This is a genomic window from Pseudobacillus sp. FSL P4-0506, assembly GCF_038003025.1.
In the GTDB taxonomy this organism is placed as follows: domain Bacteria; phylum Bacillota; class Bacilli; order Bacillales; family Domibacillaceae; genus Pseudobacillus.
The window spans coordinates 173,014-230,684 of the sequence record NZ_JBBOOI010000002.1 but is presented as its reverse complement, the minus strand read 5'-3'; the positions used below and the strand labels follow the sequence as shown (position 1 = coordinate 230,684).

General features: G+C 39.3%; 45 protein-coding genes, 22 tRNA genes, 3 rRNA genes and 6 pseudogenes (2 of these 76 only partly in view). 64 read left to right on the top strand and 12 right to left on the bottom strand.

The genetic code is table 11. The features are described 5' to 3' along the window. On the bottom strand, positions 1–837 hold the 5' portion of the coding sequence (locus MKZ02_RS23150; protein ID WP_340856793.1) for a sensor histidine kinase. Its footprint begins 804 nt before the window's first position; the window shows 837 of its 1,641 coding nt (coding positions 1–837); it begins with the start codon at positions 835–837; its stop codon lies off the left edge, out of view. Next, positions 834–1,544: a response regulator transcription factor gene (locus tag MKZ02_RS23145; protein ID WP_340856792.1), complete on the bottom strand. Its 711-nt coding sequence runs from the start codon at positions 1,542–1,544 to the stop codon at positions 834–836. The genes MKZ02_RS23150 and MKZ02_RS23145 overlap by 4 nt, the downstream gene beginning before the upstream one ends. A 105-nt stretch (positions 1,545–1,649) precedes the next feature. Between MKZ02_RS23145 and MKZ02_RS23140 the strand changes: the two genes are divergently transcribed. The 7 genes from MKZ02_RS23140 to MKZ02_RS23110 all read left to right on the top strand — a co-directional run bounded on the left by MKZ02_RS23140 (position 1,650) and on the right by MKZ02_RS23110 (position 6,818). Beyond that, the gene (locus MKZ02_RS23140) at positions 1,650–2,828 is read left to right on the top strand and encodes a DUF418 domain-containing protein (protein ID WP_340856791.1); all 1,179 of its coding nucleotides are present in this window, start codon (positions 1,650–1,652) and stop codon (positions 2,826–2,828) included. Next, entirely contained in the window at positions 2,825–3,055 is a 231-nt protein-coding gene (locus tag MKZ02_RS23135) for a hypothetical protein (RefSeq protein ID WP_340856790.1), read from the top strand. Before MKZ02_RS23140 ends, MKZ02_RS23135 begins: the two co-directional genes overlap by 4 nt. Continuing rightward, positions 3,056–3,322: a hypothetical protein gene (locus tag MKZ02_RS23130; protein ID WP_340856787.1), complete on the top strand. Its 267-nt coding sequence runs from the start codon at positions 3,056–3,058 to the stop codon at positions 3,320–3,322. 661 nt (positions 3,323–3,983) lie between these two features. Then, the gene (locus MKZ02_RS23125; RefSeq protein ID WP_340856785.1) at positions 3,984–4,877 is read left to right on the top strand and encodes a putative RNA methyltransferase; all 894 of its coding nucleotides are present in this window, start codon (positions 3,984–3,986) and stop codon (positions 4,875–4,877) included. 109 nt (positions 4,878–4,986) lie between these two features. Beyond that, positions 4,987–5,505, top strand: coding sequence for a GrpB family protein (locus tag MKZ02_RS23120; RefSeq protein WP_340856784.1), 519 nt, complete (start codon positions 4,987–4,989; stop codon positions 5,503–5,505). A gap of 312 nt (positions 5,506–5,817) precedes the next feature. Continuing rightward, complete coding sequence (locus MKZ02_RS23115; RefSeq protein WP_406910415.1) at positions 5,818–6,105, top strand: PadR family transcriptional regulator; 288 nt, start codon at positions 5,818–5,820, stop codon at positions 6,103–6,105. Beyond that, positions 6,102–6,818: a DUF2812 domain-containing protein gene (locus tag MKZ02_RS23110; RefSeq protein WP_340856782.1), complete on the top strand. Its 717-nt coding sequence runs from the start codon at positions 6,102–6,104 to the stop codon at positions 6,816–6,818. Before MKZ02_RS23115 ends, MKZ02_RS23110 begins: the two co-directional genes overlap by 4 nt. A gap of 237 nt (positions 6,819–7,055) precedes the next feature. Here MKZ02_RS23110 and MKZ02_RS23105 read toward each other — a convergent pair whose 3' ends face one another. After that, positions 7,056–7,703, bottom strand: a complete 648-nt coding sequence (locus tag MKZ02_RS23105; RefSeq protein WP_340856781.1) for a DUF418 domain-containing protein — start codon at positions 7,701–7,703, stop codon at positions 7,056–7,058. A 92-nt stretch (positions 7,704–7,795) separates the two neighbouring features. Then, positions 7,796–8,104: a hypothetical protein gene (locus MKZ02_RS23100; RefSeq protein ID WP_340856780.1), complete on the bottom strand. Its 309-nt coding sequence runs from the start codon at positions 8,102–8,104 to the stop codon at positions 7,796–7,798. Positions 8,105–8,547: 443 nt separating this feature from the next. On the opposite strand from MKZ02_RS23100, the pseudogene MKZ02_RS23095 reads away from it, so the two are divergent. The 4 genes and pseudogenes from MKZ02_RS23095 to MKZ02_RS23080 all read left to right on the top strand — a co-directional run bounded on the left by MKZ02_RS23095 (position 8,548) and on the right by MKZ02_RS23080 (position 9,910). Continuing rightward, positions 8,548–8,906: pseudogene (locus MKZ02_RS23095) on the top strand (DUF3231 family protein). A gap of 35 nt (positions 8,907–8,941) precedes the next feature. Further along, positions 8,942–9,496 carry a recombinase family protein gene (locus tag MKZ02_RS23090; RefSeq protein ID WP_340856779.1) on the top strand — a complete coding sequence of 185 codons (555 nt, stop codon included), beginning with the start codon at positions 8,942–8,944 and terminating at the stop codon, positions 9,494–9,496. Continuing rightward, positions 9,493–9,699 (top strand): hypothetical protein, encoded by a 207-nt coding sequence (locus tag MKZ02_RS23085; protein ID WP_340856778.1) that lies wholly within the window; start codon positions 9,493–9,495, stop codon positions 9,697–9,699. The genes MKZ02_RS23090 and MKZ02_RS23085 overlap by 4 nt, the downstream gene beginning before the upstream one ends. 55 nt (positions 9,700–9,754) lie before the next feature. After that, positions 9,755–9,910 (top strand): hypothetical protein, encoded by a 156-nt coding sequence (locus tag MKZ02_RS23080; RefSeq protein ID WP_340856777.1) that lies wholly within the window; start codon positions 9,755–9,757, stop codon positions 9,908–9,910. 665 nt (positions 9,911–10,575) lie between these two features. On the opposite strand, the gene MKZ02_RS23075 is transcribed toward MKZ02_RS23080, so the two are convergent. After that, positions 10,576–10,779, bottom strand: a complete 204-nt coding sequence (locus MKZ02_RS23075) for a hypothetical protein (protein ID WP_340856776.1) — start codon at positions 10,777–10,779, stop codon at positions 10,576–10,578. A 941-nt stretch (positions 10,780–11,720) separates the two neighbouring features. On the opposite strand from MKZ02_RS23075, the gene MKZ02_RS23070 reads away from it, so the two are divergent. From MKZ02_RS23070 to MKZ02_RS23005, 14 genes and pseudogenes are all read left to right on the top strand, one after another. After that, positions 11,721–11,915, top strand: a complete 195-nt coding sequence (locus tag MKZ02_RS23070; RefSeq protein WP_340856775.1) for a hypothetical protein — start codon at positions 11,721–11,723, stop codon at positions 11,913–11,915. 258 nt (positions 11,916–12,173) lie between these two features. Next, a complete protein-coding gene (locus MKZ02_RS23065; protein ID WP_340856774.1) occupies positions 12,174–13,748 on the top strand; it encodes a spore germination protein in 1,575 nt (524 codons plus the stop codon). Continuing rightward, positions 13,745–14,836, top strand: coding sequence for a GerAB/ArcD/ProY family transporter (locus MKZ02_RS23060; protein WP_340856773.1), 1,092 nt, complete (start codon positions 13,745–13,747; stop codon positions 14,834–14,836). Before MKZ02_RS23065 ends, MKZ02_RS23060 begins: the two co-directional genes overlap by 4 nt. After that, positions 14,833–16,071, top strand: a complete 1,239-nt coding sequence (locus tag MKZ02_RS23055; RefSeq protein WP_340856772.1) for a Ger(x)C family spore germination protein — start codon at positions 14,833–14,835, stop codon at positions 16,069–16,071. Before MKZ02_RS23060 ends, MKZ02_RS23055 begins: the two co-directional genes overlap by 4 nt. Before the next feature lie 106 nt (positions 16,072–16,177). Beyond that, a complete protein-coding gene (locus MKZ02_RS23050) occupies positions 16,178–16,426 on the top strand; it encodes a spore germination protein (protein WP_340856937.1) in 249 nt (82 codons plus the stop codon). Between the two features lie 46 nt (positions 16,427–16,472). After that, positions 16,473–17,249, top strand: a complete 777-nt coding sequence (locus MKZ02_RS23045) for a GerAB/ArcD/ProY family transporter (RefSeq protein WP_340856936.1) — start codon at positions 16,473–16,475, stop codon at positions 17,247–17,249. A 935-nt stretch (positions 17,250–18,184) separates the two neighbouring features. Further along, positions 18,185–18,625, top strand: a pseudogene (locus MKZ02_RS23040) (nucleoside recognition domain-containing protein); the annotation flags it as partial. 63 nt (positions 18,626–18,688) lie between these two features. Then, a protein-coding gene (locus MKZ02_RS23035; RefSeq protein WP_445324345.1) for an IS3 family transposase occupies positions 18,689–19,839 on the top strand; the annotation gives its coding sequence in 2 pieces (ribosomal slippage) (positions 18,689–18,926 and positions 18,926–19,839; 1,152 coding nt in all). Positions 19,840–20,521: 682 nt separating this feature from the next. After that, a complete protein-coding gene (locus MKZ02_RS23030; protein WP_340856770.1) occupies positions 20,522–22,042 on the top strand; it encodes an NADH dehydrogenase subunit 5 in 1,521 nt (506 codons plus the stop codon). 14 nt (positions 22,043–22,056) lie between these two features. Beyond that, positions 22,057–24,678, top strand: a complete 2,622-nt coding sequence (locus MKZ02_RS23025) for a DUF2309 domain-containing protein (protein ID WP_340856769.1) — start codon at positions 22,057–22,059, stop codon at positions 24,676–24,678. Positions 24,679–24,739: 61 nt separating this feature from the next. Continuing rightward, positions 24,740–25,258 (top strand): carbonic anhydrase, encoded by a 519-nt coding sequence (locus MKZ02_RS23020; protein ID WP_340856768.1) that lies wholly within the window; start codon positions 24,740–24,742, stop codon positions 25,256–25,258. 106 nt (positions 25,259–25,364) lie between these two features. After that, entirely contained in the window at positions 25,365–25,733 is a 369-nt protein-coding gene (locus MKZ02_RS23015) for a DUF2294 domain-containing protein (protein WP_120038583.1), read from the top strand. A 152-nt stretch (positions 25,734–25,885) separates the two neighbouring features. Then, positions 25,886–25,960: pseudogene (locus MKZ02_RS23010) on the top strand (DUF2200 domain-containing protein); the annotation flags it as partial. A 528-nt stretch (positions 25,961–26,488) separates the two neighbouring features. Beyond that, on the top strand, positions 26,489–26,812 hold the full coding sequence (locus MKZ02_RS23005) for a hypothetical protein (RefSeq protein WP_340856767.1): 324 nt from the start codon (positions 26,489–26,491) through the stop codon (positions 26,810–26,812). Between the two features lie 658 nt (positions 26,813–27,470). Here the strand turns inward: MKZ02_RS23005 and MKZ02_RS23000 are convergent. From MKZ02_RS23000 to MKZ02_RS22990, 3 genes and pseudogenes are all read right to left on the bottom strand, one after another. After that, positions 27,471–27,692: pseudogene (locus MKZ02_RS23000) on the bottom strand (recombinase family protein); the annotation flags it as partial. A 343-nt stretch (positions 27,693–28,035) separates the two neighbouring features. Next, positions 28,036–29,397, bottom strand: coding sequence for a branched-chain amino acid transport system II carrier protein (brnQ, locus tag MKZ02_RS22995; protein WP_340856765.1), 1,362 nt, complete (start codon positions 29,395–29,397; stop codon positions 28,036–28,038). 195 nt (positions 29,398–29,592) lie between these two features. Next, positions 29,593–30,582, bottom strand: a complete 990-nt coding sequence (locus MKZ02_RS22990) for a proline racemase family protein (RefSeq protein ID WP_340856764.1) — start codon at positions 30,580–30,582, stop codon at positions 29,593–29,595. A gap of 202 nt (positions 30,583–30,784) precedes the next feature. On the opposite strand from MKZ02_RS22990, the gene MKZ02_RS22985 reads away from it, so the two are divergent. From MKZ02_RS22985 to MKZ02_RS22805, 36 genes and pseudogenes are all read left to right on the top strand, one after another. Continuing rightward, positions 30,785–32,170, top strand: coding sequence for a sigma-54 interaction domain-containing protein (locus MKZ02_RS22985; RefSeq protein WP_340856763.1), 1,386 nt, complete (start codon positions 30,785–30,787; stop codon positions 32,168–32,170). Positions 32,171–32,635: 465 nt separating this feature from the next. Beyond that, a 16S ribosomal RNA gene (locus tag MKZ02_RS22980) occupies positions 32,636–34,189 on the top strand. Between the two features lie 205 nt (positions 34,190–34,394). Then, a 23S ribosomal RNA gene (locus MKZ02_RS22975) occupies positions 34,395–37,326 on the top strand. Between the two features lie 102 nt (positions 37,327–37,428). Beyond that, positions 37,429–37,544, top strand: a 5S ribosomal RNA gene (rrf, locus tag MKZ02_RS22970). The 16S, 23S and 5S rRNA genes sit together here with 22 tRNA genes alongside, the layout of an rRNA operon. Positions 37,545–37,593: 49 nt before the next feature. After that, a tRNA-Glu gene (locus tag MKZ02_RS22965) sits at positions 37,594–37,668 on the top strand. Positions 37,669–37,671: 3 nt separating this feature from the next. Then, positions 37,672–37,744 (top strand) — tRNA-Val (locus MKZ02_RS22960). A gap of 20 nt (positions 37,745–37,764) precedes the next feature. After that, a tRNA-Thr gene (locus tag MKZ02_RS22955) sits at positions 37,765–37,840 on the top strand. A 25-nt stretch (positions 37,841–37,865) separates the two neighbouring features. After that, a tRNA-Lys gene (locus tag MKZ02_RS22950) sits at positions 37,866–37,941 on the top strand. A 7-nt stretch (positions 37,942–37,948) separates the two neighbouring features. Then, positions 37,949–38,030: transfer RNA gene (locus tag MKZ02_RS22945), tRNA-Leu, on the top strand. A 54-nt stretch (positions 38,031–38,084) separates the two neighbouring features. Next, a tRNA-Gly gene (locus MKZ02_RS22940) sits at positions 38,085–38,159 on the top strand. 6 nt (positions 38,160–38,165) lie between these two features. Then, positions 38,166–38,254, top strand: a tRNA-Leu gene (locus tag MKZ02_RS22935). A gap of 13 nt (positions 38,255–38,267) precedes the next feature. Further along, positions 38,268–38,344, top strand: a tRNA-Arg gene (locus MKZ02_RS22930). 14 nt (positions 38,345–38,358) lie between these two features. After that, positions 38,359–38,435, top strand: a tRNA-Pro gene (locus MKZ02_RS22925). 25 nt (positions 38,436–38,460) lie between these two features. Beyond that, positions 38,461–38,533: transfer RNA gene (locus MKZ02_RS22920), tRNA-Ala, on the top strand. A gap of 19 nt (positions 38,534–38,552) precedes the next feature. Further along, positions 38,553–38,626, top strand: a tRNA-Met gene (locus MKZ02_RS22915). 3 nt (positions 38,627–38,629) lie between these two features. Continuing rightward, positions 38,630–38,722 (top strand) — tRNA-Ser (locus MKZ02_RS22910). A gap of 23 nt (positions 38,723–38,745) precedes the next feature. Next, positions 38,746–38,819, top strand: a tRNA-Met gene (locus MKZ02_RS22905). Between the two features lie 3 nt (positions 38,820–38,822). Next, positions 38,823–38,899 (top strand) — tRNA-Asp (locus MKZ02_RS22900). A 51-nt stretch (positions 38,900–38,950) separates the two neighbouring features. Further along, positions 38,951–39,026, top strand: a tRNA-Phe gene (locus tag MKZ02_RS22895). Between the two features lie 37 nt (positions 39,027–39,063). Continuing rightward, positions 39,064–39,148, top strand: a tRNA-Tyr gene (locus MKZ02_RS22890). 9 nt (positions 39,149–39,157) lie between these two features. Continuing rightward, positions 39,158–39,233 (top strand) — tRNA-His (locus MKZ02_RS22885). A 16-nt stretch (positions 39,234–39,249) separates the two neighbouring features. After that, positions 39,250–39,324, top strand: a tRNA-Gln gene (locus MKZ02_RS22880). A gap of 9 nt (positions 39,325–39,333) precedes the next feature. Continuing rightward, positions 39,334–39,407: transfer RNA gene (locus tag MKZ02_RS22875), tRNA-Gly, on the top strand. Between the two features lie 11 nt (positions 39,408–39,418). Then, positions 39,419–39,492, top strand: a tRNA-Ile gene (locus MKZ02_RS22870). Positions 39,493–39,498: 6 nt separating this feature from the next. Beyond that, positions 39,499–39,570: transfer RNA gene (locus MKZ02_RS22865), tRNA-Asn, on the top strand. 13 nt (positions 39,571–39,583) lie between these two features. Then, a tRNA-Ser gene (locus tag MKZ02_RS22860) sits at positions 39,584–39,671 on the top strand. An 828-nt stretch (positions 39,672–40,499) separates the two neighbouring features. Beyond that, a complete protein-coding gene (locus MKZ02_RS22855) occupies positions 40,500–40,934 on the top strand; it encodes a hypothetical protein (protein ID WP_340856762.1) in 435 nt (144 codons plus the stop codon). Positions 40,935–41,369: 435 nt separating this feature from the next. Then, positions 41,370–43,331 carry an LTA synthase family protein gene (locus tag MKZ02_RS22850; RefSeq protein WP_120038464.1) on the top strand — a complete coding sequence of 654 codons (1,962 nt, stop codon included), beginning with the start codon at positions 41,370–41,372 and terminating at the stop codon, positions 43,329–43,331. Between the two features lie 736 nt (positions 43,332–44,067). Continuing rightward, positions 44,068–44,519 (top strand): annotated as a pseudogene (locus MKZ02_RS24035) (DUF4279 domain-containing protein). A 192-nt stretch (positions 44,520–44,711) separates the two neighbouring features. Continuing rightward, a complete protein-coding gene (locus MKZ02_RS22835; RefSeq protein WP_340856758.1) occupies positions 44,712–45,134 on the top strand; it encodes an RND transporter in 423 nt (140 codons plus the stop codon). A 311-nt stretch (positions 45,135–45,445) separates the two neighbouring features. After that, complete coding sequence (locus MKZ02_RS22830) at positions 45,446–45,709, top strand: DinB/UmuC family translesion DNA polymerase (protein WP_340856935.1); 264 nt, start codon at positions 45,446–45,448, stop codon at positions 45,707–45,709. Between the two features lie 148 nt (positions 45,710–45,857). Next, complete coding sequence (locus MKZ02_RS22825) at positions 45,858–46,421, top strand: methyltransferase family protein (protein ID WP_340856757.1); 564 nt, start codon at positions 45,858–45,860, stop codon at positions 46,419–46,421. 181 nt (positions 46,422–46,602) lie between these two features. Beyond that, positions 46,603–47,568, top strand: a complete 966-nt coding sequence (locus MKZ02_RS22820; RefSeq protein WP_340856756.1) for a hypothetical protein — start codon at positions 46,603–46,605, stop codon at positions 47,566–47,568. Positions 47,569–47,974: 406 nt separating this feature from the next. Then, positions 47,975–48,538, top strand: a complete 564-nt coding sequence (locus MKZ02_RS22815; RefSeq protein WP_340856754.1) for a hypothetical protein — start codon at positions 47,975–47,977, stop codon at positions 48,536–48,538. Positions 48,539–48,547: 9 nt separating this feature from the next. Further along, complete coding sequence (locus MKZ02_RS22810) at positions 48,548–48,742, top strand: hypothetical protein (RefSeq protein ID WP_340856753.1); 195 nt, start codon at positions 48,548–48,550, stop codon at positions 48,740–48,742. Positions 48,743–48,915: 173 nt separating this feature from the next. Beyond that, entirely contained in the window at positions 48,916–49,398 is a 483-nt protein-coding gene (locus MKZ02_RS22805; RefSeq protein WP_340856752.1) for a hypothetical protein, read from the top strand. 696 nt (positions 49,399–50,094) lie between these two features. On the opposite strand, the gene bla is transcribed toward MKZ02_RS22805, so the two are convergent. Beyond that, positions 50,095–50,994, bottom strand: coding sequence for a class A beta-lactamase (gene bla, locus MKZ02_RS22800; protein WP_445324347.1), 900 nt, complete (start codon positions 50,992–50,994; stop codon positions 50,095–50,097). A gap of 558 nt (positions 50,995–51,552) precedes the next feature. Here bla and MKZ02_RS22795 point away from each other — a divergent pair. After that, a complete protein-coding gene (locus MKZ02_RS22795) occupies positions 51,553–53,325 on the top strand; it encodes a BlaR1 family beta-lactam sensor/signal transducer (protein WP_340856748.1) in 1,773 nt (590 codons plus the stop codon). A 61-nt stretch (positions 53,326–53,386) separates the two neighbouring features. After that, positions 53,387–53,782 (top strand): penicillinase repressor BlaI, encoded by a 396-nt coding sequence (gene blaI, locus MKZ02_RS22790; protein WP_340856747.1) that lies wholly within the window; start codon positions 53,387–53,389, stop codon positions 53,780–53,782. Positions 53,783–53,901: 119 nt separating this feature from the next. On the opposite strand, the pseudogene MKZ02_RS22785 reads toward blaI, so the two are convergent. The 3 genes and pseudogenes from MKZ02_RS22785 to MKZ02_RS22775 form a co-directional block, all read right to left on the bottom strand. Then, a pseudogene (locus MKZ02_RS22785) lies at positions 53,902–54,099 on the bottom strand (IS4 family transposase); the annotation flags it as partial. Between the two features lie 88 nt (positions 54,100–54,187). Then, positions 54,188–55,930 (bottom strand): tetratricopeptide repeat protein, encoded by a 1,743-nt coding sequence (locus MKZ02_RS22780; RefSeq protein WP_340856746.1) that lies wholly within the window; start codon positions 55,928–55,930, stop codon positions 54,188–54,190. Between the two features lie 12 nt (positions 55,931–55,942). After that, entirely contained in the window at positions 55,943–56,884 is a 942-nt protein-coding gene (locus tag MKZ02_RS22775) for an ATP-binding protein (RefSeq protein WP_340856744.1), read from the bottom strand. Between the two features lie 642 nt (positions 56,885–57,526). Between MKZ02_RS22775 and MKZ02_RS22770 the strand changes: the two genes are divergently transcribed. Continuing rightward, a protein-coding gene (locus MKZ02_RS22770; RefSeq protein WP_340856743.1) for a YfzA family protein crosses the window boundary here: on the top strand, positions 57,527–57,671 show its 5' end (the start). Its footprint extends 161 nt past the window's final position; only the first 145 of its 306 coding nucleotides appear in the window; its start codon is at positions 57,527–57,529; the stop codon falls past the right edge of the window.

Below are 57,671 nucleotides of genomic sequence, written 5' to 3'. Positions count from 1 at the left end.
AAATTGTGCGAGTCTCTCAATACGGGACATAATATACACAATCGGCCGGATGAATTGCCGAGAAATGCTTAAAGAAAACAAAAGAACACCAATAATTAACAAAATATGTCCGCCAATAAAAACGCTTACTAATAAAATCATGGCTTTGTTAAATGGACCATAAAAAGGTTTATAAGATGGATTATCAAGCCGCACTGCTACAGTATAGTCCCCAACCTGCTTACTTTGCGTTAGCTCTTTTAATTCGAAAATATCATAATTTTCGTCAAGCAAGTCAGCTCTTGTTAATGCTTTTTTAGAAGCACCCCACGTTAAAGTTCTCTGCCACTTTTTATCATAAACATCCACCATCGCACCTGCCTCTTTTAAAATCGCTTTTGCTTCTGCAGTTAACGGTTTTGATGGCTGCCATATTGCTAGTAATTTTTGCAGTATTTCATCCGCCGGCAAATCTGCAATAAATAAAAATGTATAGCCGTCTGCTACCCATTTTTGCATGCCCTGCAGCTCTAAATTCAATAATTGTTCATTTGTAAGATCGCAAATTTGACATACGTCACCTGTGTAATCCAAAATTGTGAGATCTTGATCCAATAAATAAAATTGCCCTAAATTTTCTTCAGCCGCTTTTTCTAATGATTTAGGAAGCTGCTCATTCTCAACAATCCCTTCAAATTCATAGGTTGTTTTCATATGCACATTGTCGCCGACTTTATCGTATATAAAGTAGATAAAAAGACCAAAGCTAAAAAAAATGCTCATAACAAACAGTAAATAAAACACAACAAAATAGCCGCTAAATTTTAAAGTCAGTTTGCTTGAAGGCTTTAATTTCATTTTATTATCTCACCTTGAAGCTTATATCCAATGCCACGGACAGTAACAATGCATTGAGGCTTCCCGGGGTTTTTTTCAATTTTTTCTCGTAGTTTTCGAATATGAACCATAATAGTATTGTCATCATAAAATGTATCGCCCCACACCCGTTCATAAATTTGTTCTTTCGATAACACGAGTCCCTCATTTTCGCATAAATATTTCAACAAATGATACAGTCGACCGCTGATCATCTCAGTCTGTCCATTTACCGTTAATTCGGCAGCAGATCTGTCAAATGTAAAGAAATCGCATGTATAGATAGTATTTGTTCCAGCCCTATCAGTCTCTTTTTGCTTCATATATCTCATCAGCTGAACTTTAATTCGTGCAACTAGCTCTAGAGGGTTAAATGGCTTTGTAATATAATCATCTGCCCCGCTCATAAAGCCAATTAGCTTATCTGCATCACTTGTTTTTGCTGTTAAGAAAAATATCGGTGCATCACTCACGCGCCGAATTTCCTCAGCTACTTCTAGTCCGCTCCCATCTGGTAGCATAATATCGAGTAAATAAAAATCATATGTATTTGTTTGAAGCGTATCTTGAATAGTTTGTACGGTTTTGAAATGCTCAATATTTGTAAATCCCTCTTTTTTAAGTATAATTTCAATCATTTGGGCAATGGCGGTTTCATCTTCTAGCACCGCAATTTTTGCTTCTGGCATCCTTCCACCTGCTTTTAAGATTACTTTAAGGTAGACATTAAGTTTTGGTAAGATTTTCAGTCTACATTATACATATAAGGATAACGATTAAGGAGAGGTTCTGCAATGTCATCAAAGCGTGTGAAGAGCATTGATAGTTTACGTGGATTTAGTTTATTAGGTATTTTGCTAGCAAACCTGCTGATTTTTCAATACGGCATGATAGGGAAAGATCATGTGACTGGTTTGTCCTGGATTGATAAAGGTGCCTATTATATAACAAAAGTTTTAATCGAGAGCTCGTTTATGCCCATATTTACTTTACTGTTCGGTTATTCATTAATTAAGCTTATCGAATCGATACGAAATAAAGGACGCAAAAGCCGATGGGTAATCGTAAGACGGGCCATCGGTTTAATATTGCTAGGACTTTTACATGCTACTTATTTATGGGAAGGGGATATTTTATTATTCTACGGTCTGACGATGTTTTTCCTACTCATTTTTATTAATAGAAAGGCCAAAACATTAATGATTTGGAGCGGTGTGTTTTTCATTTTGAGCACAGCCCTTATGTATGGGCCGCTAAACGATTTAACGGAGAAAGAGCAAACCAAATACGATGCTTACGTGGAACAGGAACACAAGGTTTATGAAAACGGCAGTTATTTGGAAGTTTATGATTTTCGTAATAACGCTATTCCACCGTATTATGATGATCCAATCGAACTGTTATTTGTTCTCTTGCTTTCGCCATTTGTCTATGCGCCGCTGTTTTTAGCAGGAATGGCTTTTGCCAAAATGAATGTATTTGAAAATATACGGGCGGAACAAAAACTATACAAATATGGATCATATCTTGTGCCACTCGCTATCGTATGCAAAATAATGGGCCAATTTACTAGTAACTGGGAAGGGGTTTTAGGAAATGCTGGTGGGCAACTGTTAGCGTTAGGATATGTGTTTTTATTTATGCGTGTATTAACAAGCGGCAAATTTGCTACGTTCGTATATGCATTTGAGCAGGTAGGAAAGCTTTCATTGACCAATTATTTAGTACAGAGCATTATTTGTACGACCATTTTTTATGGCTACGGATTTGGGATGTTCGGAAAAATGGGCGTGTTCGCTGCAATGATCATGGGGATCATGATTTACGCCCTTCAATGTGTGATAAGCATTCAATATTTTAAAAAATGGAAGCGTGGCCCGGTCGAAATGCTTCTGCGTATGTGGACAAATTTCTCATTGAGCGGACGCTTGAAGGAAAAGAAAGGGATGGTTCAAAGAGGAGAAGCCTCATGAAAGTAATTCAATGCGTCATCTATTTAGCTCTTATCTTATTTTTTGGATACAGAATCATTGAAATGCTGCCGCAACTTCTTCATCTTCCATTTGGTTGGGATGCGGGACATATGCCTATTAGGATTTTGCTCCTTTTTGTTTTCTTGAACAAATTAATCAAAGTATGGGCAAAGCGCGATGTTCAAACAGCAGAGCCTTTACACTACGACAAGGGAGATAAGATATAAATGAATGATTGGTATCGATTGTGTATAATCCTGCTTGTATTTGCCGTCCAACATTTGTTATCCACTTGGGAGAAGCCGTATTGGGGGCTTATTTTACCGCTCTTATATTTAGCCACATTAACATTTTTACACACATTAGGAATGGTTGAATGGTCAATGGCAAAATTAATTTTATTCGTTATGATTGGTGAACTGTTTTTGTTTGGATATTGGATTAGCGGAAGAAAGGCTTTATATAATCGAAGAGTAAATGAATTGAAACAATAAATTATTAACTCGAATCCAACCTCGTCGTGACAAGCAGAAAAAAGGGTGGATCACATAAAGCTTAATTCTATAACGTGACAACAACTGCCCCGACGGCAGTGTTACCAAAAGAGGAGTGTTACAGCACTTCTCTTTTTTTTATATCTAAACTACGCCATATAATCAAACTTCATTTTTAAGTTATAATTTATTTAAGGCCAACAAGCTCATGTTGGCTTTTTTGATGCTTGTCCAACCGGGGAGACCGCCTGGAAGGGCTTTTATCTAAGAAAAATTAATTCATTTTTACTAAAACGAGTTTGCTAAAAAAGATATAGAGGAAAAAGGGAGCAATTGTCGTTCGAAACACGGTGTTTAAATGATCAAACTTTGTGATAAAACTGTGGCCTTGAAATAAAGCTTAATTATTTATCAAAAAGTCTAATCGTTTATGAAAAAGCTTTGCAAGTACGACAAAGACTCGTTATTATTTATCTGTAGGTTTAATCCTATCTATGTAAAAAAGGAGTTAGTTTCATGATTATTCAATTCATTCGTTATAGATAAAAATGGGTATAGACTATTTTCAAATCCAACTCATGTTTTTTTTGAAAATATGATGAGGGTTTATTTGTCTATGCCTTTTTCATTTATCTAAAAACGAATGAATGAGGTGACTTCTTTGTTACAGGAGAATAAAAGAATAAAGAGTGCGAAATATGTGAGCCATTTTGAAGGCATTTTTGCTTGCCCAATTTGTAATTCATCTATGAAGGTTATGGAGTTTAAAAGTTTAGTTTGCTCAAATCATCATACGTTCGATTTTGCCAAGCAAGGATATGTAAACTTGATGACTCACTCAGTAAATACCAAGTATAGCAAAGGTCTTTTTGAAGCACGAAGAAAACTTATTACCGAAGGTGCATTTTATAAACCGCTCATCCATGAAATTGCAAAAATGATAGATGAACACACTGATAAGACAGAAGAAATACTATCTATACTTGATACAGGCTGTGGCGAGGGTTCACATCTTGCTGATATTTGCGATATTGTTAGGTCTGGCTTTTTCAAAAGCGTAGCAGGAGTAGGCATAGATATTTCTAAAGAAGGCATCATGGCAGCTTCTAAGCGCTACTCTAATAAGATTTGGGCTGTGGCTGACCTTGCTAACACACCATTTAAAAACAAACAGTTCGATGTTATTCTGAATATCTTATCTCTGTCAAATTATGCCGAATTTAATAGATTGTTGACATCAGGTGGCTTACTAATTAAGATTGTGCCTCAAAGCGGTTACTTAAAAGAGTTAAGAGAACATCTTTTTCATCATCCTGAAAAACAAAATTACTCTAATTCAGAGACTGTAAAGAGATTTAATGAGAGGTTTCAATTTGTAGAAAGTTCAAGATTGAGCTATACCATAAACCTTAATAAATTCTCACTTGAATGGTTGGTTCACATGACTCCGCTAACTTGGTCAACAGCAGAAGAGCAGGTAAAATCTTTTTTTAATGAGGATTCCACTCAAATAACTGTTGATGTGGACATATTAATCGGTAAACATGCCATATAGAAAAAACAAATAGTCTTTTTTTCAACTAACAGGCGCTTTAGTGGAGTAAGGGGCTTTAAAATAACAGGTATTCGGATTGTTTGTGTGAAAAAGCAAGGGGGTGCGTTTAATGAATATAAAAGTTGTAGGTTATAATCAAAATTGGAACAATGAGTATAAAAAAGAAGAACGGTCTATTAAGACTTTTCTTCAAAAAGAACTGTTGAATAGTTTCCATATTGGCAGTACATCCGTTCCAGGTCTAAAAGCAAAACCTATCATCGATATTCTACTTGTCGTCAAAGACATCAGTAAATTAGATACTTACTCTGAACAATTTGAAAGCATTGGCTATGAAGTCATGGGTGAGTTCGGAATAGAAGGAAGAAGATACTTTCGTAAAGGCAGGGATAATCGGACTCATCACATTCATGCTTTTCAGTATGACAATGTACAAGAAATTGAAAGACACCTGTCGTTTAGAGATTATCTTCGCCAACATCCAGAAATAAGTAAAGAATATGGAGAATTAAAAAGTAAATTAGCTGAAAAATATCCCACTGACATTGATGGCTATTGTGATGGTAAAGACAATTTTGTCAAAAAAATAGAAAAGAAAGCCCTTGAATGGCATTGGTCAATCCGTTAATACTAAGAATTTTTTAGAGATAATAAAGTTATTTAAAAATCCTTGTTTCACTAATGGAACAGTTTAGTTGTAGAAGAACAATGAACAAGAACATCATTTACTTTTAGATTTAGTGAAGAGCCCGGCATAAGGGTTCTTTTTTTACTGTATAAGAAAGGTATCATAAATTAATGTATCATTTTATGATATAACTCTAGACATATATATCACATCATGATATATTGTTTACAGATAGATATATCGTTTTATGATATATCCTAAGGTGATATAGAGGGTGATAGATTGAATAAATCGGAGCAATTAACAGACTCAATGTTTTACATTATGGCTGCTTTAACGAAACCAAGGCACGGTTATGCAATTATGAGCTTAATTGAAGAAACAACAAAAGGTGCCATTACGATAGGTCCTGCTTCAATGTACACGATTATTAAAAAGTTATTAAAACAAGAGTGGATTTATTTGTATGATGGTTCGGATTCAAGGCGTAAAACCTATCTGCTTACTGAAAAGGGCAGAGACGTATTAGAAGAAGATGTGAAGCTAAGAAAACAGATGATTCAATTAGCGGAAGCTGGGTTGAAGGAGGTTGAAGAATGAGACAAACAAAGTATATTACGTCAGGTGGATTAGCTTTTTCTGAAGATAAGGACATGGAAAAATTGCGCCGATTTTCTTTGAAGGGATGGCATGTCAATGACTTTAAGTTTATGGGGTATACGCTTGAAAAAGGAGAAAGCTCAGATTATATCTACAGTGTAGATTATCGTTCATTAAAAGAGGATGAAGAAGAGGAATACTTTGACTTTTTTTCATCCTGTGGATGGTCGCATATTGCCTCAGAAGGAGATATTCATTTATTTCGAGCACATCCTGGTACAAAGCCGATTTATAGTGACCGTGATACATCAATTGAAAAGTATGAAAATTTAATTAGTTCCATGAAGCCCCTAGCAATTCCGTTAGTTTTAATAACAGTACTCACATGGGTTGGAGCGATGATAAGCTCTGGCACCTTAGAATCAGTACTTCGTGTAATAGCTATTGTTTTAACTGTGTTTGCCATTCCGACAGCATGGACTGTAACTGCAACCTACAACAACAAATGGAAGGCAAAAGAAAAAAAAGGACTCGTTCATCTATCGAAAGCGATACCTATCCTTCTCTTCTTAGTGGCTGTTATTATTTTGTTATTTGTCGATGGCAGTCCCATTCAACTTATAGCGTCTATGATCATTGGAGCAATCGCACTTCCAACTGCTATTTGGGTCATCATGTCTCTTTATCATAAAATGGGGGCGAAGAAAGCTTAGTATAGGAGTCAAATAATAAAGTCTTTAGACATGGTGAGCTATCAAGTGCGTTAGTTCAATAGGAAGCAAATAACTTTATTATCTGTACACAATTAACTCGTCATGGCTGTCGTCTATTTTTATTATTTTGACCATTATACTTTCAATCAGTTTAAAAGGCAGACAAAATGCGCTGATATTTGCGCATCTCGTCTGCCTTATTATTGTTTAATTGAATACAAGACATTCATAGCGTCATTACTTCCTCATGGCTGCTGTATTTCTGCCATATGTCATAAATCGCCATACTTTTTCTAATGGCCCCATCTTAAAGAATTTAAACCAAATGACGCTATAAATGATTTGAATCGTAAAAATAATGATGGAAATAATGACAATGTTTATCGGCGAAACCACTTCAAGATCCATGAGTGAAATGATGGCCAGCCCGATAAAGCTTTGTGCCCAATAATTTGTAAACGCCATCTGGCCAACCTTGGCAATCGGCTGCAGAAGTTTTGCCATGCGTTTATTTTCTAGGATGACAAACATGCTCGATAAGTATAAATAGGTTGTCGGTATTGTACCTAAAGCAATGATTTCTTGAATATGTTGATCGTTACCTTGTGATGCGAACCAGATCCAAATAGAGAAACCGATAAACAATGGAAAGGTAACGATTTGGAGCCATCTTATCTGAACGGACAAATCACTTATTTTTCTAATCCAATTCGCTTTAGCTGCTAAAAATCCAGATAAAAACATAATGAAAATAGTAATCGCATCATTCCCAAGAAAGGTAAAAATCTTTGAGAACATCCCCATGTTTGGAGCAAAGACCACCAATAATAGCGATAAGATGTGCACTGTAATCAATCCGCCAAGCCACTTGCTAATTGTTGACACCTTTGCCCGATAAAAAGGGATCAGAAGGAAGCCGATAACGGCATAGGGTACTAGAATAGAACCCCAAAAAAATAAAAAATGAATAATACCGATTAACAACAGAGCGAATAAACGTCTGGCAAAGCGCCAGCGTGGCTTATCCCCACGACTTTCAGCACGCGAGGCAAAAATATAAAACCCCACACCAAATAGAAAAGAAAAATGGAGAAGAATTTTTTCTCTACAAGAATATCGGTTAATACAGCAACGATTCCGTTCATACCGTTATAATCTGGAATCACCGTGTCATCAGTAAGGATTTTAAAGGCCCCTACATTAATTAACAAAATCCCAAATAAAGCAAAACCACGGATAATATCTAAGGAAATGATTCTTTCCTTTTGTGTAATGGATGGATTCATACTCTACTACTCCCTTTTAAAAGTTATCTTTGTAAAGCGAGTATAACGCCCCAACCTTACACGAATTTAATGTAAACCTTACATTAACCTTAAAACATTAAGTACCATAAAGCCGCAAGTGGAGTTAGTATAGTTTTGTGCTCAAATTATTGACTCAAATCCAGCTCGTATCTTTTAAAACAAAATTCAATAACTTTATTGTTGTGAATTTAAAATAAAATTTGATAATGGATAATAAAAAAGATTGATAATTTAAAACAAAGTTTGGTAATCCCTGTTATAAGGGTTTTGTTTTTGAGCTACGAAGACATTCGCTATTTACCCATAAATATAAAAAAGGTTAATCTCACTTATGATTCCTTTTCGCATTCTATATGTTGTTTTAGGGGCTCGTATATATTTTCCAATAAAGGACACATTTACACAATATTGGAGGTTGTACAATGAAAAGCAATCATAATCAAATGAGATTAACATCTACTGAAATGGGAAAACTTTGGGCAACTTATACAGGGAATACGATGGCCAAATGTGTTCTTAGTTACTTTCTTCAGCATATCGATGATAAAGATATCAAAAAAGTCGTAAAAAAGCCCTAAATCTATATGAGACGCTTATAGAAAATATTAAAGATATATTTATCCAAGAAAATTTTCCTGTGCCAATTGGGTTTACGGATGAAGATGTGAACTTAGGTGCTCCAAGGTTATTTTCAGATGAATTTTATCTTCATTACTTAAAAGAATTGACACTTATCTTCAGGTCCAGTAATATCAAAGTATGGCGGCGTGTCAAAACTTAGTGCCATAAATGAAGTCGAAAAGGGGCTGCTACATAATGAAATATGGGTATGCCAGAGTGAGTACAATTAGACAGGATCTTGAATTACAGATGCAAGCTTTAGAGAAAGAAGGCTGTGACAAGATCTTTTCTGAGAAGTTCACTGGGACGAAAGCAGATCGTCCGCAATTTCGAGAGTTATTAACTTTATTGGAGAAAGGAGATACTCTTGTCGTAACCAAATTGGATCGTTTCGCCAGGTCTACTGTTGACGCAATTCAGACTGTAAGAGAACTATTTGAAAAAGGTGTGAAGGTCCACATTTTGAATATGGGGTTGGTTGAAGATACACCGACTGGTCGCCTGGTATTTAACGTTATGAGTGCTTTTGCTGAATTTGAACGGGATATGATTGTAGAGCGTACGCAAGAGGGAAAAGCAATTGCTAAACAGCGTGAAGGCTTTAGAGAAGGCAGACCCAAGAAGTACAGCAAAAAACAATTAGAACATGCTTTAGATTTATTGAAACTTCACTCTTATAAAGAGGTTGAAGAGATAACGGGCATTTCCAAGAGTACATTAATACGGGCTAAAAAGAAGGTGACACAATGACACTAGAGGAATATAACCAGCGTTATGAAACAATCATTCAGGGAAATTTTTCAGATGAACAAAAAGATGAAATGCTGGCTTCTCTAATGACTGAGATGGAACAAGCATTTGATATACCCATCTTAAGGGATGAAGCATGGGAAGCTGCAAATAAAGATGTAGTTGCCTTATATCGAAAGGTTACTATGAGCAGGAAATTGTAAGATTTCTGCTTTCTCATACAAAAAATAAGGGGATAAACTATAGGGGGAAATGAATATGTCAGAGGAAATAGTGATATACCAGGGGAAATCTTATTCGGTCATACATAAATATAATTCAGGTTATTGGGAAATTAAGAGTATAGATAATCCTAACTTCGTTGAGTTGGTGAAGGAAGCGGATGTATCTAAAAAGACGTTAGATGAAGAATAAAGGATTTTATATACATGGATTTTTATACATGTACTTCATCTGAAAAAACTGTATTTTCAGGGCCAATTCCAGCCCTTTTCATCGTTTTAAGGCTATTACGCTTTAAAAGAATAGCGTCTAAGATACTGCGTATTCTCAACGAACTGTGCATTAAGTATTTTCTTTTTTCACGAACAATGTCATTATCTTTACTGATAATTTCCACGATTACTTATTTATGTACTTCTGATAAAATTAGTTGATTTTACTTTTCTTATTTGGAAGTAACATGACTGGTTTTACAGAACTATCAACGACTACTTTATTAGCTCAACTAACGTATAGTCCTTTATATATCATCACAGTAATAATTGCTCTTGGAGTGCTTATTTTCTTAAGACATAAAAAAGGCTACTTAATGTTCTTTTATAAATGTTGGGCTGTGATTGACATTGTCATTTATCTTCTAGCTATTTATTTTTATTTGTTGAAACTGAATTGATTCACAGTTTTATGTCTACTATTCATCATTCCCGGCTGTAATAACTAAGGTAAAAAATTACTGTCTAAGAAAACGAAAATCCGGATGAGAGTTTTTGTCGTAAATAAAAATAGTGAACAGAAAACCAACAAAGAAAAGAAGCATATATTTGAACATTTTCAGGAGCACAATAAGCCCTTTAGATCTAATATTTTTCGTTTTCTCCTTGTTTGTTTAGTAATTCTTTGTCTTTATCCAAATATGTAGCTAAATGCTGGGACAACAAACCATTCCCAAAAGAAAGAAGCATACTTTTCCAAGCTTCTGACACAGGCAGATAGACATTTGGATAAAACATGATATGTAAACTTATTAGTCCTCCGTACAAAATAAAAATCACGGAATCCATAATCAACATCCATTTGATCATTTTTTGAAGAATGTATTTTACCTCCTTCTGTAGCAAAAACGTTACGTAACTAGCATGTCCTTTATTTGGATTAGTTACTACAATTCGGCGCAAAAAAGGAAATTTTTTGGGTTTTTTGGGATAAAACGAGGAAAAGTAAGGACAATAAATGAACATAACATAAAAGAAACAACGCAATTACAACCTAACTTTATAAAGCACAATCGCTACTATTTCATGGAAGACATACGCTAAGAGCCTGTTCGGAAGGTATTAATTTAGTCAACATCTTATAATGAGAGAATTATAAGAAATTCCTCTATTTGTTACTCAGCGATCGCATAGAAGAGAACTTTTTTGAGGAATGAATATTTTTATTAAGGTATTTATCGAAAAAGAAATCATATCCTACATTGCTTCCTCGGCATCTATACCTGTTGCTATAAGTAAAAATCTTCTTTGAAATGTCAGAAGAACGATACCAATTAAAAGCTGGCAACGTTTGATTGCATAATAATTCCCGAAAATTTGAAATAGCTCCAGCAGAGTGGTTATTATACAGAAATCTCTGTGAAAAAGTGATTTAACTAGATATAGATTGAATAAGTTTTATGAGAATGAAACAACGAGAAAACTAAGCCATAGAAGTTGAAAGAAATATTGTTTTTTTGGAAACCTAAGGTATGTTTTCGCTTACACTATGGTTCTTAAGCAGGCTTTGAAGTTTTAGATGCTATAGGTAGCAATAAGTAGCAGACTTGAGCCTGCTTTTCATTTTTAGAGTAAATGGGTTTACCGATTATTGGGTTATTGGCAGTACGATTAAAAGGCACGGCAGGTCTTTTTTGATTTTTCCTTGATTGAGAATTTAACCTCTTGTTGAAGTAATGAATAAAAATACATATATTATATATACAACAATTTGGATTTGGGGGAATCTTTTGTCTTTATACGATCAGCTGCCAGACGATCTTTTAGCTGGCTTTTTTGTGAAAATCAACAAGAATATAAAAAAGAAGATTCTTTCAGAGGCGATGTATCTTGAGATCGCCCTCATTAAGGCAGCAGCTGAAAAACGGGGGCTTTCAGAACTGGATCTCCGAAGGGTTTATGTGAAACAGGTTCACTTTAAATAAAAAAATTGTAGACAAAACCCCTAAGTTTAGGGGCCTTTTTATTTGGAAAATTCCTTTCAATAATTTTAAGAGGAAAGGGAAAAACACTATGAGAATCACTAAGGCATTAAAAATTCGAATAAACAGTCTTTGTAAAGAAAAGGTTTGACGCTCATGCCTTCTGTTTATGTCCTTTCAATTTTTTGAATATGATGTATTTATTTTACCTGCTATGTCTATATTGACCATTATAGTCCATTTGGGTTGGAGGTCTTGATCGTGAGCCGTTTCAAAAAAAGACTTATTAAAATACAGGGTGAACCTCAAGCAAGAGATAAAGAACAAAAGAAGCCGATTCAAGATAAAAAGGGAAGTTTTTTTGAAGCACTCGCACTCAACACAGAGCGGTTTGAAGAATTGTTTCAATATCCCGCCAATGACGCCTTAAAGTTCAGAGAGATGCATATTCCGTCGATTAACCGTAAAGCGATGGTGTTGTTTGTCGCCGGAGCTGCTAACACAGATCAAATCAATGGACATGTTATCAAACCCTTGCTTGAGTCGTCGCTAAACATGAACTTGGGAAACAATCTTATTAATGAAATAAAGAATAATATTCTCACAATCGCAAGCGGAAAGAAAATCGCGACCTTTGATGAAGCAGTGAAACTATTGCTAAATGGCAATACGGTCATTTTAGTTGACGGCGAGAAGGAGGCCATTGTGGTAGACACCACCGGTTTTGAAAAGCGTTCCGTTTCCGAACCAACCAGCGAGATCGTCCTCCGAGGGCCGAAAAGCGCATTTGTGGAAGCAGCCGACGTCAACCGCTCGCTTATTCGCAGGCAGCTGAAGGATCACCGGCTTGTTTCCGAGACGGTAACGGTGGGCAGACAATCTCCTCAGGAAGTATCCATTTTATATCTTGATAACATTGTAGACAAGGCACTGGTGAAAAACATTAAAGACCGGCTCGCTCAGGTTGACAGGGATGCTGTTTTGACACTTTCTACATTGGAGGAACTGATTGAGGAAAGGCCTTATTCCTTATTCCCGTCCACCATGACAACGGAGCGCCCGGACCGGGCAAGTTCTTTTTTATTGGAGGGGCATGTTGTGTTACTGATGGATAATTCGCCCGATGCCCTAATCGCCCCCATCACATTTTGGTCACTTTTTCATACAGCTGAAGATCAATTTCTGAGGTGGGCATATGGAAACTTCGCCAGAATTATACGCCTGATTGCCTTATTTCTTGCATTGCTCATGCCAGCCATTTATCTAGCTATCACCACCTTTCATCCGGAAATGCTTCCGACGGACCTTCTGCTTGCCATCGCTGGGACAAGGGAACGGGTCCCATTTCCGACGCTGTGGGAGATGCTTTTGATGGAAGTCACCTTTGAAATATTGAGAGAGGCGGGCATCCGGGTGCCAAATCCGCTTGGGACAACGATCGGCATTGTGGGGGCTTTGATCCTCGGTCAGGCGGCCGTTCAGGCGAACCTGATCAGCCCTTTGCTGGTGGTCGTAATTGCCATCACGGGCCTTTCATCTTTTGCCATTCCTGATGTCGGCCTGAGTGTCATGCTACGCATACTGCGTTTTGGCTTTTTGATGGCCGCCCACTTTTTAGGGTTTGTCGGCATTGCTTTGGGATTTGCGGCATTGCTGGCCTATGCCACTTCTATAAAATCATTTGGCGTGCCCTTTTTTGCACCGCTTTCACCACATGAGCCGTCCTCTCACGATCTTTTTTTACGGCCGATTCTTAGAAGACAGTGGCTCCGCCCCTTGTCCATGAAGCCACAGGAGAAATTGAGGGCTAAATCCAGGGGAGGAAACCGTTCATGATACAGGTGTCGGACGAGAAGATTGGGACAAGGGAGTTTTATGCCATCCTGTATATCATGATGGCCATCAGGATCACCGATTCCACGCCTAATCTGCTTTTGGATAAAGGTATTAATGCTGCTTGGATGATGCCTATTATTTCTGCCGCTTTCTTACTTGGCCCGTTACTGTTGTTGTTGCGGCTGCTTAAAAAACATAACGCTGGTCTGCTGGAAATCCTTTTTGAACTGACAGGAACATTTTTTGGCCGTTTGATCACATTTGCCATGTTTTTGGCTGTTTTTTCATCAACTGCCATCAACAGCCGCAATTATGCGGATATACTCATTTCGATGTATTATCCGAACACCTCTGTCTTTTTTATATTAGTCGTCTTGGTTTTGACTGTATCTTTTTACATTGCTCACAGGGGGCTGGAGGCGATTGGCCAGGCGTCCTGGTTGATCGTACCCGTTTTTATGGTGACATCCTTGCTTCTCGTTGTGGCTATGATAAAAAAAATGAATTATCTTTTTATCTTTCCGATTGCCGGGTCCGGAGCCATGCAGTTGGTTAAAGGTGGTGCGGAATACAGCGCTTTTTTTGGGGACATTATTCTCGTTGGCGTCCTGTTTTCCCATGTAAGGACATTTGATGCTTATCAGAAAGCGGCTTTATGGGGATTTGGAGTATCCACTGTAAAAATGGCGCTTTATTTGGCTGTATATGTCATGATGTTTGATTATCCCGCCGTGCAGGATATAGCGTTTCCATATCATCATCTGACCAGGATGGCTATGATCGGGTCACTTGCCAATCACGTGGAAGCCATCTTTTTGGCCCTATGGTTTTTAGGGGCCGCTATCCATTTTGCTATTTACTTATATCTTTCTGCTCTCCTGCTCGGCAAGGTGATGAATTTCAAACCGTTTAATCGCCTCCTTTTTCCTTTAGCGGGATTGGCTGTTCTGCTGGGAGTGATGATGGAGAATACTTTTCAGGGATTTCAAGTCAGGGGACTTTTGCTTAAATCTAGTTCCAGCCTTTTCCTCCTCCTTCCAGTGGTTTTATGGGGAGTAGACTTGTTCAGAGGGAGGATAAAGAAATGAAATCCATTTGGTTGATGATGTTAGTCCTTTTTTTCACTTTTTTTCTGGCGGGATGCGGGGACCGTCAAGAGTTGGAAAGACAAGCTTTTGTGGTCGCCATCGGATTGGATAAAGGGGAAAAGGATCACCTGGTGGATGTCACATTCCAGATTGTCAACTCCCAGGTGAATACATCCCAGGTTGCAGAAGCTCAGAAGGAACCGCCATCGGATATTGTCACTGTCGCAGCACCTGATCTGCTATCTGCCAAAGAACTGGTACAGACCTCCCACTCCAGACAAATTACGTTCAGCCATTTGCAGACCGTTATTGTGGGAGAAAAGCTGGCAAGGGAGGATTTGTTTCGGCACATGATCGGATCGGCCATCATTGATCCAGAGATGAGGCGGGAGGCTCTGCTGATTATCTCAAAGGAAGAGGCAAGGAAGTTTATCCATGCGAACAAGCCGACGATGGAAACGCGCCCTCACAAATATTATGAGTTTATGGAAAACAGATGGAGGCATACAGGCTACGTTCCGCTATCCAATCTAAATGTCCTTTTTCAACGGAATAAGGAGGAGTTGTTTTTAGGGGTTTACGCAACAGCTGAAAGAGATGAGGAGGAAAAGACGGACGAAGATGCCTATTTGGCGGGAGACGTGCCACAAAAGTCAGGAGACCCTGTCCAAATGATCGGGTCAGCCGTCTTCCAGGACCGTATAATGATTGGAACATTGAACGGAGAGGAAACGAGAATTTCACTGCTGTTGCGAAGAAAAAACCTTACAAAGTCAATGATTGCTTCTTTTCCAGATCCCGTAAATGAGGACTACCGGATATCAGTTCGCCTTATGCAAAACGGGAATACAAAAATCAAAGTAAACACCAACCAAAAGCCGCCTAAAATCCATGCAGAAGTACCGATAAAACTACAAATCCTGTCTAATCCCGGTCTTGTGGATTATACCGTTCATGAAAAGAGGCAAGACGCCCTGAAAAGAAGCGTTAAAAAAGAGATGGAACAAGCGTCGGGATCTTTAATTAAAAAAATGCAAAACAAATTTAAAGGAGAGCCATTCGTGTGGTATGCAGAAGCCAGAAAAAACTTTTGGACCATGAAACAATTTGAAGAATACAAATGGGAAAAGCAGTTCCAACATGCCAAGGTCGATGTCCAATACCATGTCACGATTGAAAACTTCGGGGAACAAATACGTCCGCCTACCATAGAGAATCGTGAAAAAGATGACTGACGTGAGGTATCTACCTGGAGCCTCTATCCGATCTTGCGTCCGTCCGATTGAGGCTTTTATACCGTTGTTTTTGGATAGAATTAAATATACTTATTTATAATAAGGCATCAGAATTCGATTAGGGGCCGCTATAACTGAAGCAACCTTGGTATCTAATAGTATGATGATTACTATAGCTGCCGCATCTACTTCCAATTTTGCCATCCTCATCAATGGGATGAATGTGGTTATCCAGGTGATGAAGTATGCTCAATTAGTCATAGCGACTGTCGCTGAGATAGGCGGGCTGGCTTTGGGCTTTGTCATTTTAATGATGTATTTAACCCACATAAAACTTTACGGCGAGCCGCATTGAAAACTGTTTGTGCAAAGAAAAGAAAAGAGAAGGAAAGGATTTGGCCATGAACCGTTATTATTATTATTTGCTGGCAGTGAACATGTTCACTCATATGGTTACATCTGTTCCAATTGTTTTATACCAGGCCCGTAAAGAGGGGGCCATCGTCTCCATGATTTTCGCTCTCCTCATAGGAACAGTGATCATATACTGGCAGACACATATATTTACCCGTTTTCCCGAAAAAGGGTATCCGGAATTGCTGAAAGAATATATGTCCAAATGGATTGCCTTTCCATTGCTCGTCCTTACAGCCATCGTCTGGTTCATAGCGGGGCTCATTACTCTTATTACATATTCTGATCTCTTGAAAAGATTTTTGACGCCCGAAATGCCGGTTATCGGCATTCTCGTACTCCTATTACTGTTTGTCTCATTTGGCATATTGATGAATTCCAAAAGTGTGCTGTATACGATCGAAATTGTGCTTCTTCTAAGCATTCCCTTTACAATTTTTATTTTTACCAAAATGTATTTCGATGAAGGCATGAATTGGGATTTTGTGAAGGAGGCAATGACATACGTTGTGAGCATGCCAGATTACTCGTCATTTTCCGCAGCCATTTATGTTATTCTCGGACCGGCTAATTTGATTGTGTTTAACCGTGTGTTTGCCAGAAAACAAAAAATAAATTGGAAGTATGCAATTGTGATAGGGCTAACTGGCGCTTTGGCCTTATTTACTTCGTACTTCATCCCCATTGGCTTTCAAGGTTTCATGAACATGGATGTGCTTGTTCACCCCTGGCTTGTTACCGCCGATTCGATCCGGATGAAGTAGGGATTCATCGAGCGTGTATTATTTCTGTTCGTTATATTGAATCTGGCTATTTCTTTTTTGAGCATTCTCATTCATTGGCACGTGGCAACAGAACTCTTAAAAAGCATAATTCGGTTTAAAAATCTGGAGTGGAAAGGCTATAATCTGACCCCGTGGATATTTGTAGCCTCTTTTGGGATTGGCAGTCTTGTCATCGTCCCTCGTTTAACGGAATATGAAGTGCATCTATACACAAGATATGCACTGAACTTCGTATTTCCGGCTATAATTGTGATTTTGATGAGCCTTTTGTGGGTAAGAAGGAGGGCACGGTTGTGACTGAAAAATTTCATTTGCATTAATCTATATTGTCTTGCAAAAATACAACTTTTCTTTTCAATTTCTTTCCGGACTCCTTGCTTCACAGTTTGTGTCTACTATTTATCACTTTGATTTACAAGAATTGCACTGCATAAAATCCCGCTTTTTTATTCAGCCACCAGGCTGATTTGAGGGCTGGAAACCTTGTTAAATCAACAATGTAAAATCATGTATATAGAAGAAGGAGAAATATAAAGAAAACCCCTTGTCGGATAAGGGGGTTCTTCGTGCGAGAGCTTCCTTTTTTTGTGATTATGTCAACTAAGTTTGTATATGGTATTCATGTGTTTAGGATTTTAATGAATTAGTAAGCAGGTTAGTGTAAAAGAGAACAGGGAGACAGTAGCGTTACTGACACCAACTACATTTCTCTTTTAATAGAGTTTGCCTTGCGGTCTACAACAAGAACCCTGTGATTACCCCAATAAGGTTGAAAATAAAAACCACAGTTTATGTTTTAGTGAATTAGTGGTACGCTATTACGTTCTAATTGAAATTCTACTAAAATATAGTTTTTATAAGATAACTATCTCTAATTATGAATTACAAGTAGAAACCTTTGAGGAGGAAAGGTATTGCTCTATTCCAAACTTAAAACAATTTTTATTGCTTTAATTATAACTACTTTAACTGTCTCAATTATTTCCTTCCCGAAAGAATCTGTGAATGCTTTTGTAAGGGGTCTTGAAATGTGGTGGGGAATTGTGTTTCCAGCACTTTTCCCTTTTTTTGTTATGACCGAACTACTTATAACCTTTGGAGTAGTTAGATTTTTAGGAGTATTATTAGAACCTTTAATGAGACCTTTTTTTAAAGTTCCAGGGGAAGGCGGATTTATATGGATAATGGGGATGGTCTCCGGTTTTCCTATGGGTGCAAAATTGACTGCAAGACTAAGAAAGGAAGGACGATTAACACGAGTTGAAGCAGAAAGATTAATTTCATTTACAAATTCACCAAATCCTCTTTTTATTTTTGGAGCAGTAGCCGCATCTTTTTTTAATAATGTGGAGTTAGTATAGTTTCATGGACACAGTTTAATTAAGTCCTTACAATTATTTTGAGAAGATGTGTCCGAATTGGAACGTAAGCCTACAGGCAAAAAATATAATGATGACTTTAAGAAAACGATTGTGGATTTATATCATTCCGGCAGCTCAGTTAAAGAATTAAGCAGCGAATGTGGCGTATCAGAAGTAACGATTTATAAATGGGTGAAAGACTTTACCCCTATCAGTTCAGAGAAAGAGGCCCCAACACCGAAAGAGTTAGCGGATATTCAGAAAGAAAACCTTCGGTTAAAACAGGAGGTAGAAATCTTAAAAAAGGCTATGGCCATATTCGCGAAAAAGTAACCGAAGCAGAGCTTAACGATTTTATCGAGGAATACAAAGATCAATACCCTATCCAGAAAATGTGCGAAGTACTGGCCGTGCCAAGAAGCAGCTACTATGATTCCCTTGAAAAAACGACGTCAAAGCGTGAACTGGAAAACCGGGAACTCACGAAGGAAATCCAACGGATTCACCTGGAAAGTAAGGCTCGTTATGGAGCTCCTAAAATTCATAAAACTTTATTAAACAGAGGGTTTTTCCTAAGCCTAAAGCGCGTCCAGCGCCTAATGAAAAAGGCCGATATCCGTTCGATTACCAAGAAGAAGTACCGTCCCTGTCCCTCAAAGGAAAAGGTTGCACAGCTGGACAATTTTTTAAAGCGGGACTTCTCTACCTGCACAATCAATGAAAAGTGGGTGGCGGATATTACCTATATTCCTACGGTAAGAGATGGCTGGTGCTATTTGGCCTCTGTATTGGATCTGCACGCGAAAAAAATCGTTGGCTATTCTTTTTCTCGTTCTATGACATCAGAATTGGTGATCGAAGCACTTCAAAACGCCTGTTTTTCTCAAAAGCCCCGAAAGGGCTTCATTCTTCATACCGATCTTGGCTCACAATATACCAGCAGTGAGTTTACTCAGTATGTTCAGAAACAAGGAATCAAGCAGTCTTTCAGCCAGAAAGGCTGTCCTTATGATAATGCCTGTATAGAGTCGTTTCACGCTATATTAAAAAAAGAAGAAGTTTATCATACGCAATACACAGACTACTGGACAGCAAAGCTGGCTATGTTTCAGTTTATAGAAGGCTGGTATAACCGAAACAGAATTCATAGCAGCATTGGTTATCAGACACCTCAATCTATTGAGGATCAAATTAGAAAGACAGCTTAAGACTTAACTTTTTTGTGTCCAAATTATTGACTCAAATCCACTCTGCAGTAAACCACTTTTTGATAAGTCTGTAAAGGAATACGCTAAGCTAAAACGATAGTTTGCAAAACATATTATTTATTAAAAAAGGAATGGATACTTTATTCTACGTATCCCAACATCCTAAGCTGGGTCCTATTAAACTAGTGTAGGAAGACTTTCCTATTGACAGTTTTTAAAATATGGCATAAATTATACTTAACTTAATAATCGACAAATGTTATTTCTGTCCCTTTTAAATAATTAGGCCTTTAGCATTCTTTTAATATTTAATATTGACTGGATGAAAAAGCATCCTAATATAAACAAGGAACAGTCACATAAATTAATTTATTTCATCCTCAATAGATTAAATTAAAGTGATACCGATGTCTTCTTTAGAAGGAAATTAAAACATAAGTTAAAATGACCTATAAAAGGTAGCACTTCAAAAAACTTTGCTGAAGTTAGTTGAAGTGAAGCCGACAACTTTAATAGTTCAATGATTGAAAATTATCATTGAACTATCAAAGCTGTCGGTTTTTTTATTGGAAAAATAACATGTAACTAGCAAAAAAAACTGCATGAAATTATCGAAAAAATATCGCCTGAATTAAAAGGACTTCTTGTACGTTAACACTGCTTAAAAAAGGGAGAATATGAGATGTTAGTTTCGCTGAATTTGTCATCATTGTTAACATTATTTTTTGTTGCGCTTATTGCTTCTGGGCTAAGTGGACTATTGTTTTTACATCCACGGATACCCTTGAGTTTTGTTCGCATTCATATTAGTGTCGTGGCTTTACCGGCTTTGATTTCCTTGGTGGCTCTTGCTAATAGTAGTGTAAATGGAAATGTGGGTCCTTGGTACTTGGATTCCTTAGCTTGGTTAATGGCTTTCTTTGTTCTTACAATTGGTTTAATCATTCAGCGTTTTTCTGTACGTTACTTAATGGGAGATCGCCATTATCGTAAGTATTTTACCCTTTTTACATTCACTACAGGTGTTACTTCAACTGCATGGTTAAGTGCGGATCTCCGCTTGATGGTCATATGTTGGGGAGCAACTCTCCTCTGGTTAACCTTGCTGATAAGGTTAAATAGTGCTTGGAAAGTAACGAATGAAGCAGCCAAGGTTGCTGGCCGATTATTTATATTAAGTTGGTTTTCTTTGTTGTTTGCGATGATTTGGCTTTTTCAAGTCACAGGTCAATGGCAGTTACCATTAGCTCTAACAAATGACAGTTTGGCTCAACTTGCACCATGGGAAAGAACAGGGATTAATTTATTGATTATATTAGCAGTGGTAATTCCTGCAGCTCAGTGGCCTTTCCAACGGTGGTTAATTGAGTCTGCTGTTGCCTCGACTCCTGTTTCAGCGATAATGCACGCAGGTTTAGTAAATGCAGGCGGGATTATGCTAACTCGATTTTCCCCTCTCTTTGATAGGGACATAGCTTCGGTTGTGTTACTTATTCTTGCCAGTATTTCTGTATTGATTGGATCGGGAATTAGTTTAGTTCAGGTCGATTATAAACGTCAGTTAGTAGGCTCGACGATCGGACAAATGGGATTCATGCTTATTCAGTGTGCATTAGGTGCGTATATTGCAGCTATTATGCATCTTATTTTACATGGTTTGTTCAAGGCTACGCTGTTTTTACAGTCTGGTTCGGCGGTGCGCCGTTACGAAGTGTCCCCTCGCGTTGTTAATGAACACTCATCCTATTTATGGATCATTGCTGGCCGGTCTTTAGGCTTAGTTGTAGGGGTTGCTTTTTGGCTCACGACTCCTGGAGAGGGGTATCAATTGATTAGTGCCTTAATCTTAGGGTGGTCATTGTCCGTTTCTTGGACACAGCTCGTGGCTTTTGGAGAGGGGAGAATTGGTCGAATTACTGGCTTATCACTTTTAGGAGGAGTGGCCCTCGTTTATTTTATCATTCATAACCTCTTCTATAAGTGGTTGCATACAACCGTTTTTCAGAGTGCTCAACCTCCGATATCAGTTGTTGTCATTGTTGTATGTCTCTTACTATTTGGTAGTGCAATAGGTAAGTGGGTTGCTCGTAATCGTTCTTCTGTTTCCTTCGCAGTACTCTATCTTTGGTTAGTACGGTTAAGTGAAGCGAAACCAAAGTCAGTAGAAAGTCATCCAAACTACCTTAAACAATATTTATCATAAGGAGGCGATCAGTGATGGGTGTATCTGTATTAACGAAGGAACATTTTAAAATAAAAGATACAAATAGTGATTTTCAAGAAAGTGATATTAACGTTTTAATTGAAGCAGCTAGCCAAGTGATTGCACCGCTTGGGCCTATTTCTACCTTTGCAGCGCGTAGTCCGTGGCTGGGACTTGAAAAGCAATCTTTTGACCAGGTTGCAGGTTGGTTAAAAACTACTCGTGATATTGATATATACCCTAGTGCCTCTATGATTCTTTCGGCGAAGAATAAGGGAGAGATTGATGAAGCTTATGTGGAAATGGGGCTGCAGCATTGGCTTGATTCACATCCATTTAACATCCCACAAGATGTGGCAGAGCAATTTTGCCGTGCCGCACTAAAATTAGATCCACTACCTTCTACCCTTTTGTCATCACCTAAACTGGAGCAGTTAGCAGATGAGTTTAGTGGATGGAAGAGGGACAACATCGAAAATTCTTCAATGCAACCAATAAGTTCGCAGATAGAAAATCAAGATGGGGAAAGATTAGTCGATATTCTTGATCATCATGTCATCAAGTGGTGCAAATTATTTCTTGATGACTCTCAGGCAGGTTGGACAATGCCAAATCGTGAGGAAGGTTTCTATCGTGCTTGGAAGCGTCTCATTCAATATGATCCAGCTCTTGGCAAAAAGCAGCGTGAAAGTTTAAAAGATTGGCCGCAAGAGGCACATTTGGCTTTGCAAGAAGCATTGTTCGCACTAGAAATTCCCGAATCAGACATACAGGCTTATCTTGAAAGTCATTTACTTTCCTTACCTGGATGGGCAGGCATGATGCTTTGGCGTTCTCGACAATCGAGCCATGAGCAGGCACTCCTAATAGACTATTTAGCGGTTCGAATTTCTATGGAGTGGGCACTTATCAAGCCTTACTTCCCTTTGGCCAATCAACGATCGGAGAAAAAAATCTCAGTTGCTCCCCTTTTAGCATCTTGGATTCATTGGGGGAACCTTACAATCGATGAATGGTCACAGATGTCAGCGGCTGAACAAAGCGAATATTTATCATTTGCTTATCGTTTTGATGAGAAGTTTCGCAGGAAACTTTGGTTAGCAGCTTGGGAACAAACCTACACAGATCAATTAAGTCAGAAGATTATCTCTAAACAATGTGAGACCGACAATAAAAAATCTGTATTAGCCCAATTGGCATTTTGCATTGATGTACGATCAGAGCCTTTTCGTCGTCAACTTGAAAAAGAAGGTCCGTTTGAGACGATTGGAATTGCCGGTTTCTTTGGCTTACCGATTGCAACTAGTGAACTCGGGTGTAATCACAGTCATGCTTCCTTGCCGGTTATCCTAAAGCCTCAACATCAAATAAAAGAGTCTGCAGATGAAAATGAATTCAAATCATATCAACAGCGTAAACAGACAGTTAATTCCTTAAGCTCTACATTTAAAATGATGAAACAGAATGTACTTTCGAACTTACTTTTACCTGAGCTAAGTGGACCTTGGCTTAGTCTACAAATGGTAGCACGTAGTTTTATGCCTAAGGGAGCAGATCGTTTTATTCATAAGCTTCATGAGACTTGGTTACGTAAACCTAATACAACGCTCTCACTTAATCATGTTCCTAATACAGAAGCGGAGATGCCTGTTGGTTTTTCAGAAGAAGAAAAAGTGGCTTATGCACGCCAAGCTCTGAAAATGATGGGGTTAACAAAGAATTTCGCGCCATTAGTCGTAATATGTGGACATGGCAGTAAAAGTACCAACAATCCCTATGCTGCGGCTCTCGACTGCGGTGCCTGCGGAGGGGCGGCAGGTGGATTCAACGCTAGAGTTCTAGCTACTTTATGCAATCTTCCTGAAGTAAGAGAAACACTTTCTTCTGAAGGAATTAAAATCCCTGAGGACACCGTTTTCGCAGCCGCTGAGCATAAAACAACGGTGGATGAATTACACTGGATTTATGTTCCTGAGCTTTCCGAGGCTGCTAAAGAAGCCTTTGATCGTATCGAAGCTATTATGCCGAAAGTGAGCCATAATGCAAATGCAGAACGTCTAGCCCAATTACCGAACATCCATAAAAAATTTAAAAATCCGAAGGCGGAGGCACACCGATTTGCGAAAGATTGGAGTGAGGTACGTCCGGAATGGGGACTAGCTCGCAATGCCGCTTTTATTATCGGTCAACGTGAATTAACTAAAGGTTGTGACTTGGAAGGTAGAGCCTTCCTTCATAATTATGATTGGAATCAGGATGAACAGGGTGATATCCTAGCTAACATCATTGCAGGACCAGGAACGGTGGCCCAATGGATTAATCTTCAATATTACGCTTCAACAGTAGCACCTCATTATTATGGCAGCGGAAATAAAGCAACTCAAACCGTTACAGCGGGTCTCGGTGTTATGCAGGGAAATGCAAGTGACTTGTTAGCCGGACTGCCTTGGCAATCCGTTATGCAATCAGATCACGAGGTTTATCATTCTCCTCTTCGTTTGCTGATTGTCATCCAAGCACCTAGCAAATATATAGAAAGATTATTAAATAATGACTCCGGGTTTCGAGAAAAAGTTCAAAATGGATGGGTTCGACTTGCTAGTATTGATTCCAACGGACGTTGGGAAAACTGGTAACTGCTATTAACTGTTTGCTGCTTAATCAGCAAATTATAAGCATAGAGAAGGGGTGTATTATATGAATTTAGATAAAAACCAAAAAGCATTATTTTTAACGGACATGGAAAACGAGTTGGAGCCTATTTTACAAGAAGTGACTAATATTCGGCCAGAAAACATGCTGACTATACAATGCTATGGTCCTGTCATTTCCAATCCTTATGGAGATATAATGAGGTCGGTTATTATTGCTATTTATCAGGAAAATGTTGAGGAGATTTTTGTTGTAGGGACAAAAGATAGGGAGACTGCCTCGGTTAATGCACTTACTCAACTTGATTCAATGAAAGACAAAATACAAACATTGGATTATCTTTTTCAAAATAGCAGACCTGAATATCCGGGTGGTACAGTTAATGAGTGGCTAAATGGAAAAGAAAATGGTAGTGACAATATCGAAAACTGTGTGAATACGATTCATCATCATCCATTAGTGCCGTCATATGTTAAAGTTCGAGGTTTAATAGTTAATACTAAAGATGAAAAGTTCTCAATTGCTGAGGTTCCTATTAATAAAACAGCGTCAACGCTTACCTAATCATCATTTAGTATCTTGGGGTGGAGGAGGGAGGATCTTGGTCTCCCTCTAGGAATAGCTAGTGAAATAAAAAATAATTTTTTGTTCTGTAGGAGATGTGAAATTTATGAAAACATCCAAAGGTTCTTATGAATCTGAGATAAGTAAGGCAATTACTCAATGGGAAAAGGACTTTCTTGGGCGTGGATCTGTATCTGTTAAAACAGATATATTACGGGATATGATAATTGTGAATTTACAAGGCATTTTAACACCAGCTGAATATACCGTTTGTGAAACAAAAGAAGGACTGTTAACTATAAAGAAAACCCGTTCGGAATTAGTTGAATCAGGTATAGAAGATCTCAAGGATATTATACTAACTATTACCGGAGAAAAAGTAAAAAGCTTTCATACTGATATAAGCTCACGTACAGGTGAGCGAGTAATGATATTTAGATTGTTTAATGATCTCGAGAAAAAAATTTTAATGTAAAGAAATACAGGGGTGTCACCTTGAGGGTTATACTATTTTAGTAAACAATACATATCATAATGCCTGCGATAACGATTCGAGCAAAGTTAAGGGCTGAAATACATTGGTTATTCTAATGTTTTAATATATAAATGACCTTGTTAACGGGGTAGAAAATCATCCGCTGGTTGACAGGGAATAGCCAGGAAGAGTTAGAAGCGCAATTGGAAAAACAGACAGACAACGAAATAAGATCACGAAAATGATCGAACTTGATTGCTGTAAGGGGGATTTTTTGATTCTACCCGTGCGTAAAAGTACACTTTTACACAAAAATCATTTTTAGTATGCGTAAGCAACTGAGGGGAAAAGGCTCAGATCTTTTGTAATGTGGCTTTGAAATAAAGTTCGATCATTTATAAAAAAGTCTGATCGTTTATAATGAAGTTTAATTATTTTTAAAAAAGTTTGATCAAAAATCCTGTATTGAAATGCAGGGTTTTTTCTTGTTCCGCAATCAGGCCATATTTTGGAGTAGAACTAAAAAACGTTCTCACATCATACTTTGGGGACATTCTATAAAGCAGCTAAGATTACTACACAGTTTTGGCTGCTTTTTACTTCAATTAGTAAGCATCGCTTTGACGTTCAGAGATAATAAAGTAGTATAATTCTTATTGAACTAACGAAGCGGATTAGGGATAATATCACTATTTTGTAGTATTGTGGAGAGAGAGAACTGAATTAATCAATTTAAGGTAAAGAAGGAGATTATGATGAAAATAAATTTAATGATTTTTATATCATCCATAAAAGAACAAAAAGAAAACAATATCGGAGAAATAGTTATAAAAACATTTGAATCTAACACTCGTCCTGTAAAAGGGGATATTTTAGATGATCCAGGATTCCATCCAGGATTTCATAATGGATATGAAGTTGTTAAGGTTACAATGAATTATGCTTTAAATGAATGCTGGGTTTCACTATCCCCCCTTGAGTTAGAAAGGGAAGAAATCGAGATAGAGACTTATATAGAGAGACTTAAAGTAAACGGTTGGTGTATTGTGTCAAAAGAAGAAATTAGAAAAAAGAATTAAAAATTTAGAAAAGAGTGTGTGAAGATTTGTACTTTAGCTTACTCGGGCTTTAGTTGAATAACGACCTTCAACAAACGGGCGCTATTTTTTGAATAAACCTTATATTTTTTTAAACGAATCTATTACCATATTTTTTAGTATAGTGAAGTATCTTATATCAAAATTAAACAACTATATTTTTACCCCATCCTAAATTCAGGACGGGGGTATGCTTGTTTGGCTTTTTAAATTACTTTATCGTCTTTTTACATTTTAGCCGTCCGAAGACTCAGAAAACAGAAGAATTTAAAAAATTGCATCATCGATGGAAAGCAGGGGAGATAGTACAGACGCCTATGTTGAAAATGTTAAAGCCCCAAATAAGATTCCCCAAGGTAGTACAAATGATAAGTTTGAGTTTGAGAATGACAAAAGGTTTAATTTCCCAAGATACAACCTCGTATATCAATTATATTCTTTTACTTGTGACTTAGGTGCACATAGTACAGAGGCTCCTAAGATTGATGGGAAACTGTATCCTGAAAAGACGGAATTAAAGGACGCTCAACTATGCTTAAGAATGACGGAAGATGTTCTGATTTGGGTTAAAGAAAGACTAAAAACGTATGAAGAGCCTTTGCTATTTTAAAACTTGTTGATGATTAATTAATCTAGTTATCATTAGGCGTTTTGTGGATCTGACCAGACGATCTAATTTATAAACTACAAACTTGTCTCCGGTACGTAGCATTCTCAGTGCCTGTTTTAATTCTTCTCGCTCGTCTTTTGCGCCCGATACTTTCTCTTTGAAAATTTCATCACAACTAAATTCATTCAAGGCGTCTAATTGTAAATCCAGTGACTGATCAATTGTACTAACCCTTGCGTACCCAATTATCATAGAACGTTCCCCTTTAAGTCATTTTCTTTTTTTCTATCAAAAACATCCCTTTTAGAAATATAGATTTTGATATGAATATCCTTAAATTTTGAGGATATTTAATTATCAATTTGGTATCTCTCAAAAACCATGGTTTTTAGAAAAAACGAAAACGAGTATATAAGCTTATAATTTGGTAAGTTTAAAGTGTTCTCTTTCCTGTTGACTCTATAGAGATTCTTCATGATAAAAAGTCCAATTCTCATTATTAAAATTAAGAAATTGGACTTTTTACTATTGTAAATTCCTTAGCATCGTAAATCCGGATTTTTATGTCGCTACTCTTGAAGAAGAATTTAAGTCTTTATTGAGCCTTGTGTATTTCCTGGCCAGTCATAGTAATCAAGGTGGAAGGTTCGTTTCTTGATTTTGCTATGATTAATCCTACAAAGAACCCTATTAAACCGGTAATAATCCAGCCGGCACCGTTTTCAAATAAAGGAATGAAGCCAAAGGAGGCATTTATTGTTTCTGGTGCGAGTCCTGCTTCTTTGATTGCATCTAAGATTGCAACCATTCCGGTTCCAATAGTTGTCCCAATATAAACAGATCGATGACCATTGAATAGGTTATTCGTAAAGATTAAACCAATCAGAGCAATAGCCAAAGGATAAAGCAATAATAAAACTGGAGAGGCTAAAGTTAAAATCGTGTTCAAGCCAAAGTTTGTAATCACTAGTCCCAATATAGAAAAGACTATGACCCATTTCTTATAAGAGACGGAAGGAATGATTTTTTCGAAATATTCGGAGACGGCTGCTAAACAAGCTACATTGGTTGTAATCCCTGTTAAGAGGATGATGGTTCCGATCATGTAGATGCCGTATTCACCAAATAAAGTAATGGCGCTTTGTGCTAAGACTTCTCCTCCATTGGTTTTCAATCCAATAGATTCTACGCTTGAGGCGCCAATCCAAGCCATGGAAACTTGAAGAGCGATTAATCCAATAATTGTGATGATACCAGCTTTAATAAATAAGCTTGAGACAGCTTTTTCGGATTTGATTCCTAACGAACTAATGGATTTAATGAAAATACCACCAAATACGAAAGCTGCAAGCACATCCATTGTGTAATAGCCTTGAGTGAATCCTTTTAAGAAAGCGTCATTTAAGTATTCTGTTTGAGGTTGTTTAATGCTTCCCATTGGCGTAATTATTGATTTTCCAATTAACATGATTAATAATACGACGAAAATGGGGGTAATAACTTTCCCCAGGCGATCAACAAATTTCGTTGTATTCCAGGAAAGCAAGATTGTTAGAGCGATGAATAGAACTGAAAAAATAAGCAGATATAGATTTGTGTTCGATGCAGCACCTGTTAACGGGTTAATAGCAATTTCATATACGACGGATGTGGTTCGTGGAATAACATAGATGGGTCCAAGAGTTAAGAATAATAAGACTGAAAACACGATGGAAAAGGTTGGATGAACTCTCTCCGCCAATTTCTCAATTGTTCCGCCGCCGCGAGTTAAAGCGATGATAGCCAATAGAACTAATCCAACTCCTGTTATTAAAAATCCCCCCATTGCAATCCATGTATTTGAACCGGCCTGTTGGCCAACCATGGGAGCAAAGATAACGTTTCCTGCACCTAAAAACATAGCGAAAAGCATTAAACCAATGGCAAGTATTTGTGAGAATGGTAATTTGTTTTCCATTATTTTTCTCCTTTCCTTGTTGGGCTAGAGTTGATCATTCATTTTTCAATAAAGATAGCGCTTTCAATTGGGTGTTGTTGTGCCTTTGTTTGATTCTTAAGGTAGAATGGCGCATTAGCCATTCTCCTTTTCTTTGTCTAAATAATCGTATTGTGCGTTTTCAAAAAATGCACATTTGTTTCTTATGGCGTCACGTTATTTCAATAAAAATCCTTCCGTGTAAGGATCAGTGGCTTCCAGTGAAAATTTATGGAACCCGGTTATCCATGCAGACCCAGTAATTTTAGGAATGATAGCTTTATAATTTCCGACTTTTGTATAATCCACTACTGTTCCTTTAAATTGAGAATCAATAATACTTTCTTGAATGATTTGTTCACCCGGCTTTAAGTTTAGTGTAGAGAGTTTCGCGCATGTTCCAGTTCCGCAGGGAGACCGGTCGATTTGTCCATCTCCAAAAACAACAGTATTTTTATAATGATTTTTACCTAATTGTAAACTAAATTCGACTAGATCAACTGTATTGATTTCCGGTATCTCAGGATGTTTGATCGTTAGTTGCTGATTGGCGGCTTCTCTAATCGTTGTACCAAGGGCAGCTATTTTGTCCTGCTCCTCAATATTCAATTTTAAATTGAACTGCTCGGCATCCACTATCGCAAAAAAGCTTCCTCCAAAAGCGATGTCTACCGTTATCCAACCCGCATTCTTTATTAAAATTTTGATATCCTTCTCCAATAAGAAGGCAGGTACATTTATAAAAGAGACCTCTTTCACTTTGGAATTTTCATATGTGACATAACATTCAACTACTCCAGAAGGCGTGTCTAGAAAAATCTTCTCCTTTTTTTCGATAAGACCGGTATTAATAGCCACTGTAATAGAAGCAATGGTTCCGTGACCACACATATTCAGGTAACCGCCGCTGTCCATAAACAACACACCAAGATCGCATTCGGGGTGACAAGGTTGAGTTAAAATAGCCCCAAACATATTTAAGTGTCCTCTTGGTTCATGCATAAGAAGCTTGCGGATGTTATCCATCTCCGCTTGCACATGCTGTTTCTTTTCCATCATCGTCTGGCCTTGGATTTCCGGCATACCTCTAACCACGATTCTAGCGGCCTCTCCCATGGCATGGGCATCAATTGTTTCAATGAAGTTGAAGTCTTTTAATTCTACCATCTGTTCGTAACCTCCCGAAAAATGTATATAAACGTTTATATAGTTATATAAGCAATTAGCGTGCCAACTTGATTATTGCGTACAGTAGGCGCATTGCTATTAATTTTGTTATTAAGTAAAATAAAATTGTTTAATAAGTTTACAAAAGTGTAAAATTATGTTGGATAACTACTTTGTAAACTTACACTAAGGGGGCTATATCATGAGCAAAATTCCACTTGAACATTCAATCCATTATTTAAGATCGCTAATTGAGATGAGCCCAGACGCAGTTACGATAGTGAACTCATCGGGAGAAGTGGAATATTGGAATAAGCAGGCCGAGTTAATCTATAGTATCCCGCTGAAAAAAATTAAAAATAAGAGAATTAGTGAGTTCTTTAAAAAAGAAGATTTAAAAGTGTTAGAGATACTAGAAACCAAAAAGCCCGTTTTCAATGCCTATCATCAGCCCCGTCCAGATAAACATGTAATGATTAGTTCAGCTCCTATTTTTAATGGAGAAGGGAAGTTAATCGGAGCTATCTCTATAGATCAAGATATTACAAATGTCGTAAAGTTGAATGAGAAGTTAGCATTAACGACTACACAATTGCAAAAATTAAAGCAGCAGTACAATTTACAAGGACAAATCGGTCCTTTATCTGAGATTAAAGGGAATAGTATGGCTATAAGGCAAACGAAGGAGTTGGCCCTCAAGGTGGCGAAAACTGACGCAACGGTTTTGATTCAAGGAGAAAGTGGTGTTGGTAAAGAATTATTTTCACAAGGCATTCATGAAGCTAGCTTAAGAAAAGATCAACCCTTCATCCCGATTAACTGTGGGGCTATTCCTGAAGCGTTATTTGAAAGTGAGTTTTTCGGCTATGAAAAAGGATCCTTTACAGGTGCGTATAAGGATGGTAAAGCAGGGAAAGTGGAAATGGCAGACGGAGGGACTTTATTTCTAGATGAAATCGGCATGCTACCTCTTGACATGCAAGTAAAACTGTTGAGGGTATTACAAGAAAGAGAGGTTTGTCGAGTCGGTGGAAATAAATCGATAAAGGTTGATATCCGAATTGTGGCGGCCACTAACAGTGATTTAAAGGAAATGGTTAAGCAAGGAACATTTCGCGAGGATTTATATTATCGGCTAAATGTAGTAACCTTGAAAATCCCTTCACTTCGGGAGCGCATTGAAGACATTCCGACCTTAGTCAAAAGTTTTATACAAGAGTACGCTATAAAGTATCAGAAAGAAGAACCAAATCTTTCGAAGAGCGCTCTGCAAATGTTCATGAACTATCAATGGCCCGGCAACATCAGAGAACTTAAAAATGTGGTGGAAAGAATGATTATCTTCACTGATGAAGCGACCATAACTGCAGAAGACATTGCCCCTATTTTTCCAGTGGATATAAAAAGAGAACTGCCGAACGAAGCAGAGAGTGACAGCCTCTTTCAAGAGAAAGCCCTTTTAGAAAAGGAAAGAATAGAGGAAGTTCTTGCTGAAACTTATGGAAACAAAAGTGCGACAGCTAAAAAACTAGGAATCTCCCGGGTCACTCTATACAATAAAATAAAAGCATATAATATAAAGGGGTAATAGAAACAAAGGAATTAACGTTGATCAACTTTATTAATAGAGAGCAGTTTAACTTGGATGCTTATCTTACCCATTTATTACGCTATAAAGCTTCGCAAACAGCGGGCGTTAAATTTATGGAACGAGTGAAATTTGAACGATGAATCCTCTTTGAATGGAGGATTTTTTGTTTTTTATCTATGTGCAACTATCTGTCATTGCTGTAGAACTTAATTACTTTCTATTTTTTCTAAAAAACTTATTGACTTATTTATTAATCGCATGGTATATTGGTTTTCCGCCGTTAAAAGAAGGCGTTTTTAAAAAACATTTTATAAAAAAATGTTGACACCAATATTGTAATATGTTATTATAATATAGTTGTCGTTGATAACGGCAACAAAACAAATTGATCTTTGAAAACTGAACAAAATACATGCCAGTAAGTTAATTCTTATTTTTAAATTATGAGCAAGTCAAACAATCTTTTTGGAGAGTTTGATCCTGGCTCAGGACGAACGCTGGCGGCGTGCCTAATACATGCAAGTCGAGCGGACTTGACGGAGCTTGCTCTGTTCAAGTTAGCGGCGGACGGGTGAGTAACACGTGGGTAACCTGCCTGTAAGACTGGGATAACTCCGGGAAACCGGGGCTAATACCGGATATTCTTTTTCTTCGCATGAAGAAGAATGGAAAGGCGGCTTTTAGCTGTCACTTACAGATGGACCCGCGGCGCATTAGCTAGTTGGTGAGGTAACGGCTCACCAAGGCGACGATGCGTAGCCGACCTGAGAGGGTGATCGGCCACACTGGGACTGAGACACGGCCCAGACTCCTACGGGAGGCAGCAGTAGGGAATCTTCCGCAATGGACGAAAGTCTGACGGAGCAACGCCGCGTGAGTGAAGAAGGTTTTCGGATCGTAAAGCTCTGTTGTCAGGGAAGAACAAGTACCAAAGTAACTGTTGGTACCTTGACGGTACCTGACCAGAAAGCCACGGCTAACTACGTGCCAGCAGCCGCGGTAATACGTAGGTGGCAAGCGTTGTCCGGAATTATTGGGCGTAAAGCGCGCGCAGGCGGCTTCTTAAGTCTGATGTGAAAGCCCACGGCTCAACCGTGGAGGGTCATTGGAAACTGGGAGGCTTGAGTGCAGAAGAGGAGAGCGGAATTCCACGTGTAGCGGTGAAATGCGTAGAGATGTGGAGGAACACCAGTGGCGAAGGCGGCTCTCTGGTCTGTAACTGACGCTGAGGCGCGAAAGCGTGGGGAGCGAACAGGATTAGATACCCTGGTAGTCCACGCCGTAAACGATGAGTGCTAAGTGTTGGAGGGTTTCCGCCCTTCAGTGCTGCAGCTAACGCATTAAGCACTCCGCCTGGGGAGTACGGCCGCAAGGCTGAAACTCAAAGGAATTGACGGGGGCCCGCACAAGCGGTGGAGCATGTGGTTTAATTCGAAGCAACGCGAAGAACCTTACCAGGTCTTGACATCCCGCTGACCGGTCTGGAGACAGATCTTTCCCTTCGGGGACAGCGGTGACAGGTGGTGCATGGTTGTCGTCAGCTCGTGTCGTGAGATGTTGGGTTAAGTCCCGCAACGAGCGCAACCCTTGATCTTAGTTGCCAGCATTCAGTTGGGCACTCTAAGGTGACTGCCGGTGACAAACCGGAGGAAGGTGGGGATGACGTCAAATCATCATGCCCCTTATGACCTGGGCTACACACGTGCTACAATGGATGGTACAAAGGGCTGCAAGACCGCAAGGTTTAGCCAATCCCATAAAACCATTCTCAGTTCGGATTGCAGGCTGCAACTCGCCTGCATGAAGCCGGAATCGCTAGTAATCGCGGATCAGCATGCCGCGGTGAATACGTTCCCGGGCCTTGTACACACCGCCCGTCACACCACGAGAGTTTGCAACACCCGAAGTCGGTGGGGTAACCCTTACGGGAGCCAGCCGCCTAAGGTGGGGCAGATGATTGGGGTGAAGTCGTAACAAGGTAGCCGTATCGGAAGGTGCGGCTGGATCACCTCCTTTCTAAGGAAATTGTGAACCGTGCCAGGCTTTTAGCCGCACGTAGTAGCAACAGAGAACGCTGTTCTCACAAGCGAATTAACGGCATTGTTTTTTGTTCAGTTTTGAAGGATGAATTCCTTCTCTATAGGTAAGCAATCTTGTTCTTTGAAAACTGGATAATATCGTATAAAAGTAACCAAGCAATAACCGAGTAATCGCCATTTTAGGTTAAGTTAGAAAGGGCGCACGGTGGATGCCTTGGCACTAGGAGCCGAAGAAGGACGGGACTAACTCCGATATGCTCCGGGGAGCTGTAAGTAAGCGTTAATCCGGAGATTTCCGAATGGGGAAACCCACTGTTCGTAATGGAACAGTATCCCTACCTGAATCCATAGGGTAGGAGAAGGCACACCCGGGGAACTGAAACATCTAAGTACCTGGAGGAAGAGAAAGCAAACGCGATTCCCTGAGTAGCGGCGAGCGAAACGGGAACAGCCCAAACCAGAAGGCTTGCCTTCTGGGGTTGTAGGACACTCTATACGGAGTTACAAAAGAACGGTGTAGGCGAAGAGGTCTGGAAAGGCCCATCAGAGAAGGTAACAATCCTGTAGCCGAAACATCGTTCTCTCCAGAGTGGATCCTGAGTACGGCGGAACACGTGAAATTCCGTCGGAATCCGGGAGGACCATCTCCCAAGGCTAAATACTCCCTAGTGACCGATAGTGAACCAGTACCGTGAGGGAAAGGTGAAAAGCACCCCGGAAGGGGAGTGAAAGAGAACCTGAAACCGTGTGCCTACAAGTAGTCAGAGCCCGTTAATGGGTGATGGCGTGCCTTTTGTAGAATGAACCGGCGAGTTGCGATTTCATGCGAGGTTAAGCCGTAAAGGCGGAGCCGCAGCGAAAGCGAGTCTGAATAGGGCGCATGAGTATGAGGTCGCAGACCCGAAACCAGGTGATCTACCCATGTCCAGGGTGAAGGTAAGGTAACACTTACTGGAGGCCCGAACCCACGCACGTTGAAAAGTGCGGGGATGAGGTGTGGGTAGCGGTGAAATTCCAATCGAACCTGGAGATAGCTGGTTCTCTCCGAAATAGCTTTAGGGCTAGCCTCAAGGGAAGAGTCTTGGAGGTAGAGCACTGTTTGGACTAGGGGCCCCCCTCGGGTTACCGAATTCAGACAAACTCCGAATGCCAAAGACTTATCCTTGGGAGTCAGACTGCGAGTGATAAGATCCGTAGTCAAGAGGGAAACAGCCCAGACCACCAGCTAAGGTCCCCAAGTATACGTTAAGTGGAAAAGGATGTGGAGTTGCTTAGACAACCAGGATGTTGGCTTAGAAGCAGCCACCATTTAAAGAGTGCGTAATAGCTCACTGGTCGAGTGACTCTGCGCCGAAAATGTACCGGGGCTAAACGTATCACCGAAGCTGTGGATGGACACCTTGTGGTGTCCGTGGTAGGAGAGCGTTCTAAGGGCGGTGAAGCAAGACCGGAAGGACTTGTGGAGCGCTTAGAAGTGAGAATGCCGGTATGAGTAGCGAAAGAAGGGTGAGAATCCCTTCCACCGAATGCCTAAGGTTTCCTGAGGAAGGCTCGTCCTCTCAGGGTTAGTCGGGACCTAAGCCGAGGCCGATAGGCGTAGGCGATGGACAACAGGTTGATATTCCTGTACCACCTCTTCACCATTTGAGCAATGGGGGGACGCAGGAGGATAGGGCAAGCGCACAGTTGGTTGTGCGTCCAAGCAGTTAGGCCGGTGATGAGGCAAATCCCATCACCATCAAGGCGGAGCTGTGACGGCGAGGGAAGTTTAGTACCGAAGTTCCTGATTCCACACTGCCAAGAAAAGCCTCTAGCGAGGTGAAAGGTGCCCGTACCGCAAACCGACACAGGTAGGCGAGGAGAGAATCCTAAGGTGAGCGAGTGAACTCTCGTTAAGGAACTCGGCAAAATGACCCCGTAACTTCGGGAGAAGGGGTGCTCTTTGGGGTGCATAGCCCTGAGGAGCCGCAGTGAATAGGCCCAGGCGACTGTTTAGCAAAAACACAGGTCTCTGCGAAGCCGTAAGGCGAAGTATAGGGGCTGACGCCTGCCCGGTGCTGGAAGGTTAAGAGGAGGGGTTAGCTCACGCGAAGCTCTGAATTGAAGCCCCAGTAAACGGCGGCCGTAACTATAACGGTCCTAAGGTAGCGAAATTCCTTGTCGGGTAAGTTCCGACCCGCACGAAAGGCGTAACGATCTGGGCACTGTCTCAACGAGAGACTCGGTGAAATTATAGTACCTGTGAAGATGCAGGTTACCCGCGACAGGACGGAAAGACCCCGTGGAGCTTTACTGCAGCCTGATATTGAATTTCGGCACAGCTTGTACAGGATAGGTAGGAGCCTTTGAAACCGGAGCGCCAGCTTCGGTGGAGGCGTCGGTGGGATACTACCCTGGCTGTGTTGAACTTCTAACCCGCACCCGTGATCCGGGTGGGAGACAGTGTCAGGCGGGCAGTTTGACTGGGGCGGTCGCCTCCTAAAGAGTAACGGAGGCGCCCAAAGGTTCCCTCAGAATGGTTGGAAATCATTCGCAGAGTGTAAAGGCACAAGGGAGCTTGACTGCGAGACCTACAAGTCGAGCAGGGACGAAAGTCGGGCTTAGTGATCCGGTGGTTCCGCATGGAAGGGCCATCGCTCAACGGATAAAAGCTACCCCGGGGATAACAGGCTTATCTCCCCCAAGAGTCCACATCGACGGGGAGGTTTGGCACCTCGATGTCGGCTCATCGCATCCTGGGGCTGTAGTCGGTCCCAAGGGTTGGGCTGTTCGCCCATTAAAGCGGTACGCGAGCTGGGTTCAGAACGTCGTGAGACAGTTCGGTCCCTATCCGTCGCGGGCGCAGGAAATTTGAGAGGAGCTGTCCTTAGTACGAGAGGACCGGGATGGACGCACCGCTGGTGTACCAGTTGTCTTGCCAAAGGCATCGCTGGGTAGCTATGTGCGGACGGGATAAGTGCTGAAAGCATCTAAGCATGAAGCCCCCCTCAAGATGAGATTTCCCATAGCGCAAGCTAGTAAGATCCCTGAAAGATGATCAGGTAGATAGGTTCGAGGTGGAAGCGTGGCGACACGTGGAGCTGACGAATACTAATCGATCGAGGACTTATCCTAATGATACGCCTAACGGCGTCACACATGAAATGGCACGGAGTTGCCGGTTACTGACACATATTATCCAGTTTTGAAAGAACAAACTCTTTCAACTTTATACAGTCTGGTGGCGATAGCGAAGAGGTCACACCCGTTCCCATCCCGAACACGGAAGTTAAGCTCTTCAGCGCCGATGGTAGTTGGGGGATTCCCCCTGTGAGAGTAGGACGCTGCCAGGCAAGCCCCCTAATCGGGGTTTTTCTTTTGGTTTCCTTTACATACATAGAAGGCCCCTTGGTCAAGCGGTTAAGACACCGCCCTTTCACGGCGGTAACACGGGTTCGAATCCCGTAGGGGTCACCATTTGGAGGATTAGCTCAGCTGGGAGAGCACCTGCCTTACAAGCAGGGGGTCGGCGGTTCGATCCCGTCATCCTCCATTTTTGCCTTTACCTAGTAAGCCGGTGTAGCTCAATTGGTAGAGCAACTGACTTGTAATCAGTAGGTTGGGGGTTCAAGTCCTCTTGCCGGCACCATTTCCCTTTCAACTTTTTTCAGAACGAGCCATTAGCTCAGTTGGTAGAGCATCTGACTTTTAATCAGAGGGTCGAAGGTTCGAGTCCTTCATGGCTCACCATTTATATGCGGGTGTGGCGGAATTGGCAGACGCACCAGACTTAGGATCTGGCGCCGCAAGGCGTGGGGGTTCGACTCCCTTCACCCGCATCGTTTTTTCTCTTAAATCTTTTTTAGTGAAAAGGCAGAACATTCTGCGGAAATGCGGAAGTAGTTCAGTGGTAGAACACCACCTTGCCAAGGTGGGGGTCGCGGGTTCGAATCCCGTCTTCCGCTCCATATCATGCCGGGGTGGCGGAACTGGCAGACGCACAGGACTTAAAATCCTGCGGTAGGTGACTACCGTACCGGTTCGATTCCGGTCCTCGGCACCATTTATAAAGCAATGCGCCCGTAGCTCAATTGGATAGAGCGTTTGACTACGGATCAAAAGGTTAGGGGTTCGACTCCTCTCGGGCGCGCCATTTAACCGTTTTTACGGGAAGTAGCTCAGCTTGGTAGAGCACTTGGTTTGGGACCAAGGGGTCGCAGGTTCGAATCCTGTCTTCCCGACCAGTTATTGCTCTAAATATTGTAACGTGGGGCCTTAGCTCAGCTGGGAGAGCGCCTGCTTTGCACGCAGGAGGTCAGCGGTTCGATCCCGCTAGGCTCCATTGATTTTATATTTAGTTTGGCGGTGTAGCTCAGCTGGCTAGAGCGTGCGGTTCATACCCGCAAGGTCGGGGGTTCGATCCCCTCCGCCGCTATATGGAGGAATACCCAAGTCTGGCTGAAGGGATCGGTCTTGAAAACCGACAGGCGGGTTAAACCGCGCGGGGGTTCGAATCCCTCTTCCTCCGCCATAATTATTTTTATATGTTATCGTCGCGGGGTGGAGCAGTCCGGTAGCTCGTCGGGCTCATAACCCGAAGGTCGCAGGTTCAAATCCTGTCCCCGCAATCTGGTCCGGTAGTTCAGTTGGTTAGAATGCCTGCCTGTCACGCAGGAGGTCGCGGGTTCGAGTCCCGTCCGGACCGCCATATTTCTTCCAGCAAGGAGTGTCTTGCTGTTGATATATAATATTTTTGTGTGGCTCAGTAGCTCAGTCGGTAGAGCAATGGACTGAAAATCCATGTGTCGGCGGTTCGATTCCGTCCTGAGCCACCATTTTTTCATTGTCTAAAAAACTATCTCTATTTCAGATGGAGGGGTAGCGAAGTGGCTAAACGCGGCGGACTGTAAATCCGCTCCCTCCGGGTTCGGCGGTTCGAATCCGTCCCCCTCCACCAGTGAGAATGGCGGTCGTGGCGAAGTGGTTAACGCATCGGATTGTGGCTCCGACACTCGTGGGTTCGATTCCCATCGATCGCCCCATACATATTATTATTAATGGGCTATAGCCAAGCGGTAAGGCAACGGACTTTGACTCCGTCATGCGCTGGTTCGAATCCAGCTAGCCCAGCCAGTTTTTAATGCGGGTGTAGTTTAATGGTAAAACCTCAGCCTTCCAAGCTGATGTCGTGAGTTCGATTCTCATCACCCGCTCCATTTGCATAAATGGGCCTGTAGCTCAGCTGGTTAGAGCGCACGCCTGATAAGCGTGAGGTCGGTGGTTCGAGTCCATTCAGGCCCACTTTATTCCGCAGTAGCTCAGTGGTAGAGCAATCGGCTGTTAACCGATCGGTCGCAAGTTCGAATCTTGCCTGCGGAGTTTTTATTTTTCTGGGGAAGTACTCAAGAGGCTGAAGAGGCGCCCCTGCTAAGGGTGTAGGTCGCGTAAGCGGCGCGAGGGTTCAAATCCCTCCTTCTCCGTCATACATATAGTTTTCTTCCAAAACACCCTTATTCTTCTATGGGAAGAATAAGGGTGTTTTTTACATCTATAAGTTTATAATCTCCGAAGCGGAAATTTGAAGCGCTAAGGCAAGTAAAAACATGCAAGAGCTCTCGTTTCTTTGTATGTTTTGTCATTACATTTATGGAAGATTTTTTTCTTGATTTTTCCACAATTAAGCCTGTAAAAAACTATTAAACCGGTGATCATCCGGCCAGCGCCATTTTCAAATGACGGCATAAAGGCAAAAAAGTTGTTACTAAGAGTGTACGGGTGATTTACTTAATGCTTAGAGGTTTTATCCATCTAAAGAGCTGAGTTGTGGAACAATCACTTTAATGCTAAGCTATAAAAAACTATGAGAAAGGGTATGTGAAATATGTCCATAATCATTATTAGCATAGTATTCGCATTTATATGGATTGCAGCGATTTATGAACTCATTAAACCTTTAAAAGAGCAGAATAACCGGAAAATCATTACTCTAACATCTTTCGGTACTTTATCAACATTAATTATTACTATTTCACTTTTTCAAAACTTTACTTTCTGAGAAAAGGCAGCTGCCTTAAGGATTTTATAATCGGTAAATGAACGCTTTAAGTGAATAAGCAGCAAAAAGGATCTTCTAATGAAGGTCCTTTCCTATACCAATAACGGAGCTTATATTAATCAAAGAGGGGATTGTAATTTCTAAACAAAAAGCTTTAATTATTATTGTTATGTTAGCAGCCGTACTTATTTCAATCATGTCTTACATGATGAGATACCCTATTAAAAATAATAACGACGACATCCAAGCGTATTTGGCAAAGTGGGAAAACCAAACTTCTGGCCGTTCTAATGTGAAACTTACATTGGTACAAGCCGTACATCTGGGAGAATCGAGTATACATGTTGCTCTTTACAAAGTTGATTCGAACTTACATAAGGCTATTTTAGAAGAAGGCCTCAATAGAAATCTTCGTATTCTTTACAGTGGTACTATCAACAGTGGCTTAGCTTATGAAGGAATTGAAACAAGTGAAGGTCAGTATGGAGTAGTTATGGGGCGGATTAATAATGATAAGGTCGCTTCTATAAAAGTGGAATTACAAAATGTTTCGTTTGATTATAAAATTAAAGTGCCTCATGAGCCATATTTTATTATGGCTACTAAATTGCCTAAAGAAATAAAAGAAGAAACATATGCAGGTTTCCATTTCTTTAATAAACAGAACCAGGAAATTTCATTGGAATAGCTTTGAGTGATTGAAGCCGAAACAAGCGGCAGTGAAGGGATCAAGTAATTTGTTCACACGATTATATTATTGCCAGATCCATTCTGATAACACCCCTCCTCATAATAAAGGAGGGGTTACTTAGTGTCGTCCTATAAAGAAGAGGGGAAGTATGTTCTTTGCCATTCATTCTGTACGTGCCATATGCTCCTCCGCATTGTCATAATCTTCCGTACTGACAGGAGTGCAGTATTGGACCTCTAGGTTATTAGTAGCATCTTGCTTAATTTGTTCACTTGGACACACGGCGGACATATAAACAGTGTACGGTAGAGAAGTGATAGACCTTCATCACTTTGCTTAAAGTCAAGAATCTCAACTTTAGATAGTCCAAAGAAAGTACCACTAGATTAATAGTTTTAGAAAAGAAGTTTGCTAGAAAGTAGGTTTACAAGAATGAATAATGTGTTTCAAAAGGTGCAAGGATTTTCGAACAAATTTATTGGCTTTTTTATTATAGCAGCCGTTCTTCTATGGGTGAAAACCTATGTTGTCCAATTAACACAATTTGAATTAGGAATAGATAATTCTGTACAGAAGTTTCTGCTGTTTCTGAACCCTTTAGGCTCGTCTTTACTGTTTTTAGGGTTGGCGTTCTTTTTTAAAGGAAGAAGAAAGTATATAGCCCTATTAATCATAGATACACTCTTGTCCATCCTGGTGTTTGCTAATGTTTTGTATTACCGGTCATTCAATGACTTTGTCACGTTGCCGACGTTAACCCAAACGGAAAACTTAGGCGATGTAAGCACAAGTATAGTGTATCTTTTAAAACCATATGACTTTTTATTTTTCATTGATCTTGTCCTTTTGGCAGGACTGCTGGCCTTGAAGTTTGTGAAGATCGAAATGAAAGATACGAATCGCTTGAAAGCAAGCACAGTCCTATTGTTAGGTATGGGAATTTCAGGTGTTAACTTAGCATTAGCAGAGGCCGATCGCCCTGAATTATTGACAAGGGGATTTGATCGTAAATATATCGTAAAGTATTTAGGGATGTATAATTACACCATTTACGATGCTGTTCAAAGCACAAGGGCCTCTGCACAAAGGGTACTGGCAGATAGTGATGACATCACAGAAGTGAACAATTATGTAAAAACAAATTATGCAGAACCAAATCCGAAATACTTCGGTGCAGCTAAAGGCATGAATGTCGTCTATTTGCACCTTGAGTCCATTCAAAACTTTTTAATTGATTATAAATTACACGGGGAAGAAGTGACACCATTTTTAAATTCGTTAACAAGGGATAAAAACACCCTTTATTTTGATAACTTTTTCCACCAAACAGCCCAAGGAAAAACGGCGGATGCAGAATTTATGATTGAAAACTCTTTATACGGTCTGCCGCAAGGGGCAGCCTTTACTACCAAAGGGTTAAACACATATCAGGCAGCTCCAGCTATTTTAGATCGGTATGATTATACTTCGGCTGTATTCCATGGAAATTCGGGAAGCTTTTGGAACCGTAACGAGATTTATAAATCACTTGGTTACGATCGATTTTTTGATTCCAGCTACTATGAAATGAATCCGAAAGATTTAGCGGATTACGGCTTAATGGACAAGCCATTTTTTGAGCAGTCAATGCCTTTGTTAAAATCATTGCCGCAGCCATTTTACACGAAATTTATCACAGTAAGTCATCATTATCCGTTTACGATAGCGGATGAGGAGACAACGATTGCGCCTCATACAACCGGTGATAAATCTGTTGACCGTTATTTTCAAACGGCCCGATATGCAGATGAAGCGTTAAGGCAATTCTTTACGGCTCTAAAAGAATCAGGCTTGTATGATAACACGGTGATCGTTATGTACGGCGATCATTATGGCATTTCTGAAAATCATAATAAGGCGATGAAGCAGGTGTTAGGAAAAGAGATAACCCCTTTTGAAAGTACGGGATTACAAAGAGTACCTTTATTCATTCACGCACCTGGCATCCAAGGGGGAGTCAACCACGAATACAGCGGACAAATTGATCTGCTTCCAACACTTCTCCATCTACTTGGAATTGATTCAAAGGAATATATTCAATTCGGCACAGATATATTATCCGATAAGCACGATTCGCTGGTCCCATTCCGTAATGGCGACTTCGTTAGTCCGGCCGTTACGTCCATTAACGGCAAGTTTTACAATTCATCTACAGGAGAAAAATTAGAAGAAGCCCGGCTTTCAAAAGCTAAGGAACTTCAGCAAGAGGCGGAGTACAAACTAGAGCTTTCAGACCGAGTTGTAAATGGTGATTTGCTTAGATTTTATTCACCGCCAAACTTTACACCCGTAGACAGGTCGGAATACGACTATACCAATACCGGAGAGTTAGAAATAAATAAGGAAGAGAAGTAGACAGAGATATATCAATGAGCTGCCCCCCGAACACTGGAAGGTTAAAAGTTCCTTTGTCCGGGGGTTTCTGTTCGTGTAAGTGTTTTTTCTTCATCTTGTGCAGAGATAATAAAGTCATTTAAAAAATAACCTAGTTGTTTAAAAATTCTTCTGCCACTAACGGGGTAGTTTAATTAAATAACAGTTATTAACAAATTTGTTTAATCGTACATAGTTGTTCTGCTATTCCCCACGAAAGCGAGAGAATACGAGCCTTAATGGTATTTCAAAATGTTTTTTCTTTGTAATGGTTCTAATTGGGCTATTTTTTAGCACTATCTTTCAAGATATGGCATGTTGGGGGTGGTATAGGTAAAGATAAAGATGCAGATCATACTAATCTGTGTATTATTTGTAATAGCTTCGTTATTAGGGGATATTTGCTCAAGGTTTAGGGTTTATAATTTATGGTCTAACAGAGTTCGGTAATGTTGCAGTTTTTGGGTGGTCAACGTATTTAAATTGGTTCTTCTACGTTATGATGGTAGCAATGATAATCATGTCTATTGCTAAGAAGGAGGCAAAAGATAACAGAGTGAAGGTTCTCTTCGTTGTTGTTCTTCTGTCAGGTATTTTAGTATCGATGTGGTCGTTGTTTGTAATTCCTATGAGTTTGTGAGAGTTATACATTCGTGAGATAAGGAACATTATCACTATACAAATGGAAAGTAAGAATTATCGGAGGGAAAAGTTTAATTTGGATAAAACTCAAGTAATGGTTTACTTTACATTGTATGGAGATGAATTTTCAATTGATTATGTGACTGAAACATTGGAAATTGAACCTACAAAAACCTATAAAAAGGGTGATGTTATTGTAAGGCCCCTTAATCAAAACATTACTTCCACAAAAATCATTATCGATTAGAAACAGCTTGGGAATTAAGCACAGGCTACCAAGAGTCCTTTGATGTGAAAGAGCAAATGGACCAAATTTTAGGACGGTTAAAAAATAAAGCAGCTTTAATAAATCAGTTGAAAATGGAGTATGAATTGGAATGCCATTTTTCCATTGTTGTAATAATGGAAAGTGGATACACACCCGGTTTGCATATTGATAAGGAACAGATTGAATTTGCAAATAGTATAAAAGCTGAATTTGATATAGATTTGTATGCGAACCCTTATGATGAAAATTTTGAGGACTAAAAAAGCAATTATGCTTCAACTAACAGAGGCGTTGATCTAAGAAGGGTGAACGCTTTTTTGTTTAAGTTCTTATTGGACAAACGGGGCAGTTTTCTCGAAGAAGGAGAAGTTCCTTTTCTGTTGAAGTTGTAGTAAACGAATCAATTACTTTTTGGTCAGTAGGACATTTCGGGAGGGAGTCAAGGAGATTAAATGAAAAATAAAAACCTGAACACTATAAATTGGAGTATTTTCATACTAGTTGTATTGACAGCGGTTATTACTGCAATTATCACACTATATGATTTATACAATACACCTGCCTTTGGTGAAGATGCACAATCTCGTGCGGGATTCCGTTGGGGGACACTCCATATTATTATCTCGATCACCATACTGAGCATTTCCGTTTTTTTAGCAGTAGGTTGGAAAAGTTTCTTCCCGTTTAACGTTCCTATTGCTATCATTCTGGTTGGTTTTTGTTATTTATTATTTTTTCTTACATTTACGATTGGATGGGTCGGTGTACAGGGTATGCTTGGCTTCATTATAGCTTTGCTAATAGGGATGATTTTAATAATTTCTTATTCAATTTCTTTTCTTATTCAACGTCGCAAGGCTATCAATAAAAGTTAATCATTTGAATTGTTTTAAAAACAACCTTATCAGTTATTGGGTGGCAAGGTTTACTGAACCTGTCTTTTCTGGACAGTTATCTTTTCTTATTATAGTGGCGGGGCAGCATCCTTGTTATAAGTTTGTGAAAATATGTACTTAAAGTAAATGGGGCTTTAGTTAAAGAAGGAATACTAGAAGGACTCTATGGGACAGGGTTCTTTTTGTTTGCCCAAAAATCCACACCATCGTTTAACAAATCTTTCGCTTTAAGGATAAGATGTCGTTCGTAAAAGCTCACTTTTGCGCAAAAACTATTTTCTAAAAGTCAAATAATAATTCGTGCTTATTATAACGAACGAGCGATTATGATTGTGATTCATGAAATAGTCGATGAAGTAGCGATGAGACTTCGTTTGCCCCATGTAGCAGCAGGAAAAGTCACTCTTGCTCAGGACATTGAAGAAAGGGGAGTTAAACATCAAATGCAACTGTCTAGACAGACAAACTGCACGAAAGACCTGAATACTCAATTTGAAAAACTGTTTAAGACATATTGGAGAGGACAGCCGATCCGGCAAATTTATGTTGTGTAATGATAATAAAGTTGTTTAAATCATAATAAAGTCATTTAAAACTAAAATAGCTGTTATGATATTCAACGAACGGGCCATTTGACGGAATAAGATTTAAAGGAGAAACGAAGAGGACAAGATAAAAATAGTAAACTAAGGGTGGTTCAGTATGCAAGAATCTATTGCCGTTATTACAATAGTTTTGTTGATAACGATGGTAATCATTCGTTCAATACAATTAAAAAAACTTGGCATTAAAGCCTTTAAATTTGGCGAAATGGACAGAAGAGATTTCATTATACCTCCATTTGCTGTGCTATTATTTTATGTGATTTTTTCCAATATCATTAACCTACCACGTTTGGGAACAGAACTGTTTAGAAATGAATCCGTTGGCTGGATCGGGGTAGTCTTATGCTTACTCGGTCTTTCACTATTCCTATACAGCTTAATTTCATTCGGGAAAAGCTTTAGGGTGGGAATAGATGAAGATAACCCAGGTTCTTTAATTACAACTGGAGCTTTTGCCATAAGTCGAAATCCGATATATACTGCTTTTGGTTTAGTCTTATTAGGAGAATTTTTCATTTACCCGAATTGGATTTTATTATTATATTTGATTGTAGGTTATTGGCTTTTTAATCGGCAAGTACTTCTTGAGGAACAATCATTGATGAAGATTTACGGTGAAGAATATAAACAATACTGTAAAAAAGTTCGTCGTTACCTTTAGTTAAACGATCTTATTAAGCAATAGGGCGTGATTGTGGCATAAAGATTTGATTTTTTAAACAACTTTACTGTCACTCAACAAGCTGTACAAGAAAGTTTAAAAGAGTTAAAGGCATTAGGATAGTTGTGAATAAATAATTATGAAACAAAGTGAGTTAGAACCTTGTAGAGGAGATGAGAAGATGACAATTAGTGCAGAGAGGAAGGCCTCAAGATTGATGAGGTTGCGTAGAATTTGCGGTTATGGTGCCGCAATAGCAGTAACACCTTACCTCCTGATCAAAATCGTATGGACTTTTGGTCTCTTCCTTCCAACCGAGCAAATGGGTGGCGCTAGCTGGCGCATTATAAACGCAGTAACCGCGGTTCTCGCTGCGATTGGTATCCTTCTTGCAATGGCGTTTTGCAGACCATGGGGGGAGCGGCTACCTGCGTGGTTGGTTGCTCTACCTATTTGGGTTGGTACCGGTTTGCTCGTTCCGATGCTGCTGATTGCACCGGTTCTGGGCCCTGCAGCTATGATCCGGGATCAAGAAGCAGGTGCTGCCAATTTCTGGGTATACGAGCAGCTCTTCGTCATGATCTCACTTTTCGGGATCGGCATTTTCCTGCCGCTTGCATTGGCGGGGTACGCAATGGCTCGTTGGCCAGAAGCGCTGAGTGGCACAACCGATTACAAGGAGTTGCCGGGCAATACTTTACAACTGCAAATTATCTTGGCTAGGATCGTCGCTGCCGGCTGCTTTCTGCTCGGTGTCATCAAGGTGTTTTGGGCGGTTGGCGGCTCTTTCGGCATCGACCCGGCAACCATGGGTGAACGCGATGTGTGGTGGCGCCTGCTGTCATTGAGTACAGGCGTGTGGTCCTTTGCTGGTGCATGGGGCATACTGGTGGTATCATCCCGCCGTGGATCGAGGTGGTTTCTACCCCCTATGGCAGCGGCATGGATTTCATCGGGAGCTTTGTTCTCCAACAACCTCTATTCCGCCTTATCTTCAGTTCGACTCGGTGTACCACCCTCCCCAGAGTACCCATTAGCATGGTTGTTGACCACACAGGCAGGCATCGTCTTAGGTGTAATAATGGGGATGATTATCCTACTGGTGCTGCATGAACGCCGTCGAGCCCTTCAAGATGAGTCCAACTGAAGTTGATTACACAGAGCTACGGACTACTGGTGTTGTGCAAAAGCTCATTTTGCGTGGAGAAGAGGTAGTGTACTTTACAATCGAAGATTTTCGAGAGCTAAAATAATTAGTGGTTTATTCGATTAAATGGCGCTATTGCGGAAGATATAGCTAAAAAAATGATCAAACTTTTTTATAAAAATTGTATAGTAGCTAGCAAGGAATTAGCCCGTTTTGATCAATCTTTTTCAAAACGGGTTCTTATTATTTAATTTAAAATACGGGTTTGAGGGATATTTTTGATCAAACTTTATTCCAAACCAACAGCAAATTAGAACCAGCCTTGTATGAATAAATGTATTTATCTTCGGTTTAATCTTATTTATTTTATTAAAATACAATGTAATCCGGTAAAGGAGTGTTATTGATGAAAAAGAAGTGGCTGCAAATTTCCTTCTTTGTATTGCTTTCATATTTCGTTATTAGAGTTATAATGATTAGTTCTTCTCAGGACTATTTATTTTTTTATAAAGAGAACCTTTACCAATCTCTTGCTTGGCTTGACTTTCTATTATTAGTACCTTTTTTTGTTGTCTCTTCTCTTTTATTAGGAGAAAGGACAATAATTCAATTGCTTCTATTTCTTTCCTCTTTCCTTTTTATCGGGTTAATATTCTTCTCGGTATTTTCTCAAAGCCTGGAGTATGGAGATCTTAGTTTAATAGAGAATGATGATAGATATATTTTAGGCATTTCAGGAGGATTTCTAGAAGATCCAGATAACAGATATGAGAATCGTATCTTTGAGGCTAAATTGTACGAGAAAAAGTTCTCTTTCATTTATAAGAGAATTCATTCTTCTACAGAATCGATTTCTAACACCGACACCAATAGCCTTAGTGAAAATAAGATAAAGCCAATTTACTTAAAGAATAAAGGTTTAATTAAATTCGGAAATACAGTTATTTCTATAAAAAAAGAAGAAGGATAGGAACCAGATATGCTTAAGTCGTACTATGGGCGTACAGCTGTTGCAAGGGATGATGGGATTTATGTAGCACTTTCTGGTGTCAATCCGAATGAGAAGATATTTATGATAGAAGTAGATCTACAAACCGAAGATTACAGTTATCGTACAGATGTGCCTAAAGGTGATTACTTTACGATGATAGATTTGCTACCTTACTACTATTAAAATCCCTGTAGCGGCATCTTTTACGGCATACTTTTTCTAACGAATACAATAAAGTTATCTATTTCTTATTTGACTAACGGGTGCTTATGTTAAAGATGGGGTGGCTGATGCAAGCCCTTTTTCTTTATTCGACTAATGGGGCAGGTTCTTTAAGGAAACAGGTGGTGTTTTTAGTGAAACGCGGCGTAAAAGTATTAATAACTGTTCCGTTTGTCTTTGTAGCGATATGCATATTATTTTTGTTTTATGTTTTTGTTGGACAGGAATATGTTCATGCTAAGAAATATGCAAACAGACTATTGGACTTTGAGTTACCTGAAAAAACAGAAGTGATAGAACAAGATTTTGATTATGGAGTTCTCTATGGAGGCGGTCCGTGGGGGAGCGGAGGTTATCCAACTGTTGTTGTAAACATAAGAATATTAACTAAATTGAGCGAAAAAGCAATTTTTGAACATTATAAATCAAAAGACTTTGAAATATATTTCGAAGGTACAGAAGAGTTAAAGAAGAACAGTAAAAACCAAATCTGGTACGAAGGGTTAGTTAAAGAGGAAGATGCTTTGAGTACAGAAGAGAATAATGAGGCACCAATTGAAGTTATTATTCAATATAGAACGGAATTTAGTTATCCATTTTTCATAGACTTATATTGATTTAATTGGTGCATTTTCAAGACGAATTAATGTTCCAGTTGTGAAATCTTATTAAGCTAACGGGTGCTTTAGTTAAAGAAGAATTAAACAACTTTATTATTCATGTTTAAATATAAACACATTTATATGAATAGAAATTAAACAACTTTAATGAGCCTTGCTACAATAAAATGTAGCAAGGCTCGTATCTTTTAAAACAAAATTCAATAACTTTATTATCAGTAGACACATCTGCTTTCTTCATTTTTCAAGGGATCGCATTTTTTAGTGAATTCACTAACGTAAAAGTCTTAGTAATGTTGCTGGTATTAATTGAGTATAGTGTTTTTTAGTTTACCAACGATTTTTATTAATTTGTATAATCTATAAAAAAGAGTGACGTTTTTATGTTGTTGTTTAATCATGGAAAATTTAGCAAAGCCGTTAACATACCTACTTATAGGTGCTTTACTCTAATAGCAATCTTCCACAACCGGGCGCGATTGTGGAACAGGAATTAAAAGGGTGATCCCTATTCGTTATGACTAATAGGGATCACCCTTTGCTTCGTTATAACTTTTTACGAATTAGGTGTTGCTACCATTTGGTTTTTTTAATTATTATAACAGCATCGTCTTTCGAAGGTACCTTAAATGGATCCAATCTTTTTAGGACAATAAGTATCCAAAATTACTTAACCTGCCTAATTTACTGCGTTCACTTTAGGGCGTTAAGTGTGACCTCGGCAGCCTGCGCAATCAGCGCATCGTCATATTTGGCATCCTCCGTATCATGACGAGACATAATGGCCATAACGATGGGTTCCCTGTCTGGTGGCCAAACAACTGCAATGTCATTTCTCGTTCCGTAACTTCCAGCTCCACTCTTATCACCGACTTTCCAGCCTTCAGGCGCCCCCGCACGAATCAGTTTATCGCCTGTAGCATTCCCTTGCAGCAAATCTGCGAACTGTTCACGCTTCTCACCCGAAAGCAAGTCGCCGATTGCAAATGCCTGTAGACTAGTGGCAAGAGCTTTCGGTGTACTAGTGTCACGAGTATTTCCTGGAGTAAATGTATTTAAATCTGGTTCAAAGCGATCCGCCTGGGTAACGTTATCACCTATTTGTCTTAAGGCTTGTTCAAATCCTTTAGGACCTCCCAATGCCTCAAATAAGAGGTTCCCCGCAGTATTGTCACTGAATCGAACTGCCGCCTCACTTAATTCCAAAAGGGTCATCCCGGTATCTATATGTTTCTCTGTAATCGGAGAATAAGGAACTAAATCATCCTTGGTGTAGGTGATAACTTCTTTAAGCTCTTCCAAAGAATTTTGCTGCAGCAAGAGGGCTGCGGCTAAAGCTTTGTAAGTAGAGGCAAAGGCGAAACGCTCTTCTGGTCGATATTCGATCGTCTGGTTCGTGCCCGTATCAATCGCATAGACACCAATCCGAGCATCAAACTCGTTCTCAAGCTGGGCAAGCTTTTCGTCTATATTTGCTCTTTGTCCTACTTCATTTTCCTCTTTAGATGGGGCCTCAGTCGAATGGTCTTTATCCACGCAAGCAGTGAGTATAATCACTGCCAGCAACAACATGAGCTGTGTAAAATGACGCATGCTAAATTTGTGTCTATGTGTGTTTTTCAAATCCATAACCTCTTTCTAGTTTTTATCTATTCAAAATGTAACGGGCTTCTTTGGACTAGCCATAATGAAGCGAGTCCTGTTTTCACTGATTGGCTACTAAAGAACATTGATTGGCTGGCTGTTTACTTATAGCGCTAATTTAAAATCACTGAGTAGTCACGAAATATCCAATCTATGCCTCCCTTAATCAATATTGGACTACATCTGTAATCAAATATTACATTTGTAGTCTACAGAAGTCAATCTCTTTAAACTAAAAAAGTTTCTCACTCTTTCAGGAAAAGATCCTAAAGGCCATGATTCTCTAAGATTATGTGTTTTAACACTTTATACTGAAAATTGATAAATAGATAATGAAGTGCTAAACTTGAGTGCTTCAAAGATGTGATAAAATTGCAAATGGATAAGAAACAAATTGATGTCCATTTTTATGGAATAAATCACAATAAAGGCAATTGAAATTCTTGGAAGGGATCAGGGGAGTGTAAAGGATTACAGTGATACTTCGGAAAATGGAGGTAAGGAGATATGTTCTTCAGCCATTTAGTCACAAGTTTTATTGTGTCATCTATGACTATAGTAGTTATTTTGCTTATTAGGAAATTATTCTCTGATCAACTTTCAGCAAAATGGCAATACAACCTATGGTTTTTATTATTAATCGCATTAACGCTTCCATTTATACCGAAGCAATGGATTCATTTTGAAAATCATTTTAATTTATTCAATATCAATCACGGCAATAGAGTTGGTAACGCTTCTATCCATGCCACTGAAGGTTCTGCGCTTAGTAATACAAATTGGATAGAGGACTTTACGGTATCTGTCAATCATCTTAATTTGACATTCTTGAATGCTGTTTTAACAAGTATTTGGATTGCAGGCATGTTAGTTATGGCAGTCCTTTTCCTCCATGCCTGGTTTAAATTAAAGAAAATAAAAAATACGATAACCGTCTTGAACAACAAAGCCATTTTACACTTATTTGAACGATGCAAGCAGGATTTAAATATATCTAAACCTTTAATAGTAGGAGAATCACCACTCGTCAAATCTCCAATGACATTCGGTCTATTTAAGACCTATGTTGTGCTGCCGGTACGTCTCGACGAATGGTTGTCCAGAAAAGACATCGAATACATTTTTATGCATGAACTGCATCACTATAAATACAAAGATATAGCAACGAATTATCTCATTATCATGTATCAAATTTTGTATTGGTTTCATCCGCTTGTATGGATTGCTTTTAAAAACATGAGAATGGATCGTGAAATAGCTTGCGATATGGCTGTTTTAAAATCTTTAGATGAGCATTGTCATGCAGATTATGGGAATGCGATTATTAATTTTGCAGATCTAGCATCACACTCAAAAGACTTGGCTTGGGCCAATCAGTTTAATGGTTCCAAGGAGCAGATAAAAAAACGGATTGAAAAAATCGCATCCTTTACAATTGAGTCGAAGTGGATGAAGCTGAAAAGTATTTCAATCTTTACCGTTATAGGTGTATTTGTAGCAAGTCAGATCCCCTTCATTTCTGCAATGGCCACTACTAATGATCGCTATGATTTTACTAATGATCGCGCGTTTTACGAGGATTTGAGCGATTATTTTGTTGGATATGATGGAAGCTTTGTATTATACGATACGAAAGCTAATCAATATAGTATATATAATAAAGATAAAAGCACGCTGAGAATTTCCCCGAATTCTACTTACAAGATTTATAGCGCGTTAATTGGACTAGAGTCAGATGTAATAACAAAGGACAATTCCATTATGAAATGGAATGGAACAAAATATCCTTATGAATCTTGGAATGCGGATCAAAACCTATCAAGTGCTATGAGAAATTCAGTCACCTGGTATTTTCAGGAGTTAAACCAAAGAATCCCGCAAGACACCATCAAGGCTTATCTCGAACAGATAGGCTATGGAAATTCTGATCTTTCTGGTGGATCAGATTATTGGTTGGAATCTTCATTAAAGATTTCTCCCATTGAACAGGTACAATTGCTATCAGCATTTTATACAAATCAATTTGGTTTTGAGAATAAGAATATCCAAACCGTGAAAGATGCCCTTATATTAGAGGCATACAACGATTCCCAGCTCTCCGGGAAAACGGGGACTGGCAATGTTAATGGCAAAAATATAAACGGTTGGTTCATTGGATATGTAGAGACCAAGGATAATACTTATTTCTTTGCAACAAATATACAAAATGAAGATAATAGTTATGGAAGCAAGGCAGCGAAAATAACGTTATCAATTTTGAGAGATAAAGGAATCTATTAGGGAAACAGCAGAATAAGTTGAAGCATGTTGTATGTCATCTAAAAGAAGGAGGAGGGTAAGGTTGGCGAAGGAAATCCCCAATATTTCAGAGTCAGAATGGGAAGTAATGAATGTTCTGTGGAAAAAGGCTCCGCAAACGGCCAATGATGTTATATCTGTCTTGCAGGAAAAAACGGATTGGAAGCCGAAAACTGTGCGTACTCTTTTGGATCGTCTCGTTCACAAGAAAGTGATAGGTGTCAATAAAGATCAGAGGGTCTATACCTTTTTTCCACTTTATTCGCAAGATGAATGTCAGCGCGCCGAGGCACAGTCTTTTGTTAAGCGAATTTATGGTGGAGCGTTAAAGTCGATGCTAGTTCAGTTTATCCAAGAGGATTCCTTGTCAGAAACGGACATTAAAGAATTACGTTCCATTTTGGACGAAAAGCCTAACAAAAAGAGAACCAAAAAGTGAATTGCAGGTAGTTGAAATCATAACATTTGATCACTGAATGTCCATTATAGTTTGTAGTAGGAGAAAGAGGAGGGTTACCATGTGTTACAGCTCCTCTATATTTGATAATAGGGGGGCAGAAGACGAGGATCGAAAAGACAATCACTTAGGAAATGGAGGTTTTATGTAGCTGCACAAAAAGCAGTAATTTTAAGAATGATTTATCGTTAATTTTTTTGGCATAGGAATCTAATTTCCATGTTTTCACCCACAAAAACTTTCAGATTTGTGGGTGAAAACCATTGTCCAAATGAAGTGGTGCACATAATCTTATCCATTATAAAGGACTTTTTGTTTGTACAAACTAATAAAATTGAACATTTTAATTGTCTTGAATAGCGTGATTAAGTGAATGCAACGCTAGGGCTATTCTACGGTTTCTTTAAAATCTTTACCCTCTACTTCGATTTGGTTCATCAATTTCTGGTAATTTTCTTTCTCTTTGGTTGATTGGCTCCAAGTTTCCGAGTAAAGATGTGTAATTTGTCCTCCTGCCGCTTGGACAATGGCCTGAACGTTCTCTTCCTCATTGATCAACAAAAAGTAAGAAATAGCTAAGCCTAATTTTTGATTGCTTACTTTGTCTATTTTAGCGTTGGCTAATTGTTTTAGAAGTGGATGATTGATATTTTCCTGTAGTGCTGGTTCATAATCTTTGGCAACAAATTGTTCCATAGTATCTATTAGGCTGCCATCTTTTAAACTTTGCGTAAAATGAGTGACAGCAGGCGTATTTTCCTTGATAATCGCCATGTCCTTGTCTTGCTTTTGCTGTTCTTGTACCATAGTAATGGATTCTTTCATTTCTGGTGATACAGGTTCAGGACGATTATAATCGTCGATCATCGCTGGAATAAATCGTATCATAAAGCTTAGAACAATCCCTAACATTAAACAATAGGCTGGCCACTTCCTATATTCCTTTGGCCAATCCATCGTTGTCTCCTTTTTTTGAATAGCGGGCTCAGGCTGCAGTACAGCATCTTTCATCACTGTTTTCTCCTTAATGGCGCCAATGTCTGCAGAACCCCAAATTTGCGATAATTTTACTTCTAACTCATTGGATGACAAGGCAGCTTGCGTTTGAACAGGCTGCTCTTGATTTTTTTCCAGCTCTTTTCTCATTTCCTTTAATGCCGTTTTTTGCGTAGCTTTTGTTTTTTTCTGCATTGCCGCTTCTTCCGATTCAGTAAATCCGGCCTTTATTAATATCGATTTTGCTATTTTTGAACATATAAACAGGACCAGAAAAAAAGCACCCATGATAATAAATAAGTTATTCCCTAAAAGAGCGTAAGATCCGGCTAATTCTAAAAGCAATACAATCACTGCTAATAATCTTAACGATATTTTATCTTTTGAAAGTTTCACAATTAATTGAACAGGAGCAATCCATATTTTTTGTAGAGTCAGCATCATTTCTCGTTTTGCGCGAATGAAGACATTTTTGGTAGGATAGATTTTTTTATAATATTCTCGAATGGTTGGATCATTAGGTTCAAGTCTCATTGCTTCTTCAATCAGCATTTGGGCCTTTTTATATTTTTTTCTCTCGTAGGCGGCCCAGGCAAAATCCAGCAAATTTTTGCTATTTTCCGGATTTGCTTGCAATGCTAGCTGCTCATATTTTTCTGATTCCTTCCAATTGCCAAGATTAAACATGGCCATACTATAATCCTTTAAATAATCATCATTCTGAGGATGGAGCCTGATTGCCTCTTGAAGGGCAGCTAATCCTTGCTCCTGTGTAATAGAAGAGAGACGGGCATATTGAGAGTGCAGATAATGACTCTGAGGGTAGAGACGGAGGCCTGTTTCTATCAATTCTTTCCGCTTTGATTCCTCTATTCGGAGATCATCGTACATCAATACCGCTAGCGTAAGCACTTCCTCATCTTCAGGTGCTCTACGAAGTGCTTCGTTTATCCAAACCACCACATCATCAGGCTGCTTTAACGTATAGTAATGATAGGCCATTAATAAATAGCCAGGATAATCTTCTGGCTGTTTTCGAATAACCTCTCTAGCCTGCTCTCTTGATTGATCAATTTCCCCATTCTGGATGTAAGACTTAATGAGGTTCACTTTGCTAATAAATGATTCTTCCATTTATTTCATCCTTTATTTCAAATTGTTTTTATAAATATAGTCCAGCACATCTTTATATTCTTGATTAGCATCACTGAACGTGGCATAACTTTTGGCTGTTGCAAACCATTCAAGCGTCGTTGGCTGCCGTTTTTCCATCGCAGACAATAAATCTTGATTGGTTAAAGGCTGAATTTCTCCTGTTTCAAATGATCTAGCAATGGCTGAATCAATCGCGTCTTTCACTAGGTATTCTAAATCTGCACCAGAAAAATGTTCAGTATATTTTGCCACTAGATCCAATTGCAGGCCTTGCTGTGGTTTTCCTTTCGTCTTAATCGTTAAAATGGCTTTCCGCTCTTCTAATTCCGGCGGCGGCAGAAAAATCAACGAATTAAATCGGCCAGGACGTCTTAGTGCCGGATCCAGATACCATGGGGTATTGGTAGCACCAATGACATAAATTCCTTCATTATCTGAAACCGAGCCGTCAAGTTCAATTAACAATTGATTGACCAGCATCCGTTCATGATGGGCAGACATTTTTTGCCGGTTCCCTCCGAGGGCATCTAATTCATCAATAAACAATACGCAGGGGGTTCTTCTTCGAGCATCTTCAAAAAACTCATGCAAATTTTGTTCTGCCTCACCCGTCCACTTTGAAAGAATGGACTGCAGGTCTAAATGGATAAAACGAGCATTAATTTCACCCGCTACCGCTCGAGCCAAAAAGGTTTTTCCACATCCAGGCGGGCCGTAAAAGAGTAAGCCGCCCCCTATTTCCTTTCCAAAGGCTTTAAAAATATCCGGCGATTGAATCGGCAGGATAAAATCCATTTTTATTTTTTTCTTCACTTCTTCTAAACCGCCTACATCCTCAAACGTTTCGCGCTTCTGATCTAACTCCACAATTTTATTTTGTTCCTTATCAAACGAAATCACTTTTAATTTGTCCTGTTGATTTTCCTGATTCATTTTGATTCCCCCAGTCAAGGACTTTACAGATTGAAAAATCTTTGTCTAAAAGTATGAAAAATCTTACTAGAAGGTATTACCAATAAAGCACCTTATTCATCATAAGTCACTAAATGCCTATTTTTCAATATTATAAAAGTCTTAATGTTCTAGAAAATCGGATCAGATCCGCGCTTAGCTAATATTTTAATGAAGAGGAAAAATGATTTTAATAGTACGGTTAATCATAAGAATCCTATAAGTGAATTCTCCGCAAAAGGGCACAATTGCCGAGCAATACAGGGCCAACCTTTTTATAAAATCAGAATAAGCTCGTTGGATAAGAAATCATTTTGATCAATCTTTTTTCAAAATGGTTTCTTTAGGGTGTGGTGAATGTGGTTGTGACAGTTTTTTGTTCTATCGTTTCAAGCATACTGGGAGGAATCTCCTGCGTTTCAAATAAAATGGTTGCATGATGATGGATGTGTGTATATATTGTATATATAGTGTATATACAATATATAAAGATTTGAATGATCATATGTAAATCGCTCTTCAATGACAATCACTGAAAGGGTAACAGCCAGCTACCCTTATCATCTATTTAAGGATCGTTTAGTAAAGACTCAGGATGTTAAAACGTGAGAGGAGAAGACTTCAATGTCAGGCGTAGAAAAAACACTTCCTATGAATCGAGCAAGACGCTGGATGATCACCATTGGACTATTTTTAATGGTTCAATTGCTCTTTGTCGCTATTGATGGCACTTTCCTGGAGCCAAATATAAATGATAGTGGCCATTTAT

Coding starts and splice junctions, on each gene's coding strand:
- MKZ02_RS23060 (WP_340856773.1), top strand. CDS start 13,745: ATGATACAGGTGTCGGACGAGAAGATTGGGACAAGGGAGTTTTATGCC.
- MKZ02_RS22985 (WP_340856763.1), top strand. CDS start 30,785: ATGAGCAAAATTCCACTTGAACATTCAATCCATTATTTAAGATCGCTA.
- MKZ02_RS23135 (WP_340856790.1), top strand. CDS start 2,825: ATGAAAGTAATTCAATGCGTCATCTATTTAGCTCTTATCTTATTTTTT.
- MKZ02_RS22820 (WP_340856756.1), top strand. CDS start 46,603: ATGACAATTAGTGCAGAGAGGAAGGCCTCAAGATTGATGAGGTTGCGT.
- MKZ02_RS23055 (WP_340856772.1), top strand. CDS start 14,833: ATGAAATCCATTTGGTTGATGATGTTAGTCCTTTTTTTCACTTTTTTT.
- MKZ02_RS23130 (WP_340856787.1), top strand. CDS start 3,056: ATGAATGATTGGTATCGATTGTGTATAATCCTGCTTGTATTTGCCGTC.
- MKZ02_RS23075 (WP_340856776.1), bottom strand. CDS start 10,779: ATGGATTCCGTGATTTTTATTTTGTACGGAGGACTAATAAGTTTACAT.
- MKZ02_RS23140 (WP_340856791.1), top strand. CDS start 1,650: ATGTCATCAAAGCGTGTGAAGAGCATTGATAGTTTACGTGGATTTAGT.
- MKZ02_RS22775 (WP_340856744.1), bottom strand. CDS start 56,884: ATGAATCAGGAAAATCAACAGGACAAATTAAAAGTGATTTCGTTTGAT.
- brnQ (WP_340856765.1), bottom strand. CDS start 29,397: ATGGAAAACAAATTACCATTCTCACAAATACTTGCCATTGGTTTAATG.
- MKZ02_RS23120 (WP_340856784.1), top strand. CDS start 4,987: ATGAATATAAAAGTTGTAGGTTATAATCAAAATTGGAACAATGAGTAT.
- MKZ02_RS23020 (WP_340856768.1), top strand. CDS start 24,740: ATGAATTTAGATAAAAACCAAAAAGCATTATTTTTAACGGACATGGAA.
- MKZ02_RS23100 (WP_340856780.1), bottom strand. CDS start 8,104: ATGAATCCATCCATTACACAAAAGGAAAGAATCATTTCCTTAGATATT.
- MKZ02_RS22815 (WP_340856754.1), top strand. CDS start 47,975: ATGAAAAAGAAGTGGCTGCAAATTTCCTTCTTTGTATTGCTTTCATAT.
- MKZ02_RS23005 (WP_340856767.1), top strand. CDS start 26,489: ATGAAAATAAATTTAATGATTTTTATATCATCCATAAAAGAACAAAAA.
- MKZ02_RS23015 (WP_120038583.1), top strand. CDS start 25,365: ATGAAAACATCCAAAGGTTCTTATGAATCTGAGATAAGTAAGGCAATT.
- MKZ02_RS23080 (WP_340856777.1), top strand. CDS start 9,755: ATGTCAGAGGAAATAGTGATATACCAGGGGAAATCTTATTCGGTCATA.
- MKZ02_RS23145 (WP_340856792.1), bottom strand. CDS start 1,544: ATGCCAGAAGCAAAAATTGCGGTGCTAGAAGATGAAACCGCCATTGCC.
- MKZ02_RS23110 (WP_340856782.1), top strand. CDS start 6,102: ATGAGACAAACAAAGTATATTACGTCAGGTGGATTAGCTTTTTCTGAA.
- MKZ02_RS22990 (WP_340856764.1), bottom strand. CDS start 30,582: ATGGTAGAATTAAAAGACTTCAACTTCATTGAAACAATTGATGCCCAT.
- MKZ02_RS23045 (WP_340856936.1), top strand. CDS start 16,473: ATGAACCGTTATTATTATTATTTGCTGGCAGTGAACATGTTCACTCAT.
- MKZ02_RS22835 (WP_340856758.1), top strand. CDS start 44,712: ATGAAAAATAAAAACCTGAACACTATAAATTGGAGTATTTTCATACTA.
- bla (WP_445324347.1), bottom strand. CDS start 50,994: ATGCGTCATTTTACACAGCTCATGTTGTTGCTGGCAGTGATTATACTC.
- MKZ02_RS23115 (WP_406910415.1), top strand. CDS start 5,818: ATGTTTTACATTATGGCTGCTTTAACGAAACCAAGGCACGGTTATGCA.
- MKZ02_RS22850 (WP_120038464.1), top strand. CDS start 41,370: ATGAATAATGTGTTTCAAAAGGTGCAAGGATTTTCGAACAAATTTATT.
- MKZ02_RS22780 (WP_340856746.1), bottom strand. CDS start 55,930: ATGGAAGAATCATTTATTAGCAAAGTGAACCTCATTAAGTCTTACATC.
- MKZ02_RS23090 (WP_340856779.1), top strand. CDS start 8,942: ATGAAATATGGGTATGCCAGAGTGAGTACAATTAGACAGGATCTTGAA.
- MKZ02_RS22810 (WP_340856753.1), top strand. CDS start 48,548: ATGCTTAAGTCGTACTATGGGCGTACAGCTGTTGCAAGGGATGATGGG.
- MKZ02_RS23085 (WP_340856778.1), top strand. CDS start 9,493: ATGACACTAGAGGAATATAACCAGCGTTATGAAACAATCATTCAGGGA.
- MKZ02_RS22795 (WP_340856748.1), top strand. CDS start 51,553: ATGTTCTTCAGCCATTTAGTCACAAGTTTTATTGTGTCATCTATGACT.
- MKZ02_RS23025 (WP_340856769.1), top strand. CDS start 22,057: ATGGGTGTATCTGTATTAACGAAGGAACATTTTAAAATAAAAGATACA.
- MKZ02_RS22825 (WP_340856757.1), top strand. CDS start 45,858: ATGCAAGAATCTATTGCCGTTATTACAATAGTTTTGTTGATAACGATG.
- MKZ02_RS23030 (WP_340856770.1), top strand. CDS start 20,522: ATGTTAGTTTCGCTGAATTTGTCATCATTGTTAACATTATTTTTTGTT.